Origin of the sequence: Xanthomonas sp. NCPPB 3582, assembly GCF_041475735.2 — a bacterium.
Taxonomy (GTDB): Bacteria; Pseudomonadota; Gammaproteobacteria; order Xanthomonadales; family Xanthomonadaceae; genus Xanthomonas; species Xanthomonas codiaei.
The window spans coordinates 1,346,519-1,403,528 of sequence record NZ_CM192968.1; the positions used below are offsets into that span (position 1 = coordinate 1,346,519).

A 57,010-nucleotide genomic window follows, 5' to 3' on the forward strand; every position below is an offset into this window, starting at 1 on the left:
GGTCTCGCCGGCTGAGGTCCAGGCCGGTTAGTCCCAGGTCCCGAGGGAGATGCTCGCCACACAGGATGCCCCGGGATTGGCGCGCTGGTCGACGAAACGGCCCTGGAGTGTTGCGTCGACGACGGGTTTTTCGTTGCCCCGTCGGAAGGAGATGCCGACGCCGTCATCGAAGATGGCCAGTTCTTCGTCGGGAGCCTGCAGCCCGGTGTATTCCCCGACGAATCCGGCACGTGTCATCCGTTGAATCAACTCGCTCAGTCGCAGAGGACAGTGCTGTCCCATATCGCGTTGCATAGAATCACGCTTGTCGGATGCATCGCTGTCGCCTGTCCCTTCCACGGTAGTGAACAACGAAAACGAGAGGCCCCCCGGCCTGTACGTCACTTCGATCTGCTGTTGGTATGGCGTGCCTGCTTCCTGGGTGAAGGCGGTGAACACTTGGCCGATTGGCTGCTGCGGCGAGGGATTCCAGGGTTCGGGGCGTGCGGGCGGCAACAGCCCTTGCACGAAATCGACGCCAAAGGCCGTACACAGGCGTGTGAGTTTGAGGGCGGTCCGATTTCCTGCTGTCACCTCTGACAGGAGGCTCAGATAACGCTCGGTCTGTTCGCGGACGGAGACAGCATCGAACACACTGCTCGGGTCGGCCTTGCGAACCCGCTGCCGGCCGCAATCGCCGGGCTGCGACCACTTCAGCAGCGCATCATTCTCAGCTGGCGGCGTAGCGTGCGCGCTAGGCGCGGTGAGCAGGGCGACTACCGTTAACGCAACCGCCAGATGGCTTCGCATCGCTTCACGTCCTTTGAGCGTTTGCACGATCATACAAAGTGGTTGTGGCGTTGGCGACTGACCGCGCCGCGAGCACCAGGCGGATGTTGGCGAGCGTGGGCGGGGCAGGTCTGCTGGTCATGAGGTCATGAGGTCATGACGTGCTGTCATGAACTGAAGGCCGCTGGCCGGGTATTTTGTTGCGTCGTCCCCAGCGAGCCGTGCCATGACCGATCCGCAGTGGAAACCCGAAACCATCGCCGTGCATGGGGGCTATCGCCCCGACCCGACTACGCGCGCGGTGGCGGTGCCGATCTACCAGACCGTGGCCTATGCCTTCGACGACACCCAGCATGGTGCGGACCTGTTCGACCTGAAGGTGCAGGGCAATATCTACAGCCGCATCATGAACCCCACCAACGATGTGCTGGAGCAGCGTGTCGCTGCGCTGGAAGGCGGCATCGGCGCGCTGGCGCTGGCATCGGGGCAGGCGGCGGTGACCTATGCGATCCAGACCATTGCCGAGGCCGGCGACAATATCGTCTCGTCCAGTGCGCTATATGGCGGCACCTACAATCTGTTCGCGCATACGCTGCCGCAGTTCGGCATCAGTACGCGGTTTGCCGACTACCGCGATCCGCAGGCATTCGCCGGCCTGATCGACGAGCGCACCAAGGCGGTGTTCGTCGAGTCGATCGGCAACCCGCGCGGCAATATCACCGACATCCAGGCCGTGGCCGCGGTAGCGCATGCGCACGGCGTGCCGCTGATCGTGGACAACACCGTGGCCACGCCCTCGCTATTGCGGCCGATCGACTTCGGTGCCGACATCGTGGTGCATTCGTTGACCAAGTACCTGGGCGGGCATGGCAACAGCATCGGCGGCGCGATCGTGGACAGCGGTCGGTTCCCGTGGGCCGCGCACAAGACGCGCTTTGCGCGCCTCAACGAGCCGGATGTGAGCTATCACGGCGTGGTCTATACCGAGGCCCTGGGCGAGGCTGCCTATATCGGCCGCGCGCGGGTGGTGCCGCTGCGCAATACCGGTGCGGCGCTGTCGCCGTTCAATGCGTTCCTGATCCTGCAAGGCATCGAGACCTTGCCGCTGCGCATGGAGCGCATCAATGCCAATACCCTGGCGATTGCCCGCTACCTGCAGCAGCATGCGCGCGTGGCCTGGGTCAATTACGCGGCGCTGCCCGATCACCCCGAGCACGCGCTGGCGCAGAAGTACCTGGGCGGCCATGGCTCGGGCGTGCTGACCTTCGGCTTGCCCGGTGGGCGCGCGGCAGGCGCCCGATTCCTGGATGCGCTGCAGCTGTTCACGCGGCTGGTCAATATCGGCGATGCCAAGTCGCTGGCGACGCACCCGGCATCCACCACCCATCGGCAGCTGGGGCCGGCCGAGCTGGAACATGCCGGCGTCAGCGAGGACACCGTGCGCCTGTCGATCGGCATCGAGCATATCGACGATCTGCTGGCGGATCTGGAGCAGGCGCTGCAGGGGGCGTGAGATGCACATAAGGCTTCGCTCGCACCCTCATCCGGCGCTGCGCGCCACCTTCTCCCCATGACGTAGGGACAATGTCCCGATGGGAGAAGGAAACCATCGTTGACCATCCCGGCGCGTGGCGACGCGCCTGGTTTGGCCGGTGGTCGCAGACCGTGGAGGCGCCTGCTACCATGCGCGGCCCTGAGGTGACTGCCGGCTGGCCGGTGGTTTAAACGGGAATCCGGTGCGCGCATCGCCTTGGCGCGGCGCAAGTCCGGAGCTGCCCCCGCAACGGTGGGCGAGACAAGGGTCTGCACGTAACGCCACTGTGCAGTGCATGGGAAGGCGCAGACCCGGGAAGCGACCGCTTCCGCTCGCGAGCCCGGAGACCGGCCTGAAGGGATTGACCCGGCACGCGGTGGGCGTGGCCCTGTGCATCTGGTGCCCGCGCGCCGGACGCCTGGCCCGTTGCTGCCTGCCACCCCATCGCCCCCGCGCGGGTAGGCGCGGTTCCAGGAGCAGCAGTCGATGTCCGTTTTTTCCGTTTTGCCGCGTCGCGCCGTGCTGGCGGCGGGTCTGTCGTTGTGCGTGGCCTCGCTGGCCCAGGCCGAGGCCGCCATCGATCTGGACGAAGTGGTGGTGACCGCCTCGCGCACCGCACAGACCCAGGACCAGACGCTGGCGCCGGTCACCGTGATCGACCGCGCGCAGATCGAGCGCCGCCAGGTCAATTCGTTGCAGGACCTGCTGCGCGGCGAAGCCGGCGTGTCGCTGGCCAACAACGGTGGCCCGGGCAAGGCGACCTCGTTGTTCCTGCGCGGCACCGAGTCGGATCATCTGGTGGTGCTGATCGACGGCGTGCGCATCGGCTCGGCCACCTCCGGTGGCGCGGCGCTGCAGGACCTGCCGATCGAGCAGATCGAACGGATCGAAATCGTGCGCGGGCCGTTTTCCAGCCTGTACGGGTCCGAGGCACTGGGCGGGGTGATCCAGATCTTCACCCGTCGCCCGCAAGGCAGTTTCGTGCCCACGCTCAGCGTGGCGGCCGCCAGCGACAATGCGCGCCGTTACGGGGCCGGTGTCGCCGGGCGCAGCCAGGGCGATCTGAGCGAGGCCGGCGGCTGGTATTCGGTCAACGCCGTGCATGACGAAACCGATGGCATCAATGCGTACCTGGATACCAGCTCCAGCGCCTACGATCCGGACCGCGATGGCTATCGCAACGATTCGTTGAGCATGCAGGGCGGCTGGCGCTTCAATCGCCAATGGGATGCCGATGTGCATGCGTTGCGCACGCAGAGCCGCAACGAATACGACGGCTCGGCCTTCGGCGGCAACCTGGGCAAGGGCGTGCAGCAGGCTGTGGGCGGGCGCGTGCGCTATGCGCCCAGCGACGCGCTCAAATTCACCGCCAGCCTGGGGAGCAGCGCCGACCTGAGCGATAGCTATTACGACGGTGCGTACCTGTCCACCTACGACACGCGCCGCAAGCAGGGCGCGTTGCAGGCCGACATCACCACCGCGCCCGGTCTGCTCACGGTTGGCTTCGACTGGCAGCGCGATGCCATCGCCAGCAGCGACAGCTACGATGCCGACAGCCGGATCGACCGCGCGGTCTTTGCGCAGTGGCAGCAGCGCTTCGGCAGCCAATCGCTGCAGGCCAACCTGCGGCGCAACGACAACAGCCAGTTCGGCGGCAAGACCACCGGCAGCCTGCTGTGGGGTTGGGATTTCGCCGATCATCTGCGCCTGACCGCCAGCTATGGCACTGCGTTCAAGGCGCCTACCTTCAACGAGCTGTACTACCCCGATTTCGGCAATCCGCTGCTGGGGCCGGAAACCTCCAAAAGTGCCGAGCTGGAGCTGCGTGGTAGCTACGACTGGGGGGTGTGGACGCTCAATGCGTTCCAGACCCGCATCGACGATCTGATTGCCTACGATGCGGGGCTGGTGGATGCCACCCATCCGTTCGGGCAGCCGAACAACATCGACAAGGCGCGCATCCGCGGTGTGGAAGCCGGCTACGACACCGAGCTGGCCGGCTGGACCCTGCGCAGCGCGCTGACCTGGCTACAGCCGCAGGCCGATGGCGGGGTCAATCATGGCAACTGGTTGCCGCGCCGCGCACGCCAGAGCGGGCGGATCGATGCCGACCGCAGTTTCGGCGCGTTCGGCGTGGGCGCGAGCCTGTTCGGCTCGGGCAGACGCTACGACGACCTGGCCAATACCGAGCGACTGGCCGGCTACGGCTTGCTGGACCTGCGCGTGAGCTATGCGGTGAACGCGGACTGGAAGGTGCAGTTCACCGCCAACAACGTGTTCGATCGCCAGTACGAAACCGCGCGCTGGTACGCACAGCCGGGACGCAACTACCTGCTGACCTTCCGCTACCAGCCGGCGCAGTGAGACGGGGCAAACCCTGCGGTTGATCGAGGTAGACAGGCGGCCGGTGTGGACCGGTCGCCCTGCCTGCCACTCTTCGAGGAATACCGATGACCCCACTGTCCCGTCCTGCCCAGCGCAACCTGCTCATCGCCCTGATGCTGGCGATGACGGCCACCCGCTTCCATCACGTGGGCGATTGGCTGCATCTGCCCGATGCCTCGATGGCGGTGTTCTTCCTTGGCGGCCTGGCGCTGCGCCGGCACGCGGCGTTCGCGCTGTTGCTGGTGCTGGCGGTGCTGATCGACTGGGCCGCAGTATCGCTGGCCGGCGTCAGCGACTTCTGCATCACCGCCGCCTACGCCGCGTTATCGCTGGCCTATGCCGTGCCGTGGTACGCCGGCCGTGCGTTCCAGGCGCGGCTCGCACCTGCGGCGATGTCGCTGTGCGCGGCCTGGGCGCTGGGGATCGCGGCTGCAGCGGTATCGTTCCTGATCTCCAATGGCGCGTTCTATTGGCTGGGCGGGCGCTATCCCGACCCGCACTGGGCGCAGTACCTGCAGCGTGCGTGGCAGTGGGGCCCGGTGTTCGTGCGTAGCACTGCGCTGTATCTGGCGGTGGCACTGGCCGTTGCGGGGTGTGTGCTGCGCTGGCGCGCCAGCCGCGATGCCGCCGATTCGACCACCGCGCTGGAGCTGTCATGACCGTCGCTTCGCATCAGGCCGCGCCCGCGCGAACGGCCCTGCACGGCGGGGCCGCATGGGCCTGTGGTAGCGCACTGGCGCTGCTGATGGTCTGCACCCGCGGCCAGCATTTGGCCAGCGTGGACGTGTTGCCCAGCGCCTCGTGGGCGGTGTTCTTCCTGGCCGGTGCATTGCTGCGCCCGGTATGGATGCTGCCGCTGCTGTTCGGGCTGGCCTCGGCATTGGATCTGATCGGCCTGGCCTCCGGCAGCATCGACGACTGGTGCCTGTCGCCAGCGTACTGGGCGCTGGCGCTTGCCTATGCCGCGTTGTGGCTGGGCGGGCGGTGGTCTGCCGTGCGGTTGCAACGCGATGCATGGTCGTATCTGCCACGTGTGCTTGGCGCGTTGTTGCTCAGCGGTAGCGCGGCCTACGGCACCCTGGCCGGCTACGTGGGTATCACTTTCGCATTGCTTGCCGCAGGGCGCAGCCTTGCCGCACGTCCACTGATGGGAGAGCGCGCATGACCACCCCAGAACACGACGACGCGCATTATCGGCAACGCGCGCAACGCAAGAAGGAACTGGTGGACCGGCGCATCGCGCGCGCCGTGATCGACCGCGGCGTGTTGCTGGTCAATACCGGCAATGGCAAGGGCAAGAGTTCGTCGGGCTTCGGCATGCTGGCGCGCTCGCTCGGGCACGGCTTGCACTGCGGCGTGGTGCAGTTCATCAAGGGCACGTTCTCCACTGGCGAAGAGGCATTCTTTCGCCGTTTTCCCGACCTGCTCGACTACCACGTGATGGGCGAGGGCTTCACCTGGGAAACCCAGGACCGCAACGTGGACATCGCCGCCGCGCAGGCGGCCTGGCAGCTGGCGCGCGGCATGCTCGCCGATGCACGCTACGACTTCGTGCTGCTGGACGAACTCAATATCGCCCTGGTGAAGGACTACGTTGCGTTGGACCAGGTGCTGGCCGCAGTGGCCGCGCGTCCGCCCGGCCAGCATGTGGTGATCACCGGACGCGGAGCGCCCGCCGGCCTGATCGAGGTGGCCGACACCGTCACCGAGATGCGGCTGGTCAAACATGCCTTCAACGCCGGCATCAAGGCGCAGCTCGGCATCGAGCTGTAGGCATGTGCGCGCGCGGCTTGCCCGGCGGTGGGCTGAGGTGTGGCATCACGCTGTGCCGCGCCCGATGCTGCTGCTGATGGCCACCGCAGCAGTGCTGCTGGATCTGCTGCTGGGCGAGCCGCGGCGGGCGCATCCACTGGTGCTGTTCGGGTGGTGGGCGCAGCGCATCGAGCAACGCCTGCATCGGGATCGCCGCAGCGCCGGCGTGCTGGCGTGGTGCGTGACGGTGCTGCCGTGGACGCTGGTGGCCGCAGGGCTGCAGGCACTGCTGTGGTGGTGGTCGGCCTGGGCGGCCGCCGGGTTTGCCGCCGTGGTGCTGTATCTGGCGCTGGGATTGCGCAGCCTGGGCGAACACGCGCAACCGGTGATCGCTGCGTTGCAGGCCGACGACCTGCCGGCAGCGCGCGGGGCAGTGGCCCGCATCGTCAGCCGCGATACCGCCGCGCTGGATGCCACGCAGGTGGCCGCGGCCGCCACCGAATCGGTGCTGGAGAACGGTAGCGACGCCGTATTCGCCGCGTTGTTCTGGGGCGTGCTGCTGGGTGCGCCGGGCGCGGTGTTGTACCGGCTGTCCAATACGCTGGATGCGATGTGGGGCTATCGCACGCCGCGCTACGCCAGCTTCGGCTGGGCGGCGGCACGCATCGACGATGTGCTCAACTGGATGCCGGCACGCCTGACCGCGATGACCTACGCCGCACTCGGCGCAACGCATGCGGGCCTGCGCTGCGCCTGGCGCCAGGGCCGCGGCTGGAAAAGCCCGAATGCCGGGCCGGTGATGGCCGCCGGTGCCGGCGCGCTGCGCGTGCGCCTGGGTGGCCCGGCGCCGTATCACGGCCAGTGGCAGCCACGTCCCGGCCTGGGCGAGGGCGCTCCGGCCAGCGCCGACAGCGTGCGCCGCGCGCTGCTGCTGGTGCGCGCAGGCGTGCTGCTCTGGTTGCTGCTCGGCGCCTTGCTGATGGCGATGGTGATGCAATGATCGCAGCCGGTGCCGACCGCCGCACCGGCTGTGCACTGCGCGGCTGTGCAGTGCACGATGGCGACCGGTCGCGGCGCCCCGTCTATTCCCTTGGAGCACCGCATGCTTGAACACGGAGGCCGGTTGCGCCGCGCCGCGCAGACCTACGGAATTCCGCTGGCGCAGTGGCTGGACCTGTCCACCGGGGTGAGCCCGTTTGCCTGGCCGGTGCCTGCGCTTCCGCAGTCGGTGTGGCAGCGCCTGCCCGAAGACGACGACGGCCTGGCCGCGACCGCGGCGGCGTACTACGGCGCGCCGCAGGTGCTGCCGGTGGCCGGCTCGCAGGCGGCGATCCAGGCGCTGCCGCTGTTGCGTGGTCGCGGCCGCGTGGGCGTGCTCGCGCCGGGCTATGCCGAACATGCGCATGCCTGGCGGCGCGCCGGCCACAGCGTGGTGCCGCTGCCGGCAGCGGCCTTGCTGCAGGCGGCGGAGACCTTCGATGTGGTGGTGCTGATCCATCCGAATAATCCCTGCGCGGACAGCTTCGATCGCGAAGCGCTGTTGCAGCTGCATGCGCGGATGGCGGCGCGGGGCGGCTGGCTGGTGATCGACGAGGCCTTCATGGATGCGACCCCGCAGGCGAGCGCGTGCGCGCACACGCAGCAGCCGGGCCTGGTGGTGCTGCGCTCGGTGGGCAAGTTCTTCGGCATGGCCGGCGCGCGGGCCGGCTTCGTGTGCGCGCATGCGCCGCTGCTGGATGCCTTGCGCGAACAGCTGGGGCCATGGTCCGTGAGCGGGCCCACCCGCTGGGCCGTGCAGCAGGCCCTGGCCGATACCGGCTGGCACGTGCAGGCACGCGCGCACCTGCACGCCGCATCGCAGCGGCTGGCACAGTTGCTGCGTCGCCACGGCATCGTGCCCTCGGCCGGCACCGCGTTCTTCCAGTGGTGCGAACGCGCCGATGCGCAAGCCCTGCACGTGGCGCTGGCACGGCGTGGCATCCTCACCCGGCTGTTCGAGATGCCGGCCAGCCTGCGCTTCGGCCTGCCGCCCGATGCGGCCGGCGAGGCGCGCCTGGACGCGGCACTGCGCGAGCTGCTGGCATGAGCGCGCGCGTGCTGATGGTGCAGGGCTGCACCTCCGACGCCGGCAAGAGCACGCTGGTGGCCGCGCTGTGCCGCTGGCTGCACCGCCAGAGCGTGGCGGTGGCGCCGTTCAAGCCGCAGAACATGGCGCTCAACTCCGCGGTCACTGTCGATGGCGGCGAGATCGGTCGTGCGCAGGCCGTGCAGGCACAGGCCTGCGGGCTGGAGCCGCACACCGACTTCAACCCGGTGCTGCTCAAGCCCGACAGCGATACCGGTGCGCAGGTGATCGTGCACGGGCGGGCGGTGGCCACGCTGGATGCGGTGGGCTATCACGCCTACAAGTCCACCGCGCTCGGCGCCGTGCTGGCCTCGCACGCCCGCCTGGCCGCGCGCTACGAGGTGGTGTTGGTGGAAGGCGCCGGCAGCCCGGCCGAGATCAACCTGCGCGCCAACGACATCGCCAACATGGGCTATGCCGAGGCGGTGGATTGCCCGGTCCTGCTGATCGCCGACATCGACCGCGGCGGCGTGTTCGCGCACCTGGTCGGCACCCTGGCGTTGCTATCGGACAGCGAGCGCGCACGCGTGGCGGGGTTTGTCATCAATCGTTTTCGTGGCGACCTGGCGCTGTTGCAACCCGGCCTGGACTGGCTGGAACGCGAAACCGGCAAGCCCGTGCTGGGCGTGTTGCCGTACCTGCATGGGTTGCAGCTTGAGGCCGAAGACGCGTTGCCGCGGCGTGCCGCGCACACGCCGGATGCGCCATTGCGCGTGGTGGTGCCGGTGCTGCCGCGTATCAGCAACCACACCGATGTCGATGCCCTGCTGGCGCATCCACAGGTCGATGTGCAGCTGGTCGGGCCGGGGCAGTTGCCGCCGCCTTGCGACCTGATCGTGCTGCCGGGCAGCAAGCCCACCCGCCACGATCTGCAGTGGCTGCGCGCGCACGGCTGGGAGCGCGCGATCGCACGCCACCTGCGCTATGGCGGCAAGGTGCTCGGCATCTGTGGCGGCCTGCAGATGCTGGGCGAGCGGATCCACGACCCCGACGGCATCGAAGGTGCGCCCGGCAGCAGCGCCGGGCTGGGCTGGCTGGCGCTGGACACCCGGCTGCATCCGCACAAGCAGCTGCATCGCGTGCAGGGACACTTGCTGCTGGGCGATGCGCGTGCGCACGGCTACGAGATCCATTGCGGCATCAGCACCGGCGCGGCATTGGCGCGTCCGCTGCTGCGGCTGGACGATGGCCGCAGCGATGGCGCCATGTCCGAGGACGGCCAGGTGCTGGGCACGTATCTGCACGGCATCTTCGACCACCCGCAGGCACTGCAGGCATTGCTCGCCTGGGCCGGCCTGGCGCAGGCGCTGCCGCTGGATCTCGCCGCGCTGCGCGAGGCCACGCTCGAGCGCCTGGCCGATGCGGTACAGATACATCTGGATACCGCCGCATTGACGCGGCTCACCTGCAGGGACCCGTCATGCGGCAGTTGATCCTGGGAGGCGCCCGCTCCGGCAAGAGCGCACTGGCAGAAGGCTTCGCCGCCAGCGCTCTCGCCGCCGGCACCGCTGCCGAGGTGGCCTATGTCGCCACCGCGCAGGCCTTCGATGCGGAAATGCAGCAGCGCATCGCGCATCACCGCCGCCGGCGTCCGCCGCAGTGGCAGTGCGTGGAAGAACCCATCGCCCTGGCGGCCACCCTGCAGGCGCTGGCGGCGCCGCAGCGCTGCGTGCTGGTGGATTGCCTGACCCTGTGGCTGAGCAACCTGCTGGGTCACCCGGATGCGGATGCCTTCGCGCGCGAGCGCGCGGCGTTGCTGGCCACGCTGCCGCAGCTGCCGGGGCAGATCGTGCTGGTCAGCAACGAGGTGGGGCAGGGCATCGTGCCGCTGGGCGAACTTACGCGGCGTTTTGTCGACGAGGCCGGCTGGCTGCACCAGGCATTGGCGCTACAGTGCGAGCGGGTGGTGTTGGTGGTGGCGGGCTTGCCGATGGTGTTGAAGGGAGAGGTGCGATGAGCAGCGACTGGATCTTTGCGCCCTGCGCGGTGCCGGACGCGCGCGCGCGCGCAGCTGCGCTGGCACGGCAGGAGCAACTGACCAAGCCGCACGGTGCGCTGGGCCGGCTAGAGCAACTGGCGGTGCAGCTGGCGGCCTGGCAACGCAACGAGCAACCGCTGGTGCAGCGGATCTGGATCGCGGTGTATGCCGCCGACCACGGTGTGGCGGCCGAAGGCGTGTCTGCGTTTCCGCAGGCAGTGACCGGCGAGATGGTGCGCAACTTCGCCCGAGGTGGCGCGGCGATTTCGGTGCTGGCGCGCGAACTGGGGGCACGGCTGGAGGTGGTGAACCTGGGCGTGGTCAACGACCCGGGCGAGCTGCCGCGTGTGCGCCGCGCCTGGATCGCGCCTTCCAGCGCCAATATCTGCGAACAACCGGCCATGACGGCCGGCCAGCTGCGCGACGCGCTCGCCGCGGGTGCCCAGAGCATTGCGCAGGCAAGCAGCTGCGATACGCAGCTGTTCGTGGGCGGCGAGATGGGCATCGGCAACACCACCGCTGCGGCCGCGCTGGGCTGCGCGCTGTTGTCGCAGTTTCCGCAATCGATGGCCGGCGCCGGTACCGGGCTGGATGCCGAAGGCATCGCACACAAGGCCACCGTGATCACTCGCGCGCTGGCGCTGCATGCCGATGCCGCCACCCCGCTGGAGCGCCTGCGCCGGCTCGGCGGTTTCGAGATTGCCGCCCTGGTGGGCGCCTACATCGCCGCTGCGCAGGCAGGCATCCCAGTGCTGGTGGATGGCTTCATCACCACCGCCGCGGCACTGGTGGCCACCCATCTCAACCCTGGCGTGCGGCAGTGGCTGCTGTTCGGGCATCGCTCGCAGGAGCGCGGCCACGCGGCGTTGCTGCGCGCGCTGGATGCCGAGCCGCTGCTGCAGCTGGACCTGCGCCTGGGCGAAGCCAGCGGCGCGGCGGTGGCGATTCCGCTGCTGCGCAGCGCCTGCGCCCTGCACAACGGCATGGCCACCTTTGCCGAAGCCGGGGTCTCCGACGCATGAGCGCGCAGATCACTTTGCTGCGGCACGGCGATACCGGCCAGCGCAGCTATCGTGGCCAGCTCGACGACCCGCTCACCGCGCTGGGTTGGCAGCAATTGCGCGCAGCCACTGCCGATGGCAGCTGGGACGTGGTGGTGGCCTCCACGTTGCAGCGCTGTGCAGCGTTTGCCGCCGAACTTGCCGGCGCGCGCGGCTTGCCGTTGCAGCTGGACCCGCGGCTGCGCGAATACCACTTCGGCCGCTGGCAGGGTGTGCCGGTGGCCGATATCGATCGCGACGAAGGGCAAGCGCTGGGCCGCTTCTGGGCCGACCCGCTGCGCTACCCGCCGCCGCAGGCCGAACCGTTCACCGACTTCTGCGCGCGCCTGTCGGCCGCGCTCGACACCATCGTCGCCCGCTACCCGGCACGGCGCGTGCTGGTGGTCACCCACGGCGGCGCCATCCGCGCCTTGCGTTGCCTGGTCGCCGGTAGTGGTTTCGGCCGGATGACCGAACTGGCGGTGCCGAATGCATCGCTGCATCCGCTGGCCTGGCCGCCGAGCGACGCGGCTGGCGCCCCGAGCCCGCCGCTCTCGTCCACGGCATCGCCACCGGCGCACGCCACCGAATGATCGACGGGCTGCTGGCGGCGATCGGGTTCCTGACCCGCATCCCGGTGCCCGCCCGGGTGTTCACGCGCGCAGGCGCGCAGGCGCGCTCGCTGTGCTGGTACCCGCTGGTGGGCGTGTTGCTCGGTGGGGTGGTGTGCGGGTTGGCATGGTGCCTGCGCGAGGCTGCGCCGTTGCTGGGCGCAGCGTTGCTGTTGAGCGCCTGGGTGTGGCTGACCGGCGCCTTGCACCTGGATGGCCTGGCCGACACGACCGACGCCTGGGTCGGGGGCATGGGCGAACGCGCACGCACGCTGGCGATCATGAAGGACCCCACCAGCGGCCCGATGGCAGTCACCGCGGTGGTGCTGGTGTTGCTGCTCAAATGCGCCGCATTGGCCAGCCTGCTGGCGCAGGCGCCGGCCACGCTATGGCTGGCCCCGCTGCTGGCACGCAACGCGCTGGTTGCCGCGTTCCTGAGTACGCCGTACGTGCGCGCAGGCGGGCTTGGCAGCGCGCTGGTGGACGCACCGCGTGCCGGCCTGTGGCTGGCGCTGATCGCCGCCGCGGCAGTGTGCATCGTGGCCGGGCTGGCGACCGCCTTGCGGTGCGTCGGCATCGCCGCAGTGGTGTTCGTGCTCTGGCGCCGCGCCTGCCTGCAGCGCCTGGGCGGCATGACCGGCGACACCTGCGGCGCGTTGGTGGAACTGACCGAAACCACGGTGCTGGTGACGCTGGCGCTGTGGTCGGGTTGAGCAGTCAGGCGCTGCAACTGACGCAATCGTCCTCCCCACTGATGGACCCCGGCCCGCGCATCGTTTGCGCCTGCGCAGCGGCCGTGGGCGCTGCGGCCATCGGCATCCGTCAGCGTGCGTTGCCTGCTGCGTTTTCCGGCGCAGGTGCAACAGCGGCCTCGAATGCGCAAGATCGGGACCGCGCACGCCAACGAATCCGGCGATGCTGATGTCGTCGCCAGGGAGCCATCATCATGCAAGCAGCAGACTCAGCCGGTACCAGTTGGCAGCGCGGTGTGGAGCGTGTGGTGGCGCATCTGCAGAACGTGGTACGCAGCGGTGCGGCACTGCCGGATCTGGCCGAACTGGCCGCTATCGCGCATCAGTCGCCGTATCACTTCCATCGGGTCTATCGCGCGCTCACCGGTGAGCCGGTGGGGCAGACGGTGGCCCGCCTGCGATTGAGCCAGGCGCTGCACCTGCTGGGACGAGACGATGCCTCGGTGACCGAGGTGGCACTGGCGGTTGGCTACCAGACACCGCAGGCCCTGGCGCGTGCCTGCCGCACCGCCTTGCAGGCCAGCCCCAGCATCCTGCGCACAACGCCGGCGCTGCGGGCCAGTAAATTGCTGCAGCTATCCACGCCACCGGCAGACGCGCGCGCTGCCTCGGCACCGCTGGCGGTCAGCGTGCAGACCCTGGAGCCGTTCGAGCTGGTGGTGCTGCGCAAGCGTGGGGCGTTCGACGATCTGGATCGCGGCTTCGGCCAGATCGTGGCCTGGGCGGCACGCGCGGGCGTGGCCGATCATCTGCAGTGCCTGGTCGGCTTGCCGCTGAGCGACCACCGCGACGTGCCGGCGCAGGCGCACCTGTTCGAGTGCGGCGTCGGTTTCGGCACGGCTGCGGCGCCCACTGCCCCGTTGCAGCTGCGCCATCTCGATGGTGGCCTGCATGCGGTGCTGCGCCACATCGGCACGTATGCCGGGCTGGAAGACGCGCTGGATCGGGTGCTGGCCGACTGGCTGCCCGACAGCGGCCATGTGCTGCGCGAGGCGCCCGTGCATTACCTGTTCCTCGACGACCCGGAAGAAACACCCGAAGCGATCCTGCGCGCGGATATCCGGGTGCCGGTGGCGCCGCTTGCCAGCTCCAGATGATGCCAGGGCGCGGAGACCGGATGCGCGGCTCCCGCGTGCAGGTCCTCCTGTTTCAGTCGATGACCGCTGCCGTCCTGCCGCCCGCGGATGAGCGCCGTCGTTGGTCTACCGCGGGTGCCGGCAAGAACACCATCTGCGGCGGCGGGTGCATCAGGAACTGCTGGTGCGAAATATTCCACGCATAGGCGCCGGCCAGCGGAAAAGCCAGGCAGTCGCCGGGTGCGAGCGCGGCCACCGGTTGCTGGCGCGCCAGCACGTCCTTGGGCGTGCACAGCTGGCCGACCAGGGTGACCGGCGTGTCGCTGATCACCGGGTTGTGTGCGCCGCGCAACACGCGGAAAGGATGATCGTGGGCTTGCGCTGCCGGGGTGCGGAAATGGTGGGTGCCGCCACGGGCGATCGCGAACCACTGGCCGTGGCTGCGCTTGATATCCAGCACCTCCATCAGGTACCAGCCGCAGCTGGCGCTGACATAGCGACCCGGCTCCAGGCGCAGGCGCAGGTCGGTACCGCGCTCGCGCAGCAGCGCGGGCAATCCTGCACAAAAACCGGCCCAGTCGAACGAGGCGGACGGTGCCAGATAGTCAACGCCGAACCCGCCGCCGGCGTTCACCCGCAACGGCCCGAGCGCATAGGTCTGCCGCCAGTGCTGCACGGTGCGCAGATAGGCGCCGATCAGGTGCAGTTGCGCACCTGCATCGCGCTGGTGCGACATCAGGTGGAAATGAAAACCCTCCAGGTGCAGCGACGGGCTGGCGCGCAGCAGCTGCATGGCCGCGTCCAGATCTTCTGGATCCACGCCGAATGGCGAAGGCTGCCCACCCATCATCAGCCGCGTGCTCTGCGCGCCGGGCACGGCGATATTCATGCGCAGGAACACCGGCACGCAGCGGCCGGCCTGCGCAGCGATGGCGGCCAGGCGCTGCAGTTCGCCGATGCTTTCCACATGCACGCTGCAGTCGTGCAGGGCGGCGGCCTGGGCCAGCTCGCTGTCCAGTTTGCCCGGCCCGCCGAACAGCAATGCCGCCTGCGGTTGCTGCGCATGCAGCCAGGCCAGTTCGCCGCCGGAGGCGGCTTCGAATCCATCCACGTGCGGGGCGAGCGTGCGCAGGATGGGCGCCTCCGCATTGGCCTTGGCCGCGTAGAACAGCTCGCACTGCGCCGGCAGTTGCGCGCGCATCCAGGCCGCATGCGCGTCCAGGGCGGACAGGTCGTAGACATAGGCGCACAGCGGGCCGTCGCTGTCGGCGCGCAGCTGCGGCAGCGCGTGCATCAACGCTGCACTATCGATGCGCAGGCTCATGCGGCCACCTGTCGCGCACTGGCGAGCGCGGCGATGGGATTGGGCAGTGCGGTGTAATCGGCCTGACGATCGGCACGTTGCAGCAGGCGCGTGCCGAGATTGTTCTTGCCCGGCAGCGGCGCGCCATCGATCAGCCCCTGCAGCGCGGGTTGCGCACCATGGCGCTGCTGCCAGCGCGCGGCAAGCGCGCCCACGCACTGCCACAAACGCGCTTCGAGCACGGCGTCGCCTTCGGTGAGATGAAAGATCGCCTCGGCCAGATTGTTGACCAGTGCGCAATACGCCACCCGGTTCCAGCCCTGTTCCGGCGTGTAGTACAGCGACTGCCGTGCGCGTTCGCCCACCCCGTGCAGGCGTGTTTCCGGCCAGTGGTGGGCGAGTAGCTTGGTGCCTTCCAGATCGCGGATCCACACCCGCGTGGGCCAGCCGTCGGCAAACCCGATCACGGTGTTCTGCAGGTGCGGTTCCAAGGCAATGCCGTGCTGGAACAACGCGCTCCACACCCCATCCAGCAACAGCCCGGCATAGGCGCGGAACCACAGCACGGTGCAAGTGTGGCGATCCATCCGTGCGCTGGTCAGCGCCTGCAGGCGTGCGGCACAGATGCTGTTGCCCTGCGCATCGCAGGTGAACAGGGCCGCGGCCACCTGCGGCTGCCAGCGCGTGCGCTGCGCGGCGGGAATGGCCTTGCGGTACAGGATGCCGAAACTCTCGGACAACGCGCGTGCCGCCAGCGGGTCGGCGTCGTGCAGGGCGCGATCCACCTGCGCCACCTCCAGCGAGGTGGCTGCCGGTTCCAGCATCACATCGAAGCCCGGCACCTGCGCCGCCAGCGTGCGCCAGCTCGGCGCCAGCAGTTCGGTCAGGGCGACTGCGCTTTCCAGCTCGTACCAGGCGTTCTTGCGTACGCAGTTGGTCAGTCGCACATGCACCGAACATTTGAGGAAATAGTCCAGCTGCGGGTGGTACAGCGTGCGCACCGAGGAGGTGGGCCATAGCATCTCGCCGCAGGGCCCCACCGGCTCGATCAGGCCACGCGCTTGCAGCGTGCGCAGCAGCGGATCGTCGAGCAGGCGTTGCGCTTCCCACGGGTGGCAGGGGTAGAGCGCGTCGCTGCCGCTGAGTTGCCGCAGGCTGGCGCGCACATCGGTGCCCTGTGTGCGCAACAGGCGCGGGTCGATACGGAACCAGAACAGCTGGAAGGCCGCGCGTGCTTCCGGTGCGCAGGCCAGGACCTGGTCGAGCGCGACGCCTTCGCGGCTCTTGGGCGTGGGATGCAGGGCATGGCCCCACAGCAGCGATTGTTCGGCATCGATCATCGCCTCGCCGGTGGGTGCGCTGGCCTGTGCCTGGCGCAATACCGCGGTGGTGACCGCCACGCTGTTGGCGCTCTGCGCGAGCAGCTCCGGGTTGACCGCCTGCGTGCTGCCCAGCGATTGCAGCAGGCAACGCGCCAGCGCTGGCGCATCCAGGCTATGCCAGGGCTGGCCGGCGGCCTTGAGGAAAGGCGTGGACGCGAAGCGGCAACGCCCCAGGCGGTCGGCGTAGGCGATGCGCACGCACAGCACGCCGGTCTCGCCCAGGTCGATACGCAGCCAGCGCTGCTCGGCCACGCGTGGGCCGGGGCGATCCAGCCCGCGGTAATCGAAATCGGCGGCGCGTTGCGGGATGGCGAACTCGCGCAGGTAACAGTTCAGCCAGCAGGTGCAGGCCTGTGCGTCGGCCATGCTGGCGTACCAGGGGTCATCGATCGTGTGCGGGGACATCGGCAGGTCTCCTCGAAGGAAAGCGCACCAGGACGGTGAGCGCAGCAGCGGCCGCCGCCAACGCAGCGGCGAGAAAAGGGGCGGCAGTCCCTGCGGCCTGGGTCAGCCCACCCGCGGCGGCGCCGGCGAGCACGCCGGCCCACTTGCCGCAGGCGTCGAAACGGCCGAACAGGCGCCCGGCGCCGTGGCCGCTGGCCAGCAGCGCCAGGCTGCGATTGAGCCCGCGCAGGCCGGCCAGCATGCCGACGCCGAACAGCAGACGCGCGCCGGCCAACGCAATGGGATCGTGCAGCACCGCCTGCCACACGCAGGCCAGCGCGAACATCGCCAGGCCGGGCACCAGCCACAGCTCGCCATCGCCGCGCCGCCACCACGGCAGCACCACCAGGTAGACCAGATGCGGCAGGCTGTAGAGCAGGCCGGCCACGGCATCGTGTCCTGCGCCGCGCGCCAGTGCGTACGGAATGAAATACGGAAACGTCACCACCATCGCGAAGCAGAACAGGAACTGCGCGAGCAGCAGCGCAGGCCAGAGCGCCGGAGTCGTCGGTGCCGCATGCGCGGGTGGCGTACTGGCCGCCGCCGCAGTGGCAGCGGCACCCGGACGCACGTGCGGTCGGTCGGCCGGCAACCGCCAGGTCAGCGCGAACGCGACCAGCGGCAGCAGTGCGAGCGCGCGATACAGCGACTGCGCCGGACCCAGCGCCAGCGCCAGCCCGAGCAACGCCGGGGCGCTGACCATCGCCAGCCGCGCCGAATACTGCGTCCAGTCCAATGCACGCGCCAGCGGACCGGCCTGCGGTTGGCTGGCCAGGTAGGCGTTGGCCGCCGCCAGCGAGCCGCCGCAGGCGCCCTGCACGACCAGGCCGATCACCAGCCAGTGCAGCGACGGCGCAAAGCCGGCGATCGCAAAACCCAGCGCCAGCCCCAGCTGCGCGCGCAGCAACGAGCGCTTGCGCCCGTAGCGATCGGCCAGCCGCCCCCAGCTGCTGGCGGTCAGTGCCGTGCACAGCGTCGGCAGCACGTACAGTACGCCGCTCCAGCCCACCGCCGCGCCTGGCGCCAGGTCGGCCAGCACCTGCGGCAGGAATAGCGGCATGCCCAGCGCGGTGAAGGCCGCCAGGTAGTGCGCCGCCAGCACCGGGCCCAGCACGCGCTTCATCGCTGCCCTCCGGCCTGCCGACGCGGCGACGGTTGCGCAGCGGCGAACGCGGTGCCGAACGGATTGGGCGCGCTGTCGCCGTAGAACTTGTTGATGTCGGCCGCGCCGGTCAGCTGCTTGCTGAGCAGGCTGCCGGCACTGAGCAGATACTTCACCGGCAGCCGTGGCGCGCCCAGCAGGCGATACGCGGGCGCGGTGTCGATGCCCTCGGCGTCCAGCTGCGCCAGGGTCTGCAGCAGTTGCCGCTGCAGCTGCGCAAGCAATGGCGCGTGCAGGGACGGCTGCCATTCGGCCAGGCCTTCCAGTACCGCCTGCAGATCCAGTTGCAGCACGATGGTGCAGAACATCTGCGCCAGCGCCTGCGCATCTTCCACGGCGATACGCGCATCGTGCAGTGGGCCCAGCGCGGCGATCTCCGGCAGTTGTGCGCGCAGCTGCGGCATGGCGATGCGTGCGGCGTCGTTGTCCTTCATCAGCAGTCGGGTGGGCCGGCCGGGGGCATACACCAGCACGCTGTTCTGTTGATTGGCCTCCAGCGCGATGCCGTAACCCAGCCACAGCCGCAGATGCACGGCAAGCAGCAGCTCGGTGTAGTCGCGCCACCAGGCGTGCACGTCGCCTTGCGCAAACCGCTCGGCCAGGTGGATCGCCATCGGCCGGCCATCGGGCAGCAGCGCACACAGCGCGGCCACCGGTACCAGCGTGCTGTCTTCCAGTGGCGGATAACGCCGCAGCAGATAGGCCAGATGCCGGGCCTGCCCGACGTGCCCGCCGTGCGATTCGTCCACGAAGACGCAACGCCCGCGCAGGGCCGCATCGCGCGCGTCGATCAGGCGCAGGGCGCGTTCCAGCCAGTGCCCGTCGTACAACGTGGAAGGTTTGATCAGACGCAGGTTCAACGCGCCCAGCGTCCGCATCGGGATCGGCAGTTTGAGGTGCAGCTGCGGGTGCTGCAGCGGCACCAGCGTTCGCACCGACAGTCCGGGGCGCATGTCCAGCCAGGGCAGGGGCGCACGCACCGCGCCGGGAGGCAGCTCGAAGCCGGGTTGCTCCAGCCGCTCCCACACCAGCGGATGCACCGGCCACAGCCCGTGCGTGGCCGCAAGCGCGGGCGGCAACCCCACCTCGCCGAATGCCGGCCACAGCTCGGCCGGCGGCGAACTGGTGCAGCTGAGCTGCGCCTGCGGCAGCGCCAGCCAGCGCAGCGCGAAGCTGGGCGCAAACTCGGGTGCGTAGTCGCGCAGTTCGGAGGGCTCCAGGCCGGCCTTGGCGCGTGCGGTGGGATAGAACGGATGGTCGCGATAGCTCGCCAACTGGTCGCAGCGATACGCGCGCTCGGCGGCATCGGCGTACTGCAGGGCAGCGTTCAATGCCGGTGCCTGCGCATGGTACGCCTGCCGCGCCAGCCCGCGATGCGCAGCGGCGCAGTCGGCCTCGTCGGCGTAGGCGCGATGCAAGCGCTGTGTCTCCGCGTCCAGCCCGGCGCCCAGGCGTTGCAGCCAGGCGTGGCTGCCCTGTTCGAGCAGTGCGCCTGCGGCGGTCTGCACGATCCAGCGATCGTCGCAGGCGCTGATGTCCTGCAGGACGCCGTGGCGATGGATCGGCAGCCACAACGTGGCGTCGGGCAGATGTGCGATCTTCCACCAGCCATCGCCCGGCACGGCGCCGCGCCACGCTGCGAGAAGGTGCGCCTCCGGCGTGGCCAGCGCACCCCGGCTGACGATGGCGCGCAGGTCTTCGCGCAGGCAGGCATCGATGATGCGGATGGCGATGTAACGCTGGTCGGCGGCCAGGCTCATGCGCGTGCTCCTGCGCGGTCGATACGCCATTGCAGGCCGGCTTCGGCCTGCACCACCGCTTGCTGCAGCGCCTGCGCATCGCTGGCCAGCGCACTGAGCACGCCCAGGTAATCCTTGTTGGAGTGGCTCAGCTGGATACGCTCGCCCGGTGCGCGCATGCGTCGGTACTGCACGTCGCAATGCGCATCGTGATGCCGGCGGTCTTCACTGGCGGCGACCAGCTCGCCGTCGTGGTCGGCCACGTAGTAGCGCAGCAGGGCGTGCGCGCGCGCGCTGCGCAGCTGCGGCAGCGGCTGGCCCAGGTGCGGCGCCAGCGCGGCAGCGAACCACTGCTGGCCGAACATGGCATCGAGCAGGAATTCGCGGCGGTCGCCGATGCTGCGGTAGTTGATCTCCACCAGCACCGGGCCATCGGCGGTGAGGATGAATTCGCTGTGGCAGAGCCCGAAGTTCACGCCGAAGCTGCGCAATTGCTGCACTGCCTGCGCGATCGCCGGCGTGTCCACGTCGCCATCCCAGTGCGCCTCGCATTCGACGAAATGCGGTGGCGGCGACAGCCGTACCTTGAACCCGCCGATGGGTTGCATGCTGTGCCCATCGCCCAGCGTCTCCAGGGTGAACAACGGCCCGACCAACATGCCTTCCAGCAACACGCTGCGCTGCGGGTGACGCTGCCAGATCTCGTCCAGGTAGCGCTGCAGTTGCGCGGCATCGGCGCAGTGGCGCACGTCCAGGCTGGCCACGCCTTCGCGCGGCTTGGCCACCACCGGCCAGGGGATCTGCGCAGGCGGTGCGGCACCGGGCGCCAGCGTGCAGAACCATGGGCAGGGCAATCCGCGCGCGCGCAGGCGCTGCCGCATCGCGGCTTTGTTCTTGGCGGCGTAGCACACCTGCCAGTCCTTGCCGGGCAGCCCAAGGCCGGCTGCCACCAGCGCGGTGCTGGTCTGCAGGTGATCGCTGTTGCTGAAGACGGCGCGCGGGCGTACCTCGGCGTCGTGCAGCACGTCCAGCACGCCGAGCGGGTTGAACACATCGCATTCGATCACCCGCTGCGGCGCGTGCGCGGGATGGTCGCGGAAGTAGGCCAGGTGATCGAGCCGGTGGTCGGTCAGCAACCAGACCGGGATGCCTTGCGCGTGTGCGGCCGGCAGGAAACCGTCGGTGATGGCCGGGTGGCAGACATGGGTGAGGATCACCAGGGGGGCGTCGGTTACAGCGTTCATGGCAGCTCTCGTTCGACAGGGCGGTAGGGGAAAACCGGAACTGGACGGGCTGCCTGGCGCCGCGTGCGGCGTTGGGTGGCCTGCGATGCAGCGATCGCAATGCCGCGTACTGCGGCGATGAAGCGTGCTTCGTGCACGCGGTCTGTTTCCACGGCGACCGCAAACCGATCGCCGTTGCCGTCAGGCGCCACCGATGCCCCTGTCCATCGGTCGTGTACTGGCCCTGCCTGGACGCTGCAGAGTTGTTCTCACTGGACAACGCTGATGTGGGCCATGCCGGCGACGGTCAATCGCAGTGGCCGGCAAGGACCGGGCGCGCGGCGGCCATCATCGGCCGCTCTGCAAGGCCCTGCTGCTGGGTTGCTGCGCGCTAGAACGTGTACTCCAGCCCTGCGGTGACCGTGCGGCCAGGCGCGGCCTGGCGACCCCACGGGCTGGTATCCACGCCGCGGAACCAGTACTGCCGGTCGAACAGGTTGTTGATCGCCAACGATGCGCTGAATTTCTGCCCATCGCGTTCGAACAGCGTATGGCTCACCTGCGTGTTCCAGACCATGTAGGCGGGCAGCTGGCCGACCGAGGCGATGGCGTTCTCCTGCACGGTATTGGCGGCATCGCTGAAGGCCTTGCTGAAGTAATAGCCCGACAGCGCGACAGTGGTATGACCGAGCGCGTAGTTGCCGCCCAGGGTGATCTGGTTGCACGAGGTGAACGGCACCCGCAAGCCGCGGAATGTGCCCGATTCCTGGCTGGCATCCAGATACGCATAACCGGCGTTGAGGGTGAGCGCGCGCAGGCGTTCCGGGCTCCATTGCAGTTCCACCTCGCCACCCTGGTGGCGGGTCTTGCCCAGGTTGCGGAACACGCGGGTGGTGTTGTCCAGCTGGATCTGCTGATCGAAGTCGATCAGGTAGGCGCCGACCTGGATGCGGGTGCGGTCGTTGGGCTGGTAGCGCGTGCCGGCTTCGTAATTCCAGGCCAGCTCGGCATCCAGGTTGTTGCCGAAGATGATCTGGGTGACCTGCGGCGCGCGCAGCGAGCGCTGCCCGTCGGCATAGAAGAACCACAGTTCATTGGCCTGGAAGCCCACCGTCAGCCCCGGCAGCACGTCGCGGGTCTGGTTGAGCGTGCGCACCCCGGTGGCACGGTTGAAATAGCGCGAATCCAGGCGCTCGTAGCGCAGCCCGGGGGTGATGGTCAGGCGCTCGTCCGGCAGGGTGATGGCATTGCTGACATAGGCCGCCAGTGCGCGGTCTTCGAACTGCCAGTCGCGCACGCTGGTGAACAGGCCATCGCGCAGGCGCAGGTTGCCGACCAGGAAATCGATGTCCTCGCGCACCGCGCGCACGCCGACGGTCCATTGCTGACGCACGTCGCCGGCCGTGCCCATGTTCCAGCTCAGCCGCGGCTCGCTGCCGACCACGCGGAAGTCGCGCGGGGCGGTCTGGCGCAGTTGCGGCGGCAGGTCCGAGCGCCAGGTTTCGGTGGCGGCCTGGCGCATGCCGACGATGAAATTGCGGCTGCTGCGCGCGCTGAAGTTGGTCCAAGACAACCGAACATCCTTCAGCGGCCCCCAGTCTCCGAACAACTGCTCATACCCCAACGACGCTCTCGTGGTACGGCCATTGAAACTGTCCAGCGGTCGCGTGGACTGGCGCGGGTCGCGCCGGTAGTCGGCCGGGCTCAGTGCGCCGGCCAGATCCATGTCCACCAGATAGCGCTGCACGCTGGCCTTGATCAACTTGCTGTCGTCCAGCCACCACTCCGCGCGCACGCGCAGGTTGCTGATGTCGGTATCGCTGTGCGCGCGCCAGTACTCGCCCCAGGTGCGGTTGGCATCGACCTGCATGCCGAGGTTGTCGGTCAGGTAACCGCCGCTGCTGAGCGCGCTGTCCTGCAGGAACTGGCCCTGGCCGCCGGCGGTGACCTTGTGCGCCAACGTGGTGCTCCAAGCGCTGGGGATGTCCTTGCTGACCAGGTTGATCACTCCGCCCACGTTATTGGGCCCGTATTGCACGGCAGCGCCGCCGCGCACGATGTCGATGCGATCGATCTGGTTCAGCCCCACCGGAAACAACGACAGGCTGGTCTGCCCGTACGGCGCCAGCGCAAGCGGGATACCATCTTCCAGCACCTGCACGCGGCCGCTGCGGCTCTCGTACAGGCCGCGCAACATGATCTGCGGCAGCGCGCCGGTGCCGGTTTCGTCGAAGATCTTGATGCCCGGCACGCGTTGCAGCGCATCGTCGAGCGAGCGGTTGCCGCCGTTGCGCAATTGGGCGCGATCAATCACCTGGCGGCTGCCGGCATAGCGCTGCACGTCATCGGGTTTGGAGCGCCCGAGCAGGCTGCCCTGCACCTGGATCGCGTCCAGCGCACGGATGGGAGTCTGGCCTTCGGCGTCGTCGGTCGCCTGCGCGTCGGCGGCCACCGCCTGCAGCGACAGGCTCAGGCTGGCCGCCACGATGGCAAGTGTCAGGGCGTGGAAACGGAAGGTCGACATCTACGGCGTGCTCCTGCAGGCGGGTAGGGAAGCGGGTGCGTCGAACGTGGCCAGGTGGCCGCGTAGCGCGCGTTGGATCAGGGCGCGGTCTTCACCGGCCAGCAGCCAGCGCAGATCCGGCTGCTGCAGCCAATGCGCGCGTTGCGCATCGGTGCGGGGATTGGGGCAGAACGGCACATCGGCGGCGCGACACTGCGCATGCAGTTGCAGCAGCAATTCCCACACCTGCGCGTGCGTGGGCTGCGGGCCCAGGCCCAGGTCCAGTGCCAGGTCCAGCGCGCCTTCCATCACCAGCGCCACGCCCGGCACGGCCACGATCTCCGGCAGCGCGGCAATGCCGGCGGCGCTTTCGATCATCGGCACGATGCGGATGTCGCGGTTGGCTTGCGCGATGTACGTGTCCAGATCGACGTTGCCGAAGCCGGTCACGCGGCCGCCGGTGATGCCGCGCCGGCCCAGCGGCGGAAAGCGTGCGGCAGCCACGGCCCGTGCCATCTGCGCGGCCGATTCGGCGCGAGGCAGCACGATGCCGCGTGCGCCGGCATCCAGCACGCGGCCGATCAGTTTTTCGTCCACTTCCGGCACCCGCACCCACGCCTCGCAGCCGGACAGCTCACAGGCGCGGATGGCGTGTTCGAGCTCATCGGGGGCACGCAGTACATGCTCCAGATCCAGCACCACGAACGCATAGCCCAGACGGCCCAGCAACTCGCACAGCTGCACGCTGGGCAACGCATTGAGAAGGCCGACTGCACATGCCATGGAAGAGGCCGCCAGGGAAACGGGCGCTCATCCTGCGCTTGATGGGAATGATTATCAAGTGTGTCTGTAGGGAACTTTCGGTAACCAGGGAACCAGTCACTCCCTTGGCAGGGGCGGAATTGTCGAGGGATGTTCTCGATCCGGGGGATCCATCGCGCGTAATGAAGCTTGTTGCCGCTTAAAAAACGACGTAGTTTTTATAAAGACAAGGCAGCTCTTGGCCACTCCCTCATGAAGCGCACATCAGCCGCACTGCTATGCGTGTCGTTAGCGACCTTCCTGTGCGCTTGCGGTGCGAAGGAGACGACCATGCAGTCCAGGGACGTGCAGACCCGCGACGCTGACGGCGACCCGATCTATCGGAAGAATCCGCACCCCAAGCAGGCCTATCGGATCACCATGACCATCGAGAATGCGCCAGGACCGTTTGGATGGGTTTCAGGTACTGCTTTCTATGAGATAAAAAATCATGAGCAATGCACGCCAGTTGAGCCGATCACAGGTGTGTGGAATAAATCCAAGCGGGATGGCATACCGATCAATTTCGACAGGATTGGTGAATTCGAATATGTGGCTGTAATATATGCTGATGGATTAGTTGATTCGAATTATTATGGAAAAGGCGTCTGTCATTTTGAGTTGGCTAGTGTAGGGACTACGATAAAGGCGACTGGAAAGAAAGGCGAGACTCGGTTTCAGTCGAGTCTTTTCGTGGGCGAAATTTTGGGCCAAAAATCAAAGGTCACTTATTTCTGGTCTGGAGGATATCCGAAGGATGAAGTGGATGACTTTCCAGATCAGGGTGAGTCTGGTCCCGATCATTTTAAAGAAGAGTTGCGCAATGAGCTGTTCAAGGTAGCCTTGTCTGTCAGGAAGGATGCGCCATGAGTCTCACATATCAACAATATGCTACGCTTTCGAATGACGTCTACGACAAGCCGAGAGAGACGGGTGAAGATAGTGAGCCCGTTATGATAGGGGGTGTTTCATACAAGCGTCTTGAGTATGTAGATAAATCCTCGGGTTATCAGGGTTGTATATATAGACGCTTGGATACGAAGGAGCTAATTGTTGCCCATCGCGGTACCGAGCCTGATCGAGAGCTTTTCAAGGATGGCGTTTACGCTGACGGCGGCATGGTTTCAATGCGTCATAATCCGCAGGCCGCCGATGCGCTCGAGCTGACACAACGGGCGATCGAGCTGGCGGAGCGTCAAGCAGTACGTGGTGGGTATAAGCCCGAAGTCACTGTCACCGGGCATTCCCTTGGCGGCGGCCTGGCTCAGGTCACGGCGCACCATTTCGGGTTGAAGGGACAGACATTCAACGCCTATGGAGCGACGAGCCTGGACCGGCGAATTCCCGAGGGTGGCAACGAGGTGATCAATCACGTCATGGCCGGTGATGTGGTCAGCGCCGCCAGCCGGCATTACGGGCGCGTGGAAATCTACGCTACGCCGCAGGAGATCGCCACGCTGAAGAGAGCTGATTACGCCAACGATACTCGAACGCTGGATGCGCGCATTCCGGTGTTCGCGGCAGGCAAGCTGGGCGGGTCGCACCTCATGCATAATTTTCTTCCTGTCGATGCCGATGGCAAGCCGGATCGTTCCGTGTTGGAAGACCCCGCAGCACGGCAGCTTGCGCAGCAGTACGCGCCGATGATCGAGAAGTATCGCGATGACGTGGAAACGCTGCGGGCGGGCTTGACGCTGTATTCGCGCGGAATTCCCGGTCTGGCCCGCGATGGGATCGATCACCTGCGTGGTCCGTTGGAGCCGGGGGCCGGGCGTCGGGAAATGGATGCGCCAAGCTGGCAGCAGCAGATGCAGCAACTTCGGCAGGAGCGCGAGCGCAGCCATGCGCCGCAGGAGTGGCAGGTGCCGCTCAAACAGGATGCGCACGATGTGCGTAGGGCGTCGCCGACATACGGCGGCAGGCCGCCGACCTTGCAGGACGACCCGAGTGCTTTTCTCGACCGCATGTTGGCCGCCGCACAGAACGGCGACCGTGATCGGTTCCGTCAAATGACACAGGTCCTGGCCAACGAACCGCCTGGCCGCGCCTTGCGCGCCGAGGCCGTCGAGACGGTGAACCAGCAGGAACAGCAGGCGGCGCAACAAGCGATGCAGGCGCAGCGGCAGCAGGCCGAACTGCAACAGCAGGAAACCATGCGTGCCGGCGCGCGCAGCCTGTAGGCGTCATCACCACGAAGCCAGGACGCATTGATGAACGCACAAGACCCGATGGCGCTGGTCAGCAAGACCGCTTCCCTGATGGAACAGTTCGAGCGCCGATGCGCCGAATTGGAGCAACTGCAACGCCGCCTTGCGCAGCAGTTGGAGCAGGTGGCCCAGTCGTTGCCCAATGTGGTCACCCGTTCGGCCGAGCAGACGCTGCAGCGCGTGCCCGACACCTTGATTCGAAGCATCCAGCAGGGACTGGACCAACCCGTTGCCGGCTTCGAGAAGCGGCTGCAGCAAGCCGGTGGCTTGATCGGCCAAGGCGCGCAGTCTTTGTCCGATCAACTCAAGCGCATCGAACGCGGGCAGCGCCTGCTGCTATGGAAAGGCGCGGCGGTTGTCCTGGGAAGCCTGCTGCTGTTGCTGGGCGGTGGTGGATGGTTGTTGACTCAGTATCGCCAGGATATTCGCGACAATCAGTTGCGCGCCGACCTGTTGCGCGCCTACAACGCCGCCGACGTGACATTGTGTGGCGGGCAGTTATGCGCCAATGTGGAAACCAGGGGTGCGGCCTTTGGCGACCGTCGTCAGTATCGGCTCGTCAAGCCACGTTGAGGGCGGCGGCAACCTGGCATGCATCGCCCATGGCAATCCGGGGCCGCTGCGATCCGGAGGATCGCGTCCTGAAAGGCGCACGCCGGCATGCGCGCGCCTTGTCAACGGGTGGTGGCGTTGTGGACGGTAGCCCGCATCACGACGCCGGCACGCGCAACGCCCGATACGGCGGGGTGGACATCACCATCTCGGCCAGCGAATAGGCCAGCTCGCGCTCGGCCAGCACGGCACCGTCGGCACCGTGGTCGAGCAGATGCTTCACTTCCGCGTCGCTGTGCGCGCGCGCCAGCAGGGTCAGCGACGGGTTGATCGCACGCAGCTTGGCCAGCGCTTCGCCCGCTTCCAGCGGCTGCGGGATCGCCAGGATTGCGATCTTGGCATGCTCCGGGCGTGCCTCGGCCAGCACCCGGTCGGCGGCGGCGCTGCCACGGATGCCGGGAATGCCGGCCGCATGCGCCTTGGCCACGTGCTCGCCGTTGTCGTCGATCACCAGCACCGGCACGCCGCGGCTGCGCAGCAGTTGCGCCAGCGCGCTGCCCACGCGGCCATAGCCGATCACGATGGCATGGCCCTCGGCCGGCAGTGGCGGGCCGGGCGGCAACTCCGGCTCCACTGCAGCCGGTGCATCCTGGATCTGCCGGGCCTGCCAGCGGTCCAGCCACGAGAACAGGAACGGGTTGGCCACGATCGACAACAGCGCACCGGCCAGGATCAGGTCGCGCCCGGTCTCGGGCAGGATCGCCAGCTGTACGCCCAGCCCGGCCAGGATGAAGGAGAACTCGCCGATCTGCGCCAGGCTGGTGGAAATGGTCAGCGCGGTGCCGGTGGGGTGGCCGAAGGCGCGCACGATCAGGAACGCCGCCAGCGACTTGCCCACGGTGATGGTCAGGAAGGTCGCCAGCACCTGCCAGGGGTGGGCGATCAGGATCATCGGGTCGAACAACATGCCCACCGACACGAAGAACAGCACCGCGAACGCATCGCGCAGCGGCAACGAGTCGCTGGCGGCCTTGTGGCTGAGCTCGGACTCCTTGAGCAGCATGCCGGCGAAGAACGCGCCCAGCGCGAACGACACGCCGAACAACTTGGCCGAGACGAAGGCCACGCCCAGCGCGATGCCGAGCACGGCCAGGGTGAACAGTTCGCGCGAGCCGGTGGCCGCCACCTTTTCCAGCGACCATGGAATCACCCGCCGGCCGATCACCAGCATCGCCGCGACGAACGCCACCATCTTGAGCAAGGTCACGCCCAGCGCGGCCAGCAGCGAGGGCGATTGCCCATCGTGCGCCGTCGCCGGTGCAGCGCTACCGAGCACATCCGCCAGCGCCGGCAACAACACCAACGCCAGCACCATCACCAGGTCTTCGACGATCAGCCAACCCACCGCGATGCGCCCGCGCTGCGTGTCGAGCAGGCGGCGTTCTTCCAGTGCGCGCAACAGCACCACGGTGCTGGCCACCGACAACGCCAGGCCGAAGACCAGCCCGTGGATCAGCGGCCAGCCCATGCTCCAGGCCAGCGCCCAGCCGAGCAGGGTGGCCACCACGATCTGCACCAGCGCGCCGGGCACTGCGATCCACTTCACTTCCATCAGGTCTTCGAGCGAGAAGTGCAGGCCCACCCCGAACATCAGCAGCATCACACCCAGCTCGGACAGCTGGTTGGCCATGGTCTGGTCGGCCACGAAGCCCGGCGTAAACGGCCCGACGCACACGCCGGCCAGCAGGTAGCCGACCAGTGGCGAGAGCTTCACCTTCTGTGCGAGCGTGCCGAGGATGAAGGCGACCGCGAGGCCGACGGCGATGATGTCGATGAGGCTGGTGTCGTGATGCATTCCAATCCGTTGTGAGCGTGTCCGGGAGAACGATGAGGGCGTGCCCAGCCAACGGCACTGCGCCGGGCGTCGCCTGCGGGCATTGCGTGAATCGTCGCTGGGGGCCGGCGCGAGGGAACAGGACCGCATGGTCCGGTTGGCCGGACGCCCATAGTACACAGTGCATGATTAACGCGATGCGACATGCGACGCAGCCTGCATGGTGAGCGTGCTTGCAGCGCATCGCTGGTGTGCGGTCACACAACGGCGCAGCTGCAATCGCAGCGAGCATCACCCACGCGCCGGAGTGCACATGCGCCGGCATCGACCACGCACATGCAGCGCCGTGTCGCAGGGCTGCGCAACGTCACCAGGCGCAGATCGGGTCTCCAGGCCAAAGCACATGTGCATGAGCGAGCGCACGCAATTGCTGCGCGCATGTCGCCCGCGGTCGCTGCGGCGAAGATGTGAGCCTGTGCAATGGCCGCGGCCGCTTCTAGTGCGAGTGGTGGCGTGCAGCTCTCCGGGCCACGGTGCCTCCCATCGCAACGTGCCTGCGCGATGCCCTCCATCCATGCCTTCGATGACGCCATCGCGCCGACGCGATCGGTCCATTCAAGTTTGACGACAGGGCTTCGCGCTTGGGCAGGGCGCGTGCGAGGCGAGGTCCGACAATGCCGGCCTTGCATTGCGCAAGCGATCCGCACACTTCCCAAGCCAACGCCGTGTCGCGCGTCACCGCGACCAGGCCCTACGAGCCCAGGCCATGCACCTCAGTGATCTTGCAACACCGCAGTTCCGCCAGGATCCGTATCCCACCTATGCGCGCCTGCGCGCCGAAGGACCCTTGGTGGAAGTGGCCGAACGCCGGCTGATGACCGGCCATTACCGCGTGGTCGACAGCCTGCTCAGCGACCGGCGCGTCGGCCGCGATTATCTGGAAAGCATTCGTTTTCGCCACGGCGAGGACGCGCCGGAGATGCCGCTGTTCCAGGGGCTGAGCCGCATGTTCCTGATGGCCAACCCGCCCGCGCACACGCGCCAGCGTGGAGTGATGACGCAGGCCTTCACTGCACGGCACATGGAATCCATGCGCCAGGTGGCCAGCGAGATCGCCGCCGAGCTGATCGCCACATTCCGTGCCGATGGCCACTGCAATCTGCTGCGTGACTTCGCGTTTCCGCTGCCGATCAGCATCATCTGCCGCATGCTGGACATCGATCCTGCCGACGCTGCCATGTTGGGCGATGCAACCAGTGCGCTGGCAAAGGCCTTCGACCCGACCTTGATCCGCGAGGAGTTCGAGGCCACCACCGCGGCCTACCTGCAGCTGGAACGCTACTTCCACGATGTCATCGAGCGGCGGCGCAGCAGCAATGGCGACGACCTGATCTGCCGCTTCATCCGCGCAGAAAGCGAGGGGCACCGCCTGAGCACGGACGAGATCGTCTCCAACGTGATCCTGCTGTTCTTCGCCGGCCACGAAACCACCTCCAACATGATCTGCAATGCGCTGATCGCCCTGCACAGGCATCCCGCGCAACTGGCGATGCTCAGGGCCGATCCGGCATTGCTTCCCAATGCGGTGCTCGAATGCATGCGCTACGACAGTTCGGTGCAGATGGTCACGCGCTCGGTGTTGCAGGAGTTCGAGATCGAGGGCGTGCCGCTGCGGGAAGGCACGCTGGTGTATCTGATTCTCGGCGCCGCCAATCACGATGCCCTGCAGTTCACCGACCCGCATCTGCTGGATCTGCGGCGGCAGCAGGGGCGTGCGATGTCCTTTGGTGGAGGCATCCACCACTGCCTGGGCAACCGGCTTGCGTTGATCGAGATGGAGGCCGCGCTGGCGGCGTTGTTCGAGCACCTGCCAGGTCTGCGTCTGGAACAGCTCGATGCATTGACCTGGAACGACCGATCCAATCTGCGAGGCGTGGATGCCTTGCCAGTCTCCTGGTAAGGCAGCTCCGCCGCACGGCCTGCCCTGCGTGTGCGTGCACACCGGTGGCCGAAAGGAGAACGGGTAGGCATCGCCGGTACTGTGGCGATGCCCACGCCCGCGCTGCGCCGACCGCGGTCGGCGCAGGCAACCGGCGCCCCGATCAGAACCGGTAGGTCACCCTGCCATACCAGTAGCGGCCATTGAAACCGAACGGCGACAGCGACGGATACTGCAGGCCGCTGGCGCGGTCGTCGTAGCCGGTGGTCAGCTGCGCCTTGGTCGGGTACTGGTTGGTGAGGTTGTCGGCGCCGACGGTGAACGTGAAGGCATTCCAGGTCTGGCTGGCAGCCAGATTCAGCAGCCAACGCGCAGCGTACGTCTGGTCCTGGCTGCCGTCTGCCGGGTCGCCGATGCGCTTGATCGCGCCGTAGCGGGTGGCATTGAAGTTGAGCGCGAATCCACCGATCGACCAGTCCGCGGCCGCCATGTACTTGGTGCGCGGCGTCGATTGGGTGAGCAGACCCTGGCTGGCGCGTCCGAAATTGGGGTTGGACAGCTCCAGGATGGTGGTCTTGTTGTAGTTGGCGCTGGCGCTCAGGTTGAGCTTGCCGTAGCTGCCCAGGTCGGCCAGATAGCTGTTGATCCAGTCCACGCCGCGGGTGCGGCTGGTGGCGCCGTTGACGAAGAACTGCACCGCCGCCACCTGGCCGATCGGTTCTGCCAACTGCAGCTGGTCCGAATACAGAATCTGATCCCAGATGCGGATCTGGTACACGTCCAGGCTGGAGGTGAAGTTGGCCGTCGGTTGCCACACGCCGCCCAGCCCGTAGTTGGTGGATTTTTCCGGACTCAACGGGCGGGCGCCCAGTTGCAGGGCAATCGGATCGGAGGTGCGGTAGGTACCTACCTGCACCAGTTGGCCATCCTGCGGCAGGGTCACCACCGAGGCATAGTTCTGCTGCGCCAGCGAGGGCGCGCGGAAGCCGTTGGAGAGGGTGGCGCGCAGCGCGAACGTTTCGGTGAAGGCATAGCGCGCCGACAGCTTGCCCGAGCGCGTGGAGCCGGCATCGCTGTAGTTCTCGAAGCGGCCGGCAATGCCGCCGGAGAGCTTGTCGGTCAGATCCGCTTCCAGGTTCGCGTACACCGCATTGCTGTGGCGGCCGAATCGGCCGGCCACTGACGGCTCCAGGCCGGAGAACACCTGTGCGCCGCCAGGGTAGGGCGCGCCGGTATCGGGGTTGATGGTGGTCGGGTCGAAGAAGTAAGAGTCCGGCGAGCCGGCGGTGATCTCGTAGCGGTCCTGGCGATGCTCCGCACCGAAGGCGACATTGACCGGGTAGGCCAGCCCCCAGTCGAAGGACTTGTTGATGTCCAGGTTGACCACACCCTGCTCGGTCTCGAAGCCGCCGGCGTTGAAGTTGGTCGGCGAGCTGCCGGTGGTCCAGTACAGATTGGTGTTGATGCTGTCGAGGATGTTGAAGCTCATGTCGTTCTTGCCATAGGTGGCCGACACGTCCCAGTTCCATTCGCCCGCGGTGGTGCCTTTCAGCCCCAGCACCGCCGAGCGGTCGTTGACCGGGTTGTAGATCTGCGGCAGGAAGCCGTTCGGATATACCGCCTGCACGTTGCGGCTGGTGTTATCAAAGGCGCGGTAATAGCCGTTGGAGGTGACCTCGCGCCGGCTCGCGCTGACATGGCCGTAGAGCTCCACGTTCGGCGAGAAGTCGTAGCCGAAGGCGGCCAGCCCCTGGTAGAAGGTCGAATCCGGATCGCCGTGGCGCTGGTAGGGCACGCCGCTGGGATTGGCCGCACCGGCGATGGTGGTGGCGCGGTTGGTGTTCTCGCTGCGGTTGGTGTCCATGGTGTTCTGGTAGTTCCAGGACAGCCGCACCCAGCCCGGCGCGCTATCGCCACCGCTGCCGCCGAACGGCAGCCCGATCGAGCCGTCGATGCCGTTCTGCGCGCCATCGCCCTTGTCCATCAGGCCGCCGTTGATCGACACGCTGTTGCTGCCCGCATCGGCGCCGTGCTTGAGCACGATGTTGACCACGCCGGCGATGGCATCGGAGCCGTACTGCGCCGACGCGCCGTCGCGCAGCACTTCGATGCGCGCAATCGCCGACATCGGCAGCGAGTTCAGATCGGCCGGTGCCGAGCCGCGGCCCACGTAGGGGTTGTAGTTGATCAGCGAAGAGGTGTGATAGCGCTTGCCGTCCACCAGCACCAGCACCGCATCCGGCGACAGGCCGCGCAAGGTGGCCGGGCGTGCGGCATCGTTGCCGTCGGAAATCGCCGGGCGCGGGAAGTTCAGCGACGGCAGCAACTTGCCCAGCGCGGTGGCGATGTCGGTGGCGCCGGTGGCCTGCAGCGATTGCTCGGTGATGATGTCGATCGGCGATTCGGATTCGGCCACGGTGCGGTCGCTGACACGCGTACCGGTGACGATCAGGGTGTCCAGGGTCTTCTGCGGCTGGGTCGATTGCGACTGCGCACTGGCAGCGAAGGAGCAGACGGTCAGTGCGACTGAAATCGCCAGCGAGAGTGCGTTGGAGGTGTGCATGGGAATCAAGGCTCAAAGGGGACGATGGACGCAGCGACGAGGCACGGTGAATGCCGGGGGAATGCAACTGCGTAGGGGTAATCGGTCATGCCTGCGCACCGATGCTTCCGGGGTGCGGAAACGGCGTGCGCGAAGATGACAGCAATCGGCAAGGCGCGGTGTGGCGCCTTGCGCAGTTTGCTGAGCGCATCCTTGCCGGGAACGGTGCAAGCGCGCCTCGGTCCGGCATGCCGCAAGGGTGTGCGATCGGCCAGGAACGTGACCTCGCCAGGGCGTACTGAAGCGTTGCGGCAACACACAGGCGCCGGTCGTTACCGACCGGCGCATGCGATTTACCACTTGTAGTTCACGTTGGCGTATACCAGCGCGCCATTGAATCCGAACGGCGAGGCGCTGCTGTAAGGCAGGTAGTTGCGCGTGCCCAGGCCGGCCTGCTGGCGATCCGGATATTCGTTGAGCACGTTGTCGCCGCCGACGGTGAAGTTCCACGCGCCCAGCTTGTAGGACGCGGCCAGATCCAGCGTCCACTTGGCCGCGTAGGTCTGGTCGCTGCCGGCATTGGTGCCGAAGGTAGTGAACTCGCCCCAGCGCGTGGCGGTGCCGGTAAACGACCAGTTGCCCGGCGACCAGGTCCCGCCCAGGAAGAACTTGTCGCGTGGCGTGCCTTCAGTGATACGGCCCAGTTCTGCACGGCCGATGCGCACCGCACCCGGGTCGATGGCTTCCAGTGCAGCCGGGTTGGCGGCGATGCGCTCGACTTCGGTCTTGTTGTAGTTGTAGCCGGTGGTCAACTCCGCGCTGCCGCCGTCCAGGGCCCAGCGATAGGTGCCGACCGCATCCACGCCCTGGGTCTTGGTGTCCACCGCGTTGGTGAAGTAGCGCCCACCACCGATACCCGGGAAGCCGTTGGCCTGCAGATAATTGCGCGCCGCGGTGGACGTGAGATTCTCCGACAGCACGATGCGGTCATCGATATCGATACGGTAGGCGTCGACGGTGATGTACAGGTTGTCCACCGGCTGCAGCACCACGCCCAGGCCGTAGTTCTTGGACTCTTCGGCCTTGAGCGGTTCGGCGCCGAGCGCAACGGCCGCCGGGTTGTCGGTGCGGAAGGTGCCGATCTCGAACGGAATCGCGGTCACCGTGCCGTTGGGCTGCGCCACGTTGAGGAACTGGGTGGCGATCGACTGGAAGTTCTGCTGCTGCAGCGATGGCGCACGGAAGCCGGTGGAAGCGGTGGCTCGCAGCGCCACCTTGTCGGTGAAGGCATAGCGCAGCGACAGCTTGCCGGTGGCGGTGTCGCCGAAGTCGCTGTACTTCTCGTAGCGCCCGGCAAGGCCTGCGGAGAATTTCTCGGTCAGATCCGCTTCCAGGTCCACGTACGCCGAGTGGCTGTTGCGGTTGTAGTACCCGGCATCGGAGAGCTTGAAGCCCGGGAACACCTGCGCGCCCGGGATCAGCGTACCGGCCGCCGAGGGAATGCCGCCGTTGGCCGACGACGCGGCATCGCCCGGCGACTGGTTGAATTTCTCGCCGCGCCATTCCGCGCCGAAGGCCAGCGTGACCGGGTAGGCCAGGCCCCAATCGAGCGTCTTGGTGAAGTCGGCATTGAGCACGTTCTGCGTCACTTCCAGCGTACCGGCATGGAAGTCGGTGGGGCTGGCCAGCCCCAGGCTGTTGTTCAAGCTGTTGCGCACATCGAAGGTGAGATTGTTCTGGCCGTAGTTGTAGCTCAGATCGATGTTCAGGCCGCCTTCGGTGGAGGTCTTCAGGCCGCCCACCCACGACACGTCCTTGCTGACGTTGTAGATCTGCGGCAGGAAGCCGTCGGGATAGATTTCCGGGCGGTTGCGGTTGTCGCCGGCGAAACGGAAATAGCCGTTGGACAGCACTTCGCGCCGGCTGACCATGCCGAACGAGTAGAAGGTGAGGTAATCGGTGGGGCTGTATTCGCCGTTGAACGAGATGGCACCCTGGTCGATCTCCGGATCGCCATAGCGCTGCTCCACGCGGCCCTGAAACGGCAGCGCGCGATTGGTCTGGTCAGAATGCCCGGCCTGCGCGGCCAGGTGCACCTTGCCGGTGCCGGCGAAGCTGAAGCCGGCATCGCCGGACAGCTGGTACTGCTCGCCGTCGCCGGCGCTGTACTTGCCGTAACGGCCATTGACGTTGCCGCCTTCGCCGCTGCCCTTGAGCACCACGTTGATCACGCCGGCGATCGCGTCCGAGCCGTATTGTGCCGACGCGCCATCGCGCAGCACCTCGATGCGCTCCACCGCGGCGATCGGGATGGTGTTGAGATCGGCCGGCGAGGAACCGCGGCCCTGGGTGTCGTTGAGATTGATCAGCGCGGTGCTGTGATAACGCTTGCCGTTGACCAGCACCAGCACCTGGTCGGGCGACAGGCCGCGTAGCTGCGCAGGGCGTACCGCGTCCGAGCCGTCGGAGATGGCGGGTCGGGGGAAATTGAGCGAGGGGATCGCGCGTGACAGCGCGGTGGCCAACTCGGTGGTGCCGGTCGATTCCAGTGCCTGTGGCGAGATGATGTCGATCGGCGATGCCGATTCGGCCACGGTGCGGTCCGCCACGCGGGTGCCGGTGACGATCAGCGTATCGAGGGTTTTCTGGGCAGGAACCTGCGACTGCGCAACTGCGGTTGAAGCGGAAAACGACAAGGCGACAGCAACAGCGACTGCGAGTGGACTGGACTTGCAATTCATGCGGTGACAACTCCGAGTGGGGAACGGATGCAGCGCAGTGGGCCCCCTCCCAGGCCGCGTCCGTGGCGGCAGCTGCGGTGCGTTCTCAACCATTAACCACGCGTAACCGCATGTCAAATTTTGGTTACGTTGCGCATGCAACTGTCATCGAATATATGCTCATGCCAACGTTGTCATCGTGCACCAAAGTGAGGCGTCGGTTGCATATCCCCAACTGGAGCAACGCATTGCGTCGCCCCATTTTGGCTCTCGATACCAGTTATGAAAGTTGTGCATCAAAACGTGATCTGCACCGCATCGGCGCTGCGTTGCGCAGGACCATGAAAGACCGCCTCGATATTGTTGCCATCCGGATCGAGCACAAAGGCGGCGTAGTAACTGGGGTGATACGGGCGCAGGCCCGGTGCGCCGTTGTCGCGACCGCCGTGCGCCAGGGCGGCCCGATGGAAGGCATGCACCATGGCCACGTCGCGGGCCTGGAAGGCCAGGTGATGGCGGCCGGTCAGCACGCCCTGCGCCACGGTGTCGCGATCGGACACGAACAGTTCGTCGGCCCAGAAGAATCCTTCGCCTTCGCCACCGATCGGCACGCCTAGCACGCCGAGCACGGCGTGATAGAAGCGCCGGCTTGCAGGCAGGTCCTGCACCACCAGGTGCAGGTGATCGATCAGGCGGCCACGGCTCAACTGCGATGCTTCCATCTGCATGCTCCGGCAATCATGAGGAGTCCGCGTGATAGCACGGAGCCGGCGCAGGCATCGTCACGGGCATCGGCGTGGTCCGCAGGCTGCGGCTCGGCTGCGCGATGCAGGGTGCAGCGTGGCCTGGCGAGCCCATCATGGCGCCGGCCGCAAGTCGTGCCTGCAGCGCCTGGTTGCCACCTGCCAAGCAGACGGTGCGCATGCAGGACGGTCGTGACCGCCCGCACGCATGGCAGGCGCGCGACACAACGCAAACGCCCCGGGCAAGCCGGGGCGTTTGGCGGAACCAGATTGCTGGCGATGCAAGACGCATGCATCGGCTGAAATCCAATGCGCGATCGTCAGGACGGGCGCGGCCGCTATGCAGGGTTTGCAGGCATTGACCGTGCGCGGCCGCTGCGATGCGCCAGCCAGGCACCGAGGAACGACCACCTTGGCTCCGGACGCGCTTCATTCCCGTGCCCGGCTCGAAGCCGCACCCACACCTCACGCATTCGACCGCAGCTGGCCCAAACCGAGGTCGGCACCTCCGCCACCGACCTCACGACTGCCCCAACTGGCTGCGCAGCGCCTTTGCAGGGACGCAGCGCTTACCAGCGGTAGTTGATGCGCCCGTACACGTACGCACCGTTGAAGCCGAACGGCGACAGATTGCTGTACGGGAACTGCCCGCTGGTGGAGTTGGCGAAGTTGTTTTCGTCCGGATATTCGTCCAGCAGGTTGTCCGCGCCCAGGGTCAGCGTCCAGCGGTGCACCTTGTAGCTGGCCGACGCATCCACCACCCACTTGGCGCCGAAGGTCTGGTCGTTGATCGCCGCCGCCGGGCGCGTGCTGTACTTGCCGTAGCGGGTGGCACCCAGCGCCAACGTCCAGTGCTCGGAATTCCAGCTGCCATTGAGCAGGAACTTGTCGCGCGGGAAGCCTTCTTCGATGCGGCCGCGCTCGGTGCGGTCGATACGCTCCAGGCTCAAGCCGTTGGCCGACAGCGCCGCCGGGTTGGCGGCCACGCGGCGCACCTCGGTTTCCGAGTAGTTGTAGCCGGCGGTCAGGTCCACAGTGCTGGCGGCCAGCTGCCAGCGGTAGCTGCCCACCACGTCCACGCCGCGCGTGCGCGTGTCCACCGCGTTGGTGAAGTAACGCCCGCCGTTGATGCCGAAGATGCCCTGCGATTCCAGCAGCGTGCGCACGCCTGTGCCGGTGAGGTTGGACGACAGCACGATGCGGTCGTCCACATCGATCTGGTACGCATCCACGGTGAGGTAGAGCGCATCGGTGGGCTGCAGCACCAGGCCCAGGCTGTAGGACAGCGAGGTTTCCGCATCCAGCGGTTCGGCACCGAAGGCGCGTGCCACCGCGCTGTCGGCCGGGAAGGTGCGGATCTCGAACGGGTTCGGGTTGCCGGCCAGGAAGGTGGTGCTGGTGGACTGGAAGTACTGCTGCGCCAGCGAGGGCGCACGGAAGCCGGAGGCCACCGTGCCGCGCAGTGCGATCCTGTCGGTGAACGCGTAGCGCGCCGACGCCTTGCCCGAGGCCTGGCTGCCGAAATCGCTGTAGTCCTCATAGCGTCCGGCAAGCCCGGCGGAGAACTTGTCGGTGAAGTCGGCTTCGATGTCGGCGTACACCGCGTAGCTGTCGCGCGAATACTGCCCGGACACGCTGGGCGCGAATCCGCCAAAGCCCTGTGCGCCGCCGGCCAGCGTGCCGGCCTGGAAGTAGGAGCCCACTTCGCCCGGCGACTGGTTCCATTTCTCGTTGCGGTACTCGGCGCCGAAGGCCACGGTGACCGGGTACGCCAGGCCCCAGTCGAAACCGCGCTTGACGTCCAGGTTGACGATGTTCTGCGTGGTCTCCAGCGCGCCATCGTAGAACGACGTGGGCGAGGTCGGCCCCAGGCTCACATTGAGCGTGTTGCGGGTGTGGAAATCGATACGGTTGTAGCCGTAGTTGTAGCTGGCATCCCAGTCCCAGCCGCCGGCGGTGGAGCCGCGCACGCCGGCCACCAGCGAGCGGTCCTTGGCGTAGCTCTGGATTTCCGGCAGGAAGCCCTGCGGATAGATCGAGCGGATGTTCTGGCTGCTGCCCGGCGCGCGGAAGAACGCGAACGAGGTGATGTCGCGGTTGCTGGCGGTGGCGAAGGCGTAGCCGGTGATGCTGTCGCTGAACCGGTATTCGGTATTGAGCGAGGCGGCCTGCGCATTGACGTCTGGGTCGCCGATCTTGAACGCCTTCTGGCCCACGGCCGGCTGCGAGACGCTGGGCGCGCCGGCATAGCCGCGTGCGCGGTCGGTGGGATCCTGCTGGTTGAGCTGGGCGGCCACGTGCAGCCAGCCGCGGTCGCCGCCATAGGCCACGCCGGTATCGCCGGACAACTCGTAGTTGCTGCCGTCGCCGGCCGAGTACTGGCCGAAGCCGGCCTGCAGGCTGCCGCCCTGTTCCGCGCCCTTGAGCACGATGTTGACCACGCCGGCGATGGCATCGGAGCCGTATTGCGCCGAGGCGCCGTCGCGCAGCACTTCCACCCGTGCGATCGCCGCCACCGGAATGGTGTTCAGATCCACCGCCGCGGCGCCGCGGCCGATGGTGCCGTTGAGGTTGAGCAGCGAGGAAGTGTGGCGGCGCTTGCCGTTGACCAGCACCAGCACCTGGTCCGGCGACAGGCCGCGCAGCTGCGCGGGACGGATCGCGCTGGTGCCGTCGCTCAGCGCCGGGCGCGGGAAGTTCAGCGAGGGCAGGGCGCGCGCCAGCGCGGTGGCCAGTTCCGGGGTGCCGGTGGCCTGCAGCGATTCGGCGCTGATGATGTCGATCGGCGACTGCGATTCGGCCACGGTACGGTCGGAGACGCGGGTGCCGGTGACGATCACCGTATCCAGGGTGTTGGCGGTGCTGGCCGGCGCGGCGGTCTGGGCCAGGGCGGGAGAGGCAAGCAGTGCAGCGACCACGGCGGTCGCAAGGCAGGACAGGGGGATGTTCATGACAACTCCGAAAACGGCAGCCCGAGCGGGGCCAACTAGACTGGGCGGGTGGCGATCACGGCCGTGCGAAGCGGGCGCGTCGTCCAACCTGAAGGCGCTAATTATTCGTTAACGCTAGAATGGCGTCGCAGGAATGCTGCTCATCTGCTCATTCCTTTTCGTTCTATCGGACTGTCCATCAATGATTTCCCTGCGCAACTTCTCCATGCGACGCGGCGAGCGTCTGCTGTTGTCCAACGTCGACCTGACCATGCATGCCGGCTACCGCGTCGGTGTGGTGGGCCGTAACGGGACCGGCAAGTCCAGCCTGTTCGCCGCGGTGAAGGGCGAGCTGGAGGCGGACAAGGGCGATGTCGACCTGCCCGGCAAGGTGCGCACCGCCAGCGTGTCGCAGGAAACCCCGTCGCTGCCCGATCCGGCGCTGTCGTTCGTGCTGGGCGGCGATATCGAGGTCTCCGCAGTGCTGCAGGAGGAGGCCGAGGCCACTGCCCGCGAGGACTGGGAGGCGGTGGCCAATGCGCACCAGAAGATGGCCGAGATCGGCGCCTACGATGCCGAGGCACGCGCCGGCAAGCTGCTGCATGGCCTGGGTTTTTCCGCCGACACCCATCACCGTGCGGTGTCCTCGTTCTCCGGCGGCTGGCGGGTGCGCCTGAACCTGGCGCGTGCGCTGATGATGCCCAGCGACCTGCTGCTGCTCGACGAACCGACCAACCACCTGGACATGGACGCGGTGCTGTGGCTGGAGCAGTGGCTGCTCAAGTACCCGGGCACCTTGTTGCTGATTTCGCATGACCGCGAATTTCTCGACAACGTGGCCACCCACACCCTGCACCTGCACGGCGGCACCGCCAAGCTGTATGTCGGCGGCTATACCGATTTCGAGCGCCAGCGCATCGAGCACCTGCGCCAGCAGCAGATCGCGCACGAGAAGGAACAGGCCGAGCGCGCGCACCTGCAGAGCTTCATCGACCGCTTCAAGGCGCAGGCCAGCAAGGCCACCCAGGCGCAGAGCCGCATGAAGCGGCTGGCCAAGATGGCCGGCACCGAGGCGGTGCGCGCCGAGCGCGAGTTCCGCATCCAGTTCGTCCAGCCCAACCGGCTGCCGTTTTCGTTGATCCGGCTCAATCACGTGGAAGCCGGCTATCCGGCTCCGACCTCCCTTCCCCTGCGTGCGGGAGAAGGTGCCCAAAGGGCGGATGGGAGCAACGCGCCCACCGTCATCCTGCACGACGTCGGCTTCGGCCTGGAAGCGGGCGACCGCATCGGCCTGCTCGGTCCCAATGGCGCGGGTAAGTCCACGCTGGTCAAGACCTTGGTGGGCGAGCTGGCGCCGTTGGCGGGCGAGCGCAGCGCTCATCCGGACCTGCGTATCGGCTATTTCGCCCAGCACACGGTGGAATCGCTGCATGAAGGCCAGTCGCCGATGGACCACTTCCGCGACCTGTCCCCGGATGGCTCCAACCAGGCGTTCCGCGATTTCCTGGGCAAATGGAATTTTGCCGGCGACCGCGCCTTCGAAGTGGTGGACGGCTTCTCCGGTGGCGAGCGCGCGCGCCTGGCACTGGCGCTGATCGCCTGGCAGCAGCCCAACGTGCTGCTGCTGGACGAACCGACCAACCACCTGGACCTGGAAATGCGCGAGGCGCTGGCCGAGGCGCTGAGCGATTTCGAAGGCGCCATCGTGATGGTCTCGCACGACCGCCATCTGATCGGCCTGGTCTGCGACAGTTTCTGGCGCGTGGCCGATGGCGTGGTGGAGCCGTTCGCTGGTGACCTGGACGAATATGCCACGTGGTTGCGCAGCCGCCCGGCCGCGCAGGGCACCAAGCAGAAGATGGCCGAAGTGGCACCGACCCCGCCGCCGCCGACCAAGCCGCTGCCGCCGAAAAAAGCCGTCAACCCGCACAAGCTGGCCAGCGCCGAAAAACGCGTCGGCGAACTGGAGGCGGCGCTGGCCGAGCTGGACCGCGAACTCGCCAACCCCGGCAATTACGCCGACAGCGACAAGATGGCGGTGCTGGGCCGTGACCGTGAGGCGACGGCGCAGCAGCTGGCCGCGGCGGAAGCGGCGTGGATGGAGTTGATCGAGAGCGCGTAACGCGCACGCGTTACGCTATGCACCGAGTCACGCACAGGGATGTAGCAAGCATGATCAGCGCCACCATCAGTCTGCAAGACCATCTGGCCGCACAGCGGCTGCATGCGCGGTACACGGCCAAGGGCCTGATCGTGTTCCTGGTGGTCCTGCTACTGATCGGGGCAGGAGTGCTTCGACTGAGCGGGGCCAGTGAGATCATCGGCCCGGTATTGATCGGCGGCGGCGGTGGCGGCTTGCTCGGTCTGGCGCTGTTGCACGCCTGGGGCTTGCCACGCAGGATCAAGCGCCTGCACGCCCAGCAGGCTGCGCTGCGGCACACCTACACCTTTGCGTGGGACGAGACCGGGCTGGAAATCACCTGGGCGGACGGGCGGCTGCGCCGGCCGTGGTCCGACTACATCCGCTACCGCGAAAACGACCGCGTGCTGCTGCTGTATCACAACGACCGCCTGTTCGAGCTGTTTGTCCCGCACTGGTTCGCCGATCGGGCGCAGTACGAGGCGTTTCGCCGCGTGGCGGTGCAGGGGATCGCGGCGTCCGCGCGCCGCTGAGCACGGAGCTGCGGTGACGGCGCTCAGCCGGAGCGCTGTTGCTCTGCCTGCAGCCAGTGACGCAATCGCGCATCGGCATCGCCTTCCGGGCGCGAGCGCAGCCGGGTGAGCCAATAGCGCCCGGCGTCGATCTGGATCGGGAACGGGCACACCAGCCGCCCTGCGTCCAGATCCTGGCGAAACATCGGCAGCGGCAGCAATGCCACGCCGGCACCGGCCGCCGCCGCGCTGGCCAGCGTCAACGAGGAATCGAACATGGCCCCGCGTGCGGCGACCTCGGTCACGCCGGCTGCGCGAAACCATTGCGGCCATTCGTCCACGCGGTACGAGCGCAATAACGGCAGCTGCGCCAGATCGGCCGGCGTGTGCAGGCCGCGCGCCATGCTGGGCGCACACACCGGCGCAAACGGCGCCTCCATCAACGCATGCGCGACCTGGCCCTGCCAGTCGCCGTCGCCGAAACGGATCGCCAGATCCAGCCCTTCGCCGGCCAGATCGACCCGGTTGTTATGGGTGGACAGGCGTAATTCGATATCCGGGTGGGTAGCATGAAAGGCCGGCAATCGCGGCAGCAGCCAGCCGGTGGCGAAGGTGCCCACCACGCCCACGCTGAGCACCTCGCGATAGCGTCCATCGGCAAAGCGCTCCAGGGTGGCGGCGATGCGGTCGAAGGCCTCGCCCAGCACCGGCGCCAGCGCCGCGCCCTCGTCGGTCAGCGCCACCCCGCGCGGCAGGCGGTGGAACAGGCTGGTGCCCAGGCGTTGCTCCAGCGCCTTGATCTGGTGGCTGAGCGCGGCCTGGCTCACGCACAGTTCGCTGGCCGCGCGGGTCAGGTTCTGGTGGCGAGCGGCGGCTTCGAAGGCGCGCAGGGCATTGAGCGGCAGGCGGGGGCGTGGCATGCGCAGAGATTAATTCAATTCATGCCTGTGATCGAAACATCGCGATGGTCGGCTGCTTTGTGCGCATCGATACTGCGGGCTCCCTCCAGGAGGCAGACGCATGTTGAATCGGCGAGAGTTCTTGTGTGCAACCGGCGCGGGCATGCTGTTTGCGGCGTCCAGGCCCGTGCAGGCGCTCAGCCCGGCGGTGAATGTGGACGACCTGCTGCGGGCGCAGTGGGCGGACATCGAACGCGGCACCGGTGGTCGCCTGGGCATCAGCCTGCTCGACAGCGCCACCGGCTGGCGGCTCGGGCAACGCGAGCACGAGCGCTTTCCGATGTGCAGCACCTTCAAATTTGTATTGGCTGCCGCAGTTTTGCGGCAGGTGGACCGGGGCAGGCTGACGCTGGCGCAAGCGGTCAGCATCCGTGCCTCGGACATGCTTGGGCATGCCCCGGTCACCAAGGGCCATGTCGGCGGCGCGCTGCGTGTCGGCGAGCTGTGCCGGGCCACCATGATCTACAGCGACAACCCTGCCGCCAACCTGTTGTTCCCGCTGGTCGGGGCCCCGCCCGGCCTGACCGCCTTCCTGCGCAGCATCGGCGATGCCAAGACCCGCAGTGATCGCTACGAGCCGGAGATGAACGGGTTCGCCCCCGGCGAGCCGCGCGACACCACCACCCCGGCGGCCATGGCGTCCACGCTGCGCACGCTGTTGCTTGGCGATGCGCTGCAGCCTGCCTCGCGCAAGCAGCTGACCGACTGGATGATCGACAACCGTACCGGCGACGATTGCCTGCGTGCAGGGCTCACACGCGACTGGAAGATCGGCGACAAGACCGGCAGCAACGGCACCGATACCCGCAACGATATCGCCATCCTCTGGCCGCCGAAGGGCCGGCCGCCACTATTGCTGACGACGTACTTGAACGGTGCCAAGGTCGACGATGCTGCACGCGATGCGGCGCTGAAGGCAGTGGCGGTCGCAGTGCGGGAATGGTTCGGCAGGCACGATGCCGGCTAGGGAGGTTGCGACCTTCTTCCACGCAGCGGCGTGCTGCGGAGCGATGGTTGCCGCCGGCCAGCGGCAACACTCAACCTGGCACGGTCACTCAACCCAGCGCGCCGACCACCACGGGGTCGTCCTGCTGCAGCCGCGCCGGCCCACCCATGGCCGGGTCGCTGACGCTGTCGGCGCCGGTTTCGATACGGCCAGCCAGGCGCTGGGCCGCGCCGTCGTGCTTCACCCACAGGTCGTACCAGCCGCCGGTTGCTGCCGCTTTCCAACGGCGCTGCTCGGTCGTGCCGGGCGCAATGCTCAGACGTTCGTGCGGTTGTGCGGCTGCATAGGCGCCCGGTTGCAGCTCTACCTGCACCGCAGCGCTGCCGCCATTGCGCAGCGATAGCAACACGGACGTGGCGTCGTTCGGATCTGGTGTGATCTCGGTCACCAGCAACGGTGCGCCAAGGTCGCCGCGGTAGTGACGATGGAATCCGTTCGGGCCAATCAGCCACAGATCGTAGCGGCCGTCGTAGGTGGTCCAGTCGCCGTCCAGCGTGGCATCGGGACCTACGGTGTAACGGCGTGGGATCGCCGCCAGATCGTAGCGGTCGTAGACATGCAGCACCGCCGCCGCGCCGCGGTTGTGCATGCGTAGCCGGACCTCGCCACGCTCGGGTACCTGTGCCAATTGCACGCTCGGGCGATACGGCACGGCGCGCGAACGGCGCACGCCGAACGCTTGCGCGGGCGGCTGCAGGGTGGCCGGCAGCGGCGGCAGCGTGTGCTCGCGCAAGGCTGCCGCACGCAGTGCCGCATCGCCCACGTCGGGCAGCGCCGCGACGAACGGGCGTGCATCGGCGCTGCGGAAGTCGAACGCATTGGTCAGGTCGCCACACACTGCGCGCCGCCATGGCGTGATCTGCGTGGCCTGCACGCCGAAGCGCCGTTCCAGCAGGCGCAGCACCGAGGTGTGGTCGTACACCTGCGAATCCACCCAGCCACCGCGGCTCCATGGCGAGATCACATACATCGGTACGCGCGGGCCGAGCCCGTACGGGCGGCCGTGCAGGTCCGGCAGATCCACTTTCTGCTCCCCCGGTGCGCGATTGCGGTGGTAGTCGTCGTCGGTGGCGATGCTGGAGGCACCGGCAAACCCGCCGGCTGCGCGCAGGTCCGGCGATGGCGGGGCGGGCGGCGGGACATGGTCGAAGAAGCCGTCGTTCTCGTCGAACATCAGCAGCAATGCAGTGCGGCTCCAGACCTGCGGATCGGCGGTGAGCGCATCCAGCACGCGCGCGGTGTAGGCCGCGCCCTGCGCCGGGCTGGACGGATCCGGGTGCTCACTGCCGGCCGCATCGGCAATGACGAAACTCACTGACGGCAGGCGGCCGGTCACCACGTCCTCGCGCAGCTGCGCCACGCCGCGGGTGCTGACGCCACGCGCACGCAGCTGTGCATCGTGACCAGGCGCGTTGCGGTAGGCCTGCCGAAACGCCTCGAACCCGGCCAGCGGGTTGTCGGTGAAGTTGTCGGCCATGTCCTGGTAGATCTGCCAGCTCACGCCCGCGCGCTGCAGCTGTTCGACATACGTGGTCCAGCGATAGGACTCGGCAAAGCCGCCCAGTTCCGGAAAGTTGTCGTGCGAGTTGCCGATCACCGGCCCGCCATTGCGGGCCTGCGGATCGTTGCCGCCGGTCCACAGGAACACGCGATTGGAGTTGGTGCCGGTCTGGATCGAGGCGTGGTACGCGTCGCAGAGGGTGAACGCTTCCGCAAGCGCGTACTGGAAGGGAATATCCGCACGCCCGTAATAACCCAGTGCGTGATTGTGCTTGGCCGCCGCCCAGTGCCCGAGCCGGCCATGATCCCAGGCCTGCTGTGCATCCGGCCAGCTGTGCGGCGTGCCCTTGACGCGCATGAAGCCGAATTGCGCGGCCGTATCCAGTGCAAATGGCGTCAGCCATTGCATGCCGTCTTCGCTGGGCTGCAGCCACACCGTGCGCGAGGGCGCGCCGGGCAGCGGCGGGGCCGGAATCGGAAAGCGATCGCCGAATCCGCGCACGCCGGGCATGGCGCCGAAGTAATGATCGAACGCGCGATTTTCCTGCATCAGGATCACTACGTGCTGCAGATCTTCCAGCGTGCCGCTGCGACGATCTGGCGCGATGGCTGCGGCCCGCGCAATGCTGGGTAGCAGTGCCGTCGTGCCGGCGCTCAGTCCGGCCTGCAGGACGCGGCGGCGGGGAAGATCGATCATCGTGTCACCTGATTGGCTGAAACTTCACGAGTCCCTTCCACCGCCTGCGGGGGAAGGTGCCCGAAGGGCGGATGGGGGCATGGTCGGCATAAGAAGCTAGTTGCAGGCGTAGGCGCGGGCTTTCTGGACCCCCGGTGTCTAAGCCCTGCCGGCCCCGCCCTCATCCGGCGCTACGCGCCACCTTCTCCCGCCAGCGGGAGAAGGGAAACGCTGCCTTCCACCGCCTGCGGGGGAAGTGCCCGAAGGGCGATGGGGGCGCAGCACCCGCACCTAAAAATCTCTCACTAGCGTAAGTCAGCAGCAGCGCCCGTGCACCACTCACCGGTCGATCTGCCGTTACAGATCCAGCGTCAGCGTCAAACCGACCGTGCGCGGCGCCGCGATAAACGCGCTGTCGCTGCCGTCCACGCCTTCCAGGTAGCGTTTGTCGGTGAGGTTGCTGACGTTGAGCGCCAACTGCAGGCCCTTCAGCTGCGAGGACAGCTGCGACAGTTCCAGCCCCAGGTTGGCATCGAAGGTGGTCACGCCATCGAGCGCGGCGCGGTTGGAGGCGTCCAGGTAGCGCTTGCCCAGATAGCGACCGGACACTCCGAAGCGCCATGCCTGCCCGCGCCAGTCGGCCGACATGACCACGGTATTGCGCGGTTGGCCGATCACCTGCGCGCCTGGGGTGATCTCCAGCGCGGCATCGCGCGCGGCGTCGCCACTGCCGAGGTAATCGGCCTTGTTGTAGGTGTAGGCGCCATTGAGGCGCCAACCGTTGTCCCAGCCATAGCCCAGCGCCGCCTCCACGCCGCGTGCATGCACGCCGCCGAAGTTTTCGTACACGCCGTCGGTCTCGCCCAGATAGTCGATGCCGGTGACGAAGTTGGCCGGCACGTAGACGATGCGGTTGTCGAAGCGGATGTCGTACAGGGTGACGCTGCCGGTCAACGGCCAGCGGCTGATGCGCAGGCCCAGTTCGATATTGTCGGCGGTTTCCGGCTGCACGCGGCTGAGTGCGACCGGGTCGGTTTCACCGAGCACGCCGGAGGGAATCGCGGCGAAGTTCTGCGAATACCCGGCGAAGGCCTCCAGGCCCTGCACCGGCGTGGTCCAGGTCAGCCCGGCCGACAGCAATGGGTCCGAATGCGCATCCGACTCCACGTGCTGCGCATCGCCGATGCGGCGGTCGCGGGCCTGGTCGAGAAAGAACTGCTTCACGCCCACGCGCCAGGCGAAGGCGCCGTACCGCATCACGTCTTCCACGTAATACATCTGCTCGTCGGTTTGATAGTCGTCCTTGAACTGCACCCAGTACGGCTGATGGTCGAATGCAATGTTGGTGCCCACGTTGAGCAGGCGATGCCAGTCGCGGGTGACGCTGCGCTCAACGCGTTCCAGCCACGCGCCGGCACGCACGGTGTTGTCGATCGGCCCAAGGGCGTGTCGCCATTCCACATCGGCCATGGCGCCGGCGCGGTGGTTGTCGTAATGGCTGTGGCGATAGGACTGCACCGGCACCGAGCCGGCCGGATAGCAGGCCGGGTTGGACTCGGCCGGCACCGCATCGCTGCCGCTGCAACCGGCCAGCATGGTCGCGGCTGCGCCGCCCGGGGTCAGGTAATACAGCTTGCCAAGATCGCTGCCGCCATACACGGTGCTGCCGCCGCGCGCCTCCGATTCCCGCGCACCCACACCATCGTTGGTGACGTCCACCAGATACGGCGGAATCCAGTCGCCGCGGCCCTGCATGCGATGCGCATAGCCGGTGAGCGTGGTCTTGAACCCGTTGCCGCCATCGAAGGCGCCGCGCAGGTAGCCGAAGGTGTTCTTGCGCAATGCACGCGAGCCGGAGCGGTAGTTCTGGTCCAGATACGGGATGCCGGTGAGCGTTCCAGTCAACAGGTCGTGCTCGGGGTCGCGCGCGAACTGCTCCGGCGTCACGCTGGTGTATTCGGATTCGTCGGCATCGTCGTAGGAGGCATAGCCGCTGAGCGTCCACGTGTCCAACGCACTGACGAACTTGCCGGCCAGATGATCGCGGCTGGTGTGGCCGCTACCGTCGATCCAGTCGTCGTTGCGTGCCGACGAGCCGCTGATCCAGGCGCGGGTGCTCCCACCGAGCAGGCCGGTGTCGTAGCGCGCGTAGTATTTGCGCGCCTGGTTGTCGCCGATGCCGCCGATCACCCGTACGCGCTGTTCTTCCAGCGGCTCGCCGGTGAGGTAGTTCAAGGTGCCGCCCAGTGCTTCGTTCGAGCGCGAGCCGATATCGGCGGTGCCCTGGCTCACTTCCACCGTCTCCAGGTCCGGCATGTCGATGAAGCGGTTGGCCTTGGAGCCGCCGCCATAGGCCGAACCGCCATTGGGCACGCCATCGATGGTGGTGCCGATCTGCTGCGTATCGCGGTTGCTGACAAAGCCGCGCATGCTGATCTGCGTGCCCCAATCGGACGAGCCGAACGCATCGGCTTCGGTCACCACCACACCCGGCAGTTCGTTGAGTGCGTCGTTGACGCTGCCCATCACGAACTGGCGGTCCAGCATCTCCTTGCTTACCGTGGTCTTGGAATAGGTCATCGCCTGGCCGACCACCTGCACCTGATCCAGCGTGGAGACCTGCTCGCCATCGCTATTGCCGGCTGCAAGCGGCGCGGATGGTGCTGCGCCGTCGGAGACCTGTTGCGCGTATGCGGGAAAGGTCAGCGGAACCAGCAGCAAGGCAAGCGTGGCCGGAGGGCGCACGCGCGGGCAGGACATCGAATCCATTGCAATCCAGCAGGCGAAGGAGGGGATGGCCGCAGCCTGCCGCGCTTGCGTTGCGTGATGATGACCGCGCAACCGATGCGGCTGTGATCACCCAATCGATGCTGCCCCGGGGCCGGTTGCCAGGGCGAGCGGTTACCGCTGTCTGGGTGCCGAAGCGCAGTGCTTTGGCGTGAGATGCCAGGGCCGTGGTATGGGTCCCCGATGCTGGAAGGGGCTTCGCCGTTACGGCTTTTGAAGGTGCAATCGACGTCACGATCACCGGATCATAAGCGCCTATCCACGGCGCGGGTCAGCGCTGCGTACCCGCCGTTTGAGCAAGCGCGATCACGGCAGGTTCCAGTGTCTTCAGGCCGGCAGCGCGTCCATGTTCGAGTGCCGCGGCAAGCGGTGTTCCCCGGTTGAACACCTGGTCGAGCGCAACCATCGCACCTACGCGGTTGGAGCTGGCGCAGTGGATCAAGACCTCGCCCTCGCGGCGGGCCTGATCGAGCATCCGTCCGAACGCATGTATCCGGGTGGTGTCAAGATCACTGGCATCGGCGATCGGTAGCGTGGCGTATCGCAGGCCAAGTCGGTCAGCTTCCATCGCTTCGTCGTAGTCCACCGGCTCCTCGGGTGTGCGTAGGTTGATCACCGTTCGCACACCCTTGCGGGCAAGCTCGGCCAATTGAAGCTGCGTCGGTTGGCCGCTGGCGTAATGGCCTTCAACAAACAGTATGGGAGTCGTCATCGAATGGATTCCGGCGACACGTGGGCGGGAATGACGTTTAGAGCCAGCCAAACGCGCTGGCAGCACGCAACAGCATGTAGAGCGCAACAGCAACGATCAGGCCGGCGAGAACGAGGTTGAGCAAGCCATTGCGGTGGGCCAGGCGCGTGGCCAGACGCGCGCCGAACAGGCTGCCGACCGCTCCACCGGAGATGAAGATTCCAGCCAACGACCAGGCGACCAGGCCGGAGCTGGCATAACTGATGGCGGTTGTCAGGCCAAACGCGCTGACCGCCACCAGTGAGGAGCCGACCGCGAACAGAATCGGCATGCCGGTCGACGCGATGAGGCCGGGAACGACCAGAAATCCCCCGCCGATGCCAAAGAAGCCGGAGAGCAGGCCGGTGGCTGCGCCGGCCCCCAGCAGCTTGGGCGCATTGCTCCGGTTGAACATCACGGAAGGGTCGCCATCGCGGCCGCGCGAGCGCACCATCATGCCGGCCACGGCCAGCATCAACAGGGCAAACAGCGCGAGCAACTTCTGCCCATCCATCGTCTTGCCCAGCGTCGCACCGAACCATGCGCCCACCACGCCGGCTGTCGCAAATGCCGCTGCACAGCGCCATTTGACGTTGTGCTTGCGAGCATGATTGGTCAAACCGATCAGCGCGTTGGCCGCTACCGCCAGTGCGCTGGTTCCGATCGCCACGTGCGGATCCTGCACGCCCACCAGATAGACCATGAGCGGCACCGCCAGGATCGAACCGCCGCCGCCGACCAGTCCGAGCGTGAACCCCACTGCGCCTCCCGCCAGTGCGGCCAGCACGATTTGCAGGGAGGTCACTGCCTGGATTCCTGGCCACCGCAATACGCGGCGCACAACGCATCGATGACGCTGACAGCCGGGCCCTCGGCGAGCGCGTAGTAGATGGTCTGCGACTCGCGGCGCGTGGTGACAAGGGCCATCTCGCGCAACACCGCAAGATGCTGCGAGAGCGCCGACATGCTCAGGCCCGTGATTGGCTGCAGGTCCCCTACCGAGGATTCGCCTTCGACAAGCTGGCAGAGCACAAGCAGGCGCGCCGGATGCGCCAACGCCTTGAGCAGCGCTGCCGCCTCATCGGCATAGCGCAACATCTGTTCGGGAGACGGGATCGACCTCTTTTGCTTCGGTGAACGGCTCATGGCTGCTTGCTTGAGAATTTTCTTGAAAACAGGTGTAGGATGACCTAATTTAGGTAAAACTAAATAAAAGCGCAAGGCAATCCGGATGAATCCGCAGGTTCGAAGCTTCTACGATTCAGCGACGTCCACCTTCACGCATCTGGTGTATGACCAGGACGGCGGACGCTGCGCCATTGTCGACCCGGTATTGGACTACGACTCCGCCCAGGCCCGGACCCAGACCGCATCGGCAGATCGCGTGCTTGCGTTTGCGGACCAACACGCCTTGCGCGTGGACTGGATCCTGGAGACCCATGCACATGCCGACCACCTGACCGCTGCGGCCTACCTCAAGCGCAAGACCGGAGCGCGCGTGGCCATCGGCCATGGCATTACCCGGGTGCAGGAACGTTTCAAGGCGTTGTTCGGACTTGAGCGTGAGTTTGCGACAGATGGTCGCCAGTTCGATCGGCTGTTTGCCGATGGGGAGACGTTTGCGATCGGCCAGCTGCAGGCGCGTGCAATCGCCACGCCGGGCCACACCGACGACAGCCTCACTTATCTCATCGGCGATGCGGCGTTCGTGGGTGACACGGTATTTGCTCCCGAAACAGGAACCGCGCGGGCGGATTTTCCGGGTGGCGATGCGCGCAAGCTGTATCGCTCCATCCATACGCTATTCGATCTGCCGCGCGATACGCGCCTGTTCCTCTGCCACGACTACCCGTCCACCGGACGCCAGGCGCACGCGCTGAGCTCGCTGGAAGATCAGGCGCAGCGCAATGTCCATATTGGCGGTGGGATAGGCGAAGCTGCATTCGTGAAGATGAGGACCGAACGCGATGCCACCCTGGCTGCGCCCAGGCTGATCCTTCCCTCCTTGCAGGTGAATATCCGTGCGGGCGAGTTGCCCCCGCCTGGCGCCAATGGCATCCGGTACTTGCGGCTCCCTTTGAACCAGCTGGGAGTCGACGCATCGTGACATGGCTCATCCCCCTTTCCGGTGGCGTACTGATCGGCCTGTCCGCAACGCTTCTGCTTTGGCTGAATGGTCGCATCGCCGGCGTCAGCGGAATCCTCGCCGGCCTGCTGGTTCCGAAGGCAGGGGATGTGTGGTGGCGGGCGATGTTTCTGCTTGGCTTGATCGTCGCCGCGGGCCTGTACATGTGGCTGGTTCCAGGTGCGCCGCTGCCCCGTAGCGACCATGCTCGCCTGGGTCTGATTGCCGCCGGTCTGCTGGTCGGCCTGGGCACCCGCATGGGCAATGGCTGCACCAGCGGTCACGGCGTGTGCGGGCTCGGTCTGTTTTCGTTGCGCTCCGCGGCCGCAGTCCTCACGTTCATGGTCACTGCGATGGCGACGGTGTTCGTCGTCAAACACCTGTGGAATTGACGATGAAGAAGCTTTCGTTTGCGGCCTTGCTGTCCGGGGTGCTGTTCGGGCTGGGGCTGGCCATGTCCGGCATGACCGATGCGCGCCGCGTCCTCGGCTTCCTCGACGTGTTCGGTCAGTTCGACCCATCCTTGGTCCTCGTTCTCGGCGGTGCCGTTGCTACCACCGCCATGGCGTTCCGCTTCGTGCTACGCCGCAACAGGCCCGTGCTTGCCGAGACGTTTCAACTGGCCAGCGCGCGACCGGTAGACCGCCGGTTGCTGGCCGGCGCAGCCCTGTTCGGAATTGGTTGGGGTCTTGCCGGCTATTGCCCGGGACCTGCGCTCGCCGGGCTGTGAACCGGCTCGGTGGAGGCCTTGTGGTTCGTTCCCGCGATGCTTGCCGGAATGGCGATGCATCGCGTCCTTGAGCGCGCATGACACTTGCACCGCTCAGCCTTCAGTGCGACATGTGGCCGTGTGGCCGCGGCGGCATCGCAACAGTGCCGGATGCCTTGCGAGGTGTGAGCGCAGTGCAGGGTGCACTTGCTGCTTGCGCGATGCGTCCGGGCATGCAGACGCTCTGTCGGTGTCCAGGCTGGCGGAGATCTTCGAAGGCGGCACGGTGCTGAAGCAGACCTGGCGGTTGCCGCTTGTTCGCTGTCGTCAGTCGCGCGTGCTGCGTGGCGCCGTTTCGGCCTGCTGCGTTTCCGGCATCAATTCCAGTGCCGATGGCGTGGTGCGCAGCATCGGACGGAACGCAATGGGGTGGGTGCGACGGCGCGCAAAGCGCAGCAGCCGCGACAGCGTAAAGCCGGCCAGCGCCAGCAACATCACGGCGAAATACACCGGCAAGGCGGCCGGGCCGAACTTCTGCATCGCGCCGCCGGCCAGTGCCGGGCCGATGGCCGCGCCCACGCCATGCACCAGCAGCAGGCTGCTGCAGCCGGACAACAGCTCTTCGCGCGGCAGATAGTCCAGCATGTGCGCCACCGCAAACGGGTACAGCGAAAACGCCAGCCCGCCATAGACGAAGAACAGCACGAACAGCAGTGTGGTCTGCGCCTGCACCATCGGCACGGCCGCGGCGATGGCAATGCCGGCAGCCAGTACGCTGACCGCGACCAGGCCGATCCGGCGGTCGTGGCCATCGCTGATGCGCCCGATCGGCCACTGCAATACCGCGCCGCCCACGATGGCGGTGAGCATGAACATCGCCACGCCGTCGGCATCCAGCCCGATGCGGTTGGCGTATACCGGCAGCAGGCCCCAGAACGCGCCCATCGCCAGGCCGGAAAGGCCGGCGCCCAACGTCGCCACCGGCGCCAGCGCATACAACGTGACCAGCCGCAGCCGCGAGACCTGCGGCACCTCGGGCGGGATCAGCCGCGTGGTCATCACCGGCATGACGGCTGCACAGAACAGGATCGCCGTCAGCGTGAACATCGCCGGTGCGCCTGCATCGCCAATGGTGAGCAGGATCTGCCCCAGTGCCAACGCCGACAGGTTGATCGCCATGTACACCGAAAACACCCGGCTGCGCCGGCGCGCATCCGGCTCGGCGTTGAGCCAGCTTTCGATCACCGTGTACAGGCCTACCAGGGCCGCACCGGTGACCAGCCGCAGCACGCCCCAACCCCATGGGGTCAGCCAGATCGGATGCAGCAGCACCGCAATGGCCGCCAGCGATGCATAGAACGCGAAGGCGCGGATATGCCCGATGCGCCGGATCAGCGGCGGTGCGAAGAAGGTGCCCAGAAAGAAGCCGGCAAAGTAGCCGGACATGATCAGCCCCAGCGCACGCGCGTCGAAGCCGGCCAGGCCGCCGCGTACGGCAAGCAAGGTACCCAGCAGCCCGCTGCCGGTCAGCAACAGGGCAACGCCAAGCAGCAGGGCGGTCAACCGCAGCATGGATGCGGCACTCGTGGGGAGAACGTCGCGTCGATCACGGCATCGAGTGTAGCAGTCCGGTGGATGCGGCCAGCGCGGCCCGGCGTGATGCGGCTGGCAGATTCGCAGCGAACCACCCGCAGCAACGGGACCCGGGCAGACGAAGCGAATCGCCATATGCATGCAGTCCCGCACGCGCAGTGGCTGCGTATGCGTCGCACCGGCCGGCCATGCGCGCGTGCGCGCCAACGGACGTTGCGTGGCAACGCTGCTACGCGCGGCATCTGCGGCGAGCACTTCGACAACACGGCGAGGTTGCCGGCCTTGCCGCGCATCGCGGCGCGCCGTTGCGCCAGCGCCTGCGCATCCGTCTAGAATCTGCGCCCCCGCATCGTCTTCCAATAGCCTTCGTCATGCCCATCTACGCGTTCCAGTGCACCACCTGCGGCCACTCGTTCGACCGCCTGCAGAAGATGGCCGACCCCGATCCGCAGACCTGCCCGGCCTGCGCCGCAGCCACCATCAAGCGCCAGGTCACCGCGCCGGCGTTCCGCTTGTCCGGCAGCGGCTGGTACGAGACCGATTTCAAGTCGGCCGGCGAAAAGAAGAAGAACCTCACCGAAACCAGTGGCGGCGGCGACGCCAAGCCAGCAGCTGCCAGCGACAGCAAACCGGCCGCTCCGGCCGCCCCGGCTCCGGCCAAGCCGGCGTCCGACAAGGCGTGATCACGGCAAGGCGCGGCCGGGTCGCCAGGCTGGCGCTGCACTGCTGGCCAGGGCTGCTGGTCGCGGTACTGAGCGGATGCATCGTCTGCGCCCCGTCGAGCCGCGCCAACCCGGACGCGCCGGCGGATCGCTTCCTGGCTGCGCTCGCCGCCTCCTGCGGGCAGGCCTTTGCCGGCCGCGTGCTGGTCGACACGCCCGCATCGGCCACGCCCGGCCCGTTTGCCGGCAAGGCATTGGTGATGCATGTGCGCGGTTGCCAGGAGCCGACGCGCACGCTGCTGGTGCCGTTGCACGTGGGCGAGGACCATTCGCGCACCTGGGTGCTGACCCGCACTCCGGTCGGCCTGCGGCTCAGGCACGACCATCGCCATGCCGACGGCAGCGCCGATGCACTGACCGGCTACGGTGGGGACAGCACGAGCGCCGGCAGCGCCAGCCGCCAGGAATTCCCGGTGGATGCCGACTCGATTGCCTTGTTCAAGCAATTGGGTGCCACTGCCTCGTTGCACAACACCTGGACCATCGAGGTCGAGCCAGGCCGGCGCGTGGTGTATGAGCTGAGTCGCCCGGACGGGCGGCTGTTTCGGGTGGCGTTCGATCTTACCCAGCCGGTCGCGTTGCCGCCCGCGCCGTGGGGCGGTTGAACGGGGCGGGCGTCTGCTGCCTGTCGCCGACGGTGCGCGCCCGGCTTGCGCCGCATGCGGTGTGGGCCCGACTACGGCGCATCCATGCGCCGCTCCGGATCAGCGTGCGTCGAAGCGTGCGCGGCAACCGTCGTTGACCCAGACGGTGGAGCGGCGCGGGTCGTAGCCCCAGGTGCGACCTTCTTCGCAACGGGTGTTCGAGAGTTGCCGGGTCAACACCGGGCGGCCGGCGCGGCCGTTCCAGTCGCAGGTGCGCAGGCGGCGGTCGTCGCTGCTGCAGGTCACCGAGTAATTGCCGTCGGGGCGGCCGCCGTACCCGTCATCGCGATCCCAACCGCCGCCGCGGGCCTGCGCAAACTCGGCCCGGCACCCGTCGTCCACCCAGATCCGGCCGCTCTCCTGGTGCCAGTTGCGGCCTTCCACACAGGGGGTGCCCGAAAGCTGGCGTACGATCATGGCGCGCCGCCAGCCGGTGTTGCAGATCGCCTGGCGCTGGTCGCGGCTCTCGCAGCGCACGGTGCCGGCGGCGGCGTTGCCAGGGCGGTCGTCGCCGCCATTCCAGCCGCCACCGCCCCAGCCGCCACGCGCCTCGACGAAGCGGCCACGGCAACCGTTATCCACCCAGATCCGGCCGCGCTCGCTGCCCCAGTTGCGGCCTTCGATGCAGCGGGTGCCGGAGATGTTCTCCACCAGCGCGGCGCGCCCGCGAAACGGGGTGTCGCACTCGCGGCGGCGGCTGTCGTTGCTGGAACAGGTGATGCCGGGGCCATTGAAGCCGCGGTCCTGCGCGGCGGCGGGGCGGCTGCCCAGTGCGCCAGCGAGGGTGATCAGACTGAAGCTGGAGATCAGCAGGGCGGTGCGCAGCATCGAGGCGTCCTTGGTGCGGGAGGGGCGTGGCGCC

44 protein-coding genes, 3 pseudogenes and 1 riboswitch are annotated in these 57,010 nt (G+C 67.3%); of the genes and pseudogenes, 26 read left to right on the plus strand and 21 right to left on the minus strand.

Annotation, left to right across the window (positions count from 1 at the left end; translation table 11 throughout):
• Positions 1-27 precede the first annotated feature (27 nt).
• Positions 28-822, minus strand: a complete 795-nt coding sequence (locus ACCQ05_RS05670; RefSeq protein WP_228962741.1) for a hypothetical protein — start codon at positions 820-822, stop codon at positions 28-30.
• Positions 823-994: 172 nt separating this feature from the next.
• Here ACCQ05_RS05670 and ACCQ05_RS05675 point away from each other — a divergent pair, with 172 nt between their 5' ends.
• From ACCQ05_RS05675 to ACCQ05_RS05735, 13 genes are all read left to right on the plus strand, one after another.
• Positions 995-2,281: an O-acetylhomoserine aminocarboxypropyltransferase/cysteine synthase family protein gene (locus ACCQ05_RS05675; RefSeq protein ID WP_104539124.1), complete on the plus strand. Its 1,287-nt coding sequence runs from the start codon at positions 995-997 to the stop codon at positions 2,279-2,281.
• 166 nt (positions 2,282-2,447) lie between these two features.
• A riboswitch (cobalamin riboswitch) is annotated at positions 2,448-2,672 on the plus strand.
• Positions 2,673-2,788: 116 nt separating this feature from the next.
• A complete protein-coding gene (gene btuB / locus ACCQ05_RS05680) occupies positions 2,789-4,666 on the plus strand; it encodes a TonB-dependent vitamin B12 receptor (protein WP_228962742.1) in 1,878 nt (625 codons plus the stop codon).
• Positions 4,667-4,752: 86 nt separating this feature from the next.
• Positions 4,753-5,346, plus strand: coding sequence for a hypothetical protein (locus ACCQ05_RS05685; protein ID WP_228962743.1), 594 nt, complete (start codon positions 4,753-4,755; stop codon positions 5,344-5,346).
• Positions 5,343-5,852: a hypothetical protein gene (locus tag ACCQ05_RS05690; protein ID WP_372393181.1), complete on the plus strand. Its 510-nt coding sequence runs from the start codon at positions 5,343-5,345 to the stop codon at positions 5,850-5,852. Before ACCQ05_RS05685 ends, ACCQ05_RS05690 begins: the two co-directional genes overlap by 4 nt.
• Positions 5,849-6,460: a cob(I)yrinic acid a,c-diamide adenosyltransferase gene (gene cobO, locus ACCQ05_RS05695; RefSeq protein WP_104539128.1), complete on the plus strand. Its 612-nt coding sequence runs from the start codon at positions 5,849-5,851 to the stop codon at positions 6,458-6,460. Before ACCQ05_RS05690 ends, cobO begins: the two co-directional genes overlap by 4 nt.
• A 64-nt stretch (positions 6,461-6,524) precedes the next feature.
• Complete coding sequence (gene cbiB, locus ACCQ05_RS05700; protein ID WP_372393182.1) at positions 6,525-7,439, plus strand: adenosylcobinamide-phosphate synthase CbiB; 915 nt, start codon at positions 6,525-6,527, stop codon at positions 7,437-7,439.
• Between the two features lie 102 nt (positions 7,440-7,541).
• Positions 7,542-8,525 (plus strand): threonine-phosphate decarboxylase CobD, encoded by a 984-nt coding sequence (gene cobD / locus ACCQ05_RS05705; RefSeq protein ID WP_372393183.1) that lies wholly within the window; start codon positions 7,542-7,544, stop codon positions 8,523-8,525.
• Positions 8,522-9,997, plus strand: a complete 1,476-nt coding sequence (locus ACCQ05_RS05710; RefSeq protein WP_372393184.1) for a cobyric acid synthase — start codon at positions 8,522-8,524, stop codon at positions 9,995-9,997. The genes cobD and ACCQ05_RS05710 overlap by 4 nt, the downstream gene beginning before the upstream one ends.
• A complete protein-coding gene (gene cobU / locus ACCQ05_RS05715; RefSeq protein ID WP_372393185.1) occupies positions 9,985-10,521 on the plus strand; it encodes a bifunctional adenosylcobinamide kinase/adenosylcobinamide-phosphate guanylyltransferase in 537 nt (178 codons plus the stop codon). Before ACCQ05_RS05710 ends, cobU begins: the two co-directional genes overlap by 13 nt.
• Entirely contained in the window at positions 10,518-11,564 is a 1,047-nt protein-coding gene (gene cobT, locus ACCQ05_RS05720) for a nicotinate-nucleotide--dimethylbenzimidazole phosphoribosyltransferase (protein ID WP_372393186.1), read from the plus strand. Before cobU ends, cobT begins: the two co-directional genes overlap by 4 nt.
• Entirely contained in the window at positions 11,561-12,175 is a 615-nt protein-coding gene (locus ACCQ05_RS05725; RefSeq protein WP_372393187.1) for a histidine phosphatase family protein, read from the plus strand. Before cobT ends, ACCQ05_RS05725 begins: the two co-directional genes overlap by 4 nt.
• Entirely contained in the window at positions 12,172-12,906 is a 735-nt protein-coding gene (locus tag ACCQ05_RS05730) for an adenosylcobinamide-GDP ribazoletransferase (RefSeq protein ID WP_372393188.1), read from the plus strand. Before ACCQ05_RS05725 ends, ACCQ05_RS05730 begins: the two co-directional genes overlap by 4 nt.
• 233 nt (positions 12,907-13,139) lie before the next feature.
• Complete coding sequence (locus tag ACCQ05_RS05735) at positions 13,140-14,042, plus strand: AraC family transcriptional regulator (RefSeq protein WP_372393189.1); 903 nt, start codon at positions 13,140-13,142, stop codon at positions 14,040-14,042.
• Positions 14,043-14,094: 52 nt separating this feature from the next.
• Here ACCQ05_RS05735 and ACCQ05_RS05740 read toward each other — a convergent pair whose 3' ends face one another.
• From ACCQ05_RS05740 to ACCQ05_RS05770, 7 genes are all read right to left on the minus strand, one after another.
• On the minus strand, positions 14,095-15,345 hold the full coding sequence (locus ACCQ05_RS05740) for a type III PLP-dependent enzyme (RefSeq protein WP_372393190.1): 1,251 nt from the start codon (positions 15,343-15,345) through the stop codon (positions 14,095-14,097).
• Positions 15,342-17,111: an IucA/IucC family protein gene (locus ACCQ05_RS05745; protein ID WP_372393191.1), complete on the minus strand. Its 1,770-nt coding sequence runs from the start codon at positions 17,109-17,111 to the stop codon at positions 15,342-15,344. Before ACCQ05_RS05745 ends, ACCQ05_RS05740 begins: the two co-directional genes overlap by 4 nt.
• Positions 17,089-18,273, minus strand: a complete 1,185-nt coding sequence (locus ACCQ05_RS05750; protein WP_372393192.1) for an MFS transporter — start codon at positions 18,271-18,273, stop codon at positions 17,089-17,091. Before ACCQ05_RS05750 ends, ACCQ05_RS05745 begins: the two co-directional genes overlap by 23 nt.
• A complete protein-coding gene (locus ACCQ05_RS05755; protein WP_372393193.1) occupies positions 18,270-20,072 on the minus strand; it encodes an IucA/IucC family protein in 1,803 nt (600 codons plus the stop codon). Before ACCQ05_RS05755 ends, ACCQ05_RS05750 begins: the two co-directional genes overlap by 4 nt.
• Complete coding sequence (locus ACCQ05_RS05760; protein ID WP_372393194.1) at positions 20,069-21,295, minus strand: ATP-grasp domain-containing protein; 1,227 nt, start codon at positions 21,293-21,295, stop codon at positions 20,069-20,071. The genes ACCQ05_RS05755 and ACCQ05_RS05760 overlap by 4 nt, the downstream gene beginning before the upstream one ends.
• 370 nt (positions 21,296-21,665) lie before the next feature.
• Positions 21,666-23,798, minus strand: coding sequence for a TonB-dependent receptor family protein (locus ACCQ05_RS05765; protein ID WP_372393195.1), 2,133 nt, complete (start codon positions 23,796-23,798; stop codon positions 21,666-21,668).
• Positions 23,799-24,560, minus strand: a complete 762-nt coding sequence (locus ACCQ05_RS05770) for an HpcH/HpaI aldolase family protein (RefSeq protein WP_372393196.1) — start codon at positions 24,558-24,560, stop codon at positions 23,799-23,801.
• 309 nt (positions 24,561-24,869) lie between these two features.
• Between ACCQ05_RS05770 and ACCQ05_RS05775 the strand changes: the two genes are divergently transcribed.
• Genes ACCQ05_RS05775 through ACCQ05_RS05785 form a run of 3 tightly spaced genes read left to right on the plus strand, consistent with a single transcriptional unit; the run spans position 24,870 to position 27,358 of the window.
• Positions 24,870-25,448, plus strand: coding sequence for a hypothetical protein (locus ACCQ05_RS05775; RefSeq protein WP_372393197.1), 579 nt, complete (start codon positions 24,870-24,872; stop codon positions 25,446-25,448).
• Entirely contained in the window at positions 25,445-26,758 is a 1,314-nt protein-coding gene (locus ACCQ05_RS05780; RefSeq protein WP_372393198.1) for a Tle-like phospholipase domain-containing protein, read from the plus strand. Before ACCQ05_RS05775 ends, ACCQ05_RS05780 begins: the two co-directional genes overlap by 4 nt.
• A gap of 30 nt (positions 26,759-26,788) precedes the next feature.
• Positions 26,789-27,358: a relaxation protein gene (locus ACCQ05_RS05785; protein WP_228962763.1), complete on the plus strand. Its 570-nt coding sequence runs from the start codon at positions 26,789-26,791 to the stop codon at positions 27,356-27,358.
• Between the two features lie 136 nt (positions 27,359-27,494).
• Here ACCQ05_RS05785 and ybaL read toward each other — a convergent pair whose 3' ends face one another.
• Positions 27,495-29,192, minus strand: coding sequence for a YbaL family putative K(+) efflux transporter (ybaL, locus tag ACCQ05_RS05790; protein WP_372393199.1), 1,698 nt, complete (start codon positions 29,190-29,192; stop codon positions 27,495-27,497).
• Between the two features lie 745 nt (positions 29,193-29,937).
• Here ybaL and ACCQ05_RS05795 point away from each other — a divergent pair.
• On the plus strand, positions 29,938-31,131 hold the full coding sequence (locus ACCQ05_RS05795) for a cytochrome P450 (protein ID WP_372393200.1): 1,194 nt from the start codon (positions 29,938-29,940) through the stop codon (positions 31,129-31,131).
• Between the two features lie 142 nt (positions 31,132-31,273).
• On the opposite strand, the gene ACCQ05_RS05800 is transcribed toward ACCQ05_RS05795, so the two are convergent.
• The 4 genes from ACCQ05_RS05800 to ACCQ05_RS05815 all read right to left on the minus strand — a co-directional run bounded on the left by ACCQ05_RS05800 (position 31,274) and on the right by ACCQ05_RS05815 (position 40,066).
• Complete coding sequence (locus tag ACCQ05_RS05800; protein WP_372393201.1) at positions 31,274-33,673, minus strand: TonB-dependent receptor plug domain-containing protein; 2,400 nt, start codon at positions 33,671-33,673, stop codon at positions 31,274-31,276.
• Between the two features lie 332 nt (positions 33,674-34,005).
• Complete coding sequence (locus ACCQ05_RS05805; RefSeq protein ID WP_372393202.1) at positions 34,006-36,393, minus strand: TonB-dependent receptor plug domain-containing protein; 2,388 nt, start codon at positions 36,391-36,393, stop codon at positions 34,006-34,008.
• Between the two features lie 275 nt (positions 36,394-36,668).
• On the minus strand, positions 36,669-37,094 hold the full coding sequence (locus ACCQ05_RS05810; RefSeq protein WP_372393203.1) for a VOC family protein: 426 nt from the start codon (positions 37,092-37,094) through the stop codon (positions 36,669-36,671).
• 590 nt (positions 37,095-37,684) lie between these two features.
• Positions 37,685-40,066, minus strand: a complete 2,382-nt coding sequence (locus ACCQ05_RS05815; protein ID WP_372393204.1) for a TonB-dependent receptor plug domain-containing protein — start codon at positions 40,064-40,066, stop codon at positions 37,685-37,687.
• Between the two features lie 181 nt (positions 40,067-40,247).
• Between ACCQ05_RS05815 and ACCQ05_RS05820 the strand changes: the two are divergent.
• From ACCQ05_RS05820 to ACCQ05_RS05830, 3 genes and pseudogenes are all read left to right on the plus strand, one after another.
• Positions 40,248-41,213 (plus strand): annotated as a pseudogene (locus tag ACCQ05_RS05820) (ABC-F family ATP-binding cassette domain-containing protein); the annotation flags it as partial.
• Between the two features lie 75 nt (positions 41,214-41,288).
• A pseudogene (locus tag ACCQ05_RS05825) lies at positions 41,289-42,167 on the plus strand (ATP-binding cassette domain-containing protein); the annotation flags it as partial.
• Positions 42,168-42,217: 50 nt separating this feature from the next.
• The gene (locus ACCQ05_RS05830) at positions 42,218-42,718 is read left to right on the plus strand and encodes a YcxB family protein (protein ID WP_372393205.1); all 501 of its coding nucleotides are present in this window, start codon (positions 42,218-42,220) and stop codon (positions 42,716-42,718) included.
• A 23-nt stretch (positions 42,719-42,741) separates the two neighbouring features.
• Here the strand turns inward: ACCQ05_RS05830 and ampR are convergent, their stop codons facing one another.
• The gene (gene ampR / locus ACCQ05_RS05835; protein WP_372393206.1) at positions 42,742-43,617 is read right to left on the minus strand and encodes a LysR family transcriptional regulator AmpR; all 876 of its coding nucleotides are present in this window, start codon (positions 43,615-43,617) and stop codon (positions 42,742-42,744) included.
• Between the two features lie 100 nt (positions 43,618-43,717).
• Between ampR and bla the strand changes: the two genes are divergently transcribed.
• Positions 43,718-44,623: a class A beta-lactamase gene (gene bla / locus ACCQ05_RS05840; protein WP_372393207.1), complete on the plus strand. Its 906-nt coding sequence runs from the start codon at positions 43,718-43,720 to the stop codon at positions 44,621-44,623.
• An 88-nt stretch (positions 44,624-44,711) separates the two neighbouring features.
• On the opposite strand, the gene ACCQ05_RS05845 is transcribed toward bla, so the two are convergent.
• The 5 genes from ACCQ05_RS05845 to ACCQ05_RS05865 all read right to left on the minus strand — a co-directional run bounded on the left by ACCQ05_RS05845 (position 44,712) and on the right by ACCQ05_RS05865 (position 51,501).
• On the minus strand, positions 44,712-46,859 hold the full coding sequence (locus ACCQ05_RS05845) for a phosphocholine-specific phospholipase C (RefSeq protein WP_372393208.1): 2,148 nt from the start codon (positions 46,857-46,859) through the stop codon (positions 44,712-44,714).
• A gap of 336 nt (positions 46,860-47,195) precedes the next feature.
• Positions 47,196-49,607 (minus strand): TonB-dependent receptor domain-containing protein, encoded by a 2,412-nt coding sequence (locus ACCQ05_RS05850; RefSeq protein ID WP_372393211.1) that lies wholly within the window; start codon positions 49,605-49,607, stop codon positions 47,196-47,198.
• A gap of 289 nt (positions 49,608-49,896) precedes the next feature.
• Entirely contained in the window at positions 49,897-50,337 is a 441-nt protein-coding gene (locus ACCQ05_RS05855; RefSeq protein WP_372393212.1) for a protein tyrosine phosphatase family protein, read from the minus strand.
• 37 nt (positions 50,338-50,374) lie between these two features.
• Complete coding sequence (locus ACCQ05_RS05860; protein ID WP_372393949.1) at positions 50,375-51,169, minus strand: sulfite exporter TauE/SafE family protein; 795 nt, start codon at positions 51,167-51,169, stop codon at positions 50,375-50,377.
• Positions 51,157-51,501, minus strand: a complete 345-nt coding sequence (locus tag ACCQ05_RS05865; protein ID WP_104539157.1) for an ArsR/SmtB family transcription factor — start codon at positions 51,499-51,501, stop codon at positions 51,157-51,159. The genes ACCQ05_RS05860 and ACCQ05_RS05865 overlap by 13 nt, the downstream gene beginning before the upstream one ends.
• 85 nt (positions 51,502-51,586) lie before the next feature.
• On the opposite strand from ACCQ05_RS05865, the gene ACCQ05_RS05870 reads away from it, so the two are divergent.
• From ACCQ05_RS05870 to ACCQ05_RS05880, 3 genes and pseudogenes are all read left to right on the plus strand, one after another.
• Entirely contained in the window at positions 51,587-52,462 is an 876-nt protein-coding gene (locus ACCQ05_RS05870) for an MBL fold metallo-hydrolase (protein WP_372393213.1), read from the plus strand.
• Positions 52,459-52,872 (plus strand): YeeE/YedE family protein, encoded by a 414-nt coding sequence (locus tag ACCQ05_RS05875; protein ID WP_228961351.1) that lies wholly within the window; start codon positions 52,459-52,461, stop codon positions 52,870-52,872. The genes ACCQ05_RS05870 and ACCQ05_RS05875 overlap by 4 nt, the downstream gene beginning before the upstream one ends.
• A 2-nt stretch (positions 52,873-52,874) precedes the next feature.
• Positions 52,875-53,291 (plus strand): annotated as a pseudogene (locus tag ACCQ05_RS05880) (DUF6691 family protein).
• A 225-nt stretch (positions 53,292-53,516) separates the two neighbouring features.
• Here the strand turns inward: ACCQ05_RS05880 and ACCQ05_RS05885 are convergent.
• Positions 53,517-54,761, minus strand: coding sequence for an MFS transporter (locus ACCQ05_RS05885; RefSeq protein ID WP_372393214.1), 1,245 nt, complete (start codon positions 54,759-54,761; stop codon positions 53,517-53,519).
• Between the two features lie 392 nt (positions 54,762-55,153).
• Between ACCQ05_RS05885 and ACCQ05_RS05890 the strand changes: the two genes are divergently transcribed.
• Together ACCQ05_RS05890 and ACCQ05_RS05895 are read left to right on the plus strand one after the other, a co-directional pair.
• Positions 55,154-55,465, plus strand: a complete 312-nt coding sequence (locus ACCQ05_RS05890) for an FmdB family zinc ribbon protein (RefSeq protein ID WP_372393215.1) — start codon at positions 55,154-55,156, stop codon at positions 55,463-55,465.
• A 56-nt stretch (positions 55,466-55,521) separates the two neighbouring features.
• A complete protein-coding gene (locus ACCQ05_RS05895) occupies positions 55,522-56,109 on the plus strand; it encodes a hypothetical protein (RefSeq protein WP_372393951.1) in 588 nt (195 codons plus the stop codon).
• Between the two features lie 99 nt (positions 56,110-56,208).
• On the opposite strand, the gene ACCQ05_RS05900 is transcribed toward ACCQ05_RS05895, so the two are convergent.
• Positions 56,209-56,976 (minus strand): DUF3011 domain-containing protein, encoded by a 768-nt coding sequence (locus ACCQ05_RS05900; RefSeq protein ID WP_372393216.1) that lies wholly within the window; start codon positions 56,974-56,976, stop codon positions 56,209-56,211.
• Between the last annotated feature and the right edge of the window lie 34 nt (positions 56,977-57,010).

Excerpts from the sequence above, each read along its gene's own strand:
- ACCQ05_RS05670 (WP_228962741.1), bottom strand. The coding sequence starts at position 822 with ATGATCGTGCAAACGCTCAAAGGACGTGAAGCGATGCGAAGCCATCTG.
- ACCQ05_RS05675 (WP_104539124.1), top strand. The coding sequence starts at position 995 with ATGACCGATCCGCAGTGGAAACCCGAAACCATCGCCGTGCATGGGGGC.
- btuB (WP_228962742.1), top strand. The coding sequence starts at position 2,789 with ATGTCCGTTTTTTCCGTTTTGCCGCGTCGCGCCGTGCTGGCGGCGGGT.
- ACCQ05_RS05685 (WP_228962743.1), top strand. The coding sequence starts at position 4,753 with ATGACCCCACTGTCCCGTCCTGCCCAGCGCAACCTGCTCATCGCCCTG.
- ACCQ05_RS05690 (WP_372393181.1), top strand. The coding sequence starts at position 5,343 with ATGACCGTCGCTTCGCATCAGGCCGCGCCCGCGCGAACGGCCCTGCAC.
- cobO (WP_104539128.1), top strand. The coding sequence starts at position 5,849 with ATGACCACCCCAGAACACGACGACGCGCATTATCGGCAACGCGCGCAA.
- cbiB (WP_372393182.1), top strand. The coding sequence starts at position 6,525 with ATGCTGCTGCTGATGGCCACCGCAGCAGTGCTGCTGGATCTGCTGCTG.
- cobD (WP_372393183.1), top strand. The coding sequence starts at position 7,542 with ATGCTTGAACACGGAGGCCGGTTGCGCCGCGCCGCGCAGACCTACGGA.
- ACCQ05_RS05710 (WP_372393184.1), top strand. The coding sequence starts at position 8,522 with ATGAGCGCGCGCGTGCTGATGGTGCAGGGCTGCACCTCCGACGCCGGC.
- cobU (WP_372393185.1), top strand. The coding sequence starts at position 9,985 with ATGCGGCAGTTGATCCTGGGAGGCGCCCGCTCCGGCAAGAGCGCACTG.
- cobT (WP_372393186.1), top strand. The coding sequence starts at position 10,518 with ATGAGCAGCGACTGGATCTTTGCGCCCTGCGCGGTGCCGGACGCGCGC.
- ACCQ05_RS05725 (WP_372393187.1), top strand. The coding sequence starts at position 11,561 with ATGAGCGCGCAGATCACTTTGCTGCGGCACGGCGATACCGGCCAGCGC.
- ACCQ05_RS05730 (WP_372393188.1), top strand. The coding sequence starts at position 12,172 with ATGATCGACGGGCTGCTGGCGGCGATCGGGTTCCTGACCCGCATCCCG.
- ACCQ05_RS05735 (WP_372393189.1), top strand. The coding sequence starts at position 13,140 with ATGCAAGCAGCAGACTCAGCCGGTACCAGTTGGCAGCGCGGTGTGGAG.
- ACCQ05_RS05740 (WP_372393190.1), bottom strand. The coding sequence starts at position 15,345 with ATGAGCCTGCGCATCGATAGTGCAGCGTTGATGCACGCGCTGCCGCAG.
- ACCQ05_RS05745 (WP_372393191.1), bottom strand. The coding sequence starts at position 17,111 with ATGTCCCCGCACACGATCGATGACCCCTGGTACGCCAGCATGGCCGAC.
- ACCQ05_RS05750 (WP_372393192.1), bottom strand. The coding sequence starts at position 18,273 with ATGAAGCGCGTGCTGGGCCCGGTGCTGGCGGCGCACTACCTGGCGGCC.
- ACCQ05_RS05755 (WP_372393193.1), bottom strand. The coding sequence starts at position 20,072 with ATGAGCCTGGCCGCCGACCAGCGTTACATCGCCATCCGCATCATCGAT.
- ACCQ05_RS05760 (WP_372393194.1), bottom strand. The coding sequence starts at position 21,295 with ATGAACGCTGTAACCGACGCCCCCCTGGTGATCCTCACCCATGTCTGC.
- ACCQ05_RS05765 (WP_372393195.1), bottom strand. The coding sequence starts at position 23,798 with ATGTCGACCTTCCGTTTCCACGCCCTGACACTTGCCATCGTGGCGGCC.
- ACCQ05_RS05770 (WP_372393196.1), bottom strand. The coding sequence starts at position 24,560 with ATGGCATGTGCAGTCGGCCTTCTCAATGCGTTGCCCAGCGTGCAGCTG.
- ACCQ05_RS05775 (WP_372393197.1), top strand. The coding sequence starts at position 24,870 with ATGCAGTCCAGGGACGTGCAGACCCGCGACGCTGACGGCGACCCGATC.
- ACCQ05_RS05780 (WP_372393198.1), top strand. The coding sequence starts at position 25,445 with ATGAGTCTCACATATCAACAATATGCTACGCTTTCGAATGACGTCTAC.
- ACCQ05_RS05785 (WP_228962763.1), top strand. The coding sequence starts at position 26,789 with ATGAACGCACAAGACCCGATGGCGCTGGTCAGCAAGACCGCTTCCCTG.
- ybaL (WP_372393199.1), bottom strand. The coding sequence starts at position 29,192 with ATGCATCACGACACCAGCCTCATCGACATCATCGCCGTCGGCCTCGCG.
- ACCQ05_RS05795 (WP_372393200.1), top strand. The coding sequence starts at position 29,938 with ATGCACCTCAGTGATCTTGCAACACCGCAGTTCCGCCAGGATCCGTAT.
- ACCQ05_RS05800 (WP_372393201.1), bottom strand. The coding sequence starts at position 33,673 with ATGCACACCTCCAACGCACTCTCGCTGGCGATTTCAGTCGCACTGACC.
- ACCQ05_RS05805 (WP_372393202.1), bottom strand. The coding sequence starts at position 36,393 with ATGAATTGCAAGTCCAGTCCACTCGCAGTCGCTGTTGCTGTCGCCTTG.
- ACCQ05_RS05810 (WP_372393203.1), bottom strand. The coding sequence starts at position 37,094 with ATGGAAGCATCGCAGTTGAGCCGTGGCCGCCTGATCGATCACCTGCAC.
- ACCQ05_RS05815 (WP_372393204.1), bottom strand. The coding sequence starts at position 40,066 with ATGAACATCCCCCTGTCCTGCCTTGCGACCGCCGTGGTCGCTGCACTG.
- ACCQ05_RS05830 (WP_372393205.1), top strand. The coding sequence starts at position 42,218 with ATGATCAGCGCCACCATCAGTCTGCAAGACCATCTGGCCGCACAGCGG.
- ampR (WP_372393206.1), bottom strand. The coding sequence starts at position 43,617 with ATGCCACGCCCCCGCCTGCCGCTCAATGCCCTGCGCGCCTTCGAAGCC.
- bla (WP_372393207.1), top strand. The coding sequence starts at position 43,718 with ATGTTGAATCGGCGAGAGTTCTTGTGTGCAACCGGCGCGGGCATGCTG.
- ACCQ05_RS05845 (WP_372393208.1), bottom strand. The coding sequence starts at position 46,859 with ATGATCGATCTTCCCCGCCGCCGCGTCCTGCAGGCCGGACTGAGCGCC.
- ACCQ05_RS05850 (WP_372393211.1), bottom strand. The coding sequence starts at position 49,607 with ATGGATTCGATGTCCTGCCCGCGCGTGCGCCCTCCGGCCACGCTTGCC.
- ACCQ05_RS05855 (WP_372393212.1), bottom strand. The coding sequence starts at position 50,337 with ATGACGACTCCCATACTGTTTGTTGAAGGCCATTACGCCAGCGGCCAA.
- ACCQ05_RS05865 (WP_104539157.1), bottom strand. The coding sequence starts at position 51,501 with ATGAGCCGTTCACCGAAGCAAAAGAGGTCGATCCCGTCTCCCGAACAG.
- ACCQ05_RS05870 (WP_372393213.1), top strand. The coding sequence starts at position 51,587 with ATGAATCCGCAGGTTCGAAGCTTCTACGATTCAGCGACGTCCACCTTC.
- ACCQ05_RS05885 (WP_372393214.1), bottom strand. The coding sequence starts at position 54,761 with ATGCTGCGGTTGACCGCCCTGCTGCTTGGCGTTGCCCTGTTGCTGACC.
- ACCQ05_RS05890 (WP_372393215.1), top strand. The coding sequence starts at position 55,154 with ATGCCCATCTACGCGTTCCAGTGCACCACCTGCGGCCACTCGTTCGAC.
- ACCQ05_RS05900 (WP_372393216.1), bottom strand. The coding sequence starts at position 56,976 with ATGCTGCGCACCGCCCTGCTGATCTCCAGCTTCAGTCTGATCACCCTC.